The sequence below is a fragment of the Phaeobacter sp. B1627 genome (assembly GCF_006265095.1).
In the GTDB taxonomy this organism is placed as follows: domain Bacteria; phylum Pseudomonadota; class Alphaproteobacteria; order Rhodobacterales; family Rhodobacteraceae; genus Epibacterium.
Genome location: NZ_VCNK01000003.1, coordinates 1 through 57,671 on the forward strand (window position 1 = coordinate 1; position 57,671 = coordinate 57,671).

Genomic DNA, 57,671 nt, shown 5'->3' on the forward strand with positions numbered 1-57,671 from the left:
CGTTGGGCCTGGCGCCGCGCTGGCGCGCGGCGTGCGCTTGTTGCGGGCCTATTGGCTGGGACCGGCAAAAGCTGCGCGCGGCTCAGGTGCGAGTCAGGTGCCGCGCGGATATTGCCCCGGATTCTGTCAGAAGGGTGGTGCTGGGCCTGCCCGGCCTTCCGGGGCGTTTCACGCGGCTTCGCGGGCCAGGCTCTCGTCGAGGGCAGACAGCAGGATATCCGCGATGATATCAAGCTCTTCCCGGGTCAGGCGCACCGGCAGCCGCACATCGCAGGCCTTCATCAGCATGGCCCGGGTTTCGGGCAGCTCGGGCAGATCGGAAAGGAACTGCCAGTTCCAGAACGCGCGTGCATTGTCGGTGGAGCGGCCGAAGATCTGCACCTTGACCCCGCGTGCGGCGGTTGCGGCGGCAAAGGCCTCAATCTGGGGCTCGGTCAGGCCGACGAGATTGAACTGGATCGAATCCGGGGCGCGCTGTTCCGGCGCCAGCGGCGCAGGGACGTCAAAATGCGGGTGGCGGTTGAGCCGCCCCGCCACGTAATCGTGGTTCCGCAGCCCATCGGCAACCCTGCGGGCCAGTTCGGGAATCTGCGGGCGAATGACGGCCGCCGAAAGGTTGCTGAGGCGCAGATTGTAGAGCGGCAACTGGTTCTGCCAGCGGGCAAAGGCGGCGGTCAGCTCGGCTCCGGCGTCGCCACGGGGGGCTGCGTGTTTCTGCCAGTTGTGCTCATAGGCGCCGGACATGATGACGGCACGGGCGATCAGGTCGGGATCATCGGTGATCATGATGCCGCCTTCGCCGGCGTTCAGCATCTTGTAGGACTGAAAGGAAAAACACCCGATCCGGCCCAGGGTGCCGATGTTGCGGCCATGCCATGTGGTGCCGAGCGAATGCGCCGCGTCCTCGATGACGGGAATGTCACGGGCGTCGCATAGGGCCATGATCGCATCCATGTCGGAGGTATGACCGCGCATGTGCGAAATGATCACCGCCGAAATATTGTCATCAATGCGAGCCTCGAAGTCGGCCATATTGATGCGATAATTCTCGCTCACCTCGCACAGTACGGGGACGCAGTCGGCATGCACGACGGAGGACGGCACGGCGGCGAAGGTGAAGGCGGGGATCAGGACGCGGGCGTCGCGGGGCAGGTCGAGCGCCTTCAGCGACAGGAACAGGGCCGCTGAACAAGACGAGACCGCCAGCGCATATCTGGACCCGAGGAGTTCGGCAAATTCCGTTTCCAGCAGGGCCACAGGCGCGTCCTGCGGTGCGGTATAGCGAAACAGGTCGCCGGATTGCAGCAGGGCCTCGATTGCTATGCGCGCGGCTTCCGGGATTGGTTCGCCCTGATGGACATTTGGAACTTGCGCAGGTGTGATATGGCTCATATTTCAAATTCCTGAATTCATCCTTTCAATATTATAAAACAATGGCGCCAAAATGCCAAGGATTCCGGTGGCTGCAGGGCCTGTGCGGGGTCGGTTCGGGTGGAAATTTCACGAAACTGTCGTCTTCGGCCGGGGTGAATGGGGGCGCAAAGCGGGCAATCTCGCGGGATTGGCGGGCGGAATCGGGGTTTGGCCCGGCGCGGGAAAATTCCCAAGTTAAGCCAGACGGAATGAAGCCTCAGCGCGGGTCGGGCGCGCGGTCAGACACCCAGACGGTCGCGCAGGGCAAACCAGGTCATCGCCAGCGCCAGCAGGGGGCTGCGCATCCTGGGGCCACCGGGGAAGGGCGTGTTGGGTATGCGCGCCATGGTATTGAAGCCCTCGCTCTGGCCGCAAATGGCCTCGGCCATCAGCCGGCCGGCATGGGTCGCGGTGCCAACCCCGTGGCCGGAATATCCGGAGGCGGAGAGGATCCGGGGCGAGAGGCGCGCCAGATAGGGCAGCCGTTTCATAGTGATAGCGAGGGTGCCGCCCCAGGCGTAGTCGATTTTGACATCCGCCAGATGCGGAAAAATCTCGGTCATGGGGGCGCGGACCTTGGCCGCGATATCGGTGGGAAAGCGGTAGCCGTAGCTTTCTCCGCCGCCGAACAAAAGCCGCCCGTCGTGGCTGAGACGGAAATAGTTCACCACGAATTTGCTGTCGGCGACGGCGACGTCGCGGGTCAGGACCCGGGCGGCCTCGGTGCCCAGTGGCTCGGTTGCGGCGACGAAATTGTTGATCGGCATCACGCGCGATGCGACCTGCGCGTTCAGCCCCCCGAGATAGCCGTTGCAGGCCAGGATCAGATGGTCCGCGCGCACGGTGCCTTCGCCGGTGCGCACCTCGACCTGCGGGCCGTCCTCAATGGCGAGAACCTCGCTGCGTTCGTGGATCTGCACCCCGGCGGCGGCGGCGGCGCGGGCCAGGCCGAGCACCAGGTTCAGGGGGTGCAAATGGCCCGCGCCATGATCCAGAATGCCGCCCTTGTAGACCGGTGAGGGGCACATGGCATGGCAGGCCTCCGCATCCAGCAGTTCGATCTGGTCATAGCCATAGCTGTCCTGCAGGTGATGGCCGTAGTCATGCAGGTGGCGCACATCGCGGCGTCCCTCGGCGGTCCAGGCGACACCGGGGGTCAGGTGGCAGTCGATGTCGTGCCGGGCGATCAGGTCCTTGACCAGCTGCTTTGCCTCTTCGCCCAAAGCCCAGAGCTTGGCCGCGTCCTCCTTGCCGACCATCCGCTCCAGCACCTGCTGATCCTGCCGCTGGCCGCTGCCGAGTTGACCGCCGTTGCGGCCCGATGCGCCAAATCCCACCCGCTGGGCGTCCAGAAGCACCACCGACCGGCCGGCTTCGGCCAGATGCAAGGCGGCAGAGAGGCCGGTGAAACCGCCCCCCACAATGCAGACGTCGGCGCGCAGGCCTCCGTGCAGGCTGGGGTAATGCACCCGGGGCGTGGAGGTGGCGGCGTACCAGCTGTCGGGATAGGCGCCTGGGCGGTCATTTGCGTGTAGAAGGTTCAGGGCCATGGGTCTATTCCACTGTCGTCTGCCCGCCCGCCATCACAGGTGGCCGGGCGGGATTTTGGTACGGGGTGCGGCGCGCGCCCTTGGGCGGTGGCCGGATGGAGGCCGGATGCGCACATGCGGCGCGGACATGCGGCGGTGGGCAGGGGCTGATCCGGGATCAGACGTTCAGCAGCAGATGTTCGCGTTCCCAGGGGGAGATCACCTGCAGGAACTCCTCGTATTCGGCGCGTTTCACACAGCTGTAGACGCGGGCGAATTCCGGCCCAAGCACCTCATGCAGGGCGGTGGCCCCGTCAAAGAGGTCGAGCGCCTGTCCCATGACTTGCGGGATATCGCCGTCGCCCTCATAGGCGTCGCCTTTGAACTGGCGCGTTGGGCGGCGTTCTTCCATCAGACCGAGATAGCCGCAGGCGAGCGACACCGCGATGCCGAGGTAGGGGTTGCAATCCATGCCCGCGATGCGGTTTTCGACCCGGCGCGCAGCAGGCCCGGAGAGCGGAATACGGATGCCGGTGGTGCGGTTGTCGCGCGCCCATTCCAGATTGATCGGGGCGGCGTGGTCCTTCACGTAGCGACGGTAGGAGTTCACATAGGGCGCCATCACCGCAAGACCGGCGGGCATATGGGTCTGCAGCCCGGCGATGAAATGATAGAATGCATCCGTCTCGCCCCCCTGTGGGCCGGAAAAGATGTTGTCGCCGCTTTCCATGTCGATGATGGAGTGGTGGATATGCATGGCCGAGCCCGGCTCGTCGGCGATCGGCTTGGCCATGAAGGTGGCGAAACAATCGTGCCGCAGCGCCGCCTCGCGGATCAGCCGTTTGAAGTAGAAGACCTCGTCCGCGAGCTTGACCGGGTCGCCGTGCAGCAGGTTGATTTCCAGCTGACCGGCGCCGCCCTCCTGGGTGATGCCGTCGATCTCGAACCCCTGTGCCTCGGCGAAATCATAGATATCGTCGATGACGGGGCCGAATTCATCCACCGCCGTCATGGAATAGGCCTGACGCGCGGCGGCGGGGCGACCGGAGCGGCCCATCATCGGTTGAATATCGCGCGCGGGGTCGATGTTGCGCGCCACGAGGAAGAATTCCATCTCCGGTGCGACCACCGGTTTCCAGCCCTGCGCCTCATAGAGGGCAACGACCCGTTTCAGCACGTTGCGCGGGCTGTAGGGGACGGGGTTGTGATCGCGGTCATAGGCGTCATGGATGACCTGCAGGGTCCAGTCGCCGGTCCAGGGCGCCGCGGTGGCGGTGCTCATGTCCGGTTTCAGGATCATGTCCTTTTCGATCCAGCCGTCCTCATCCGCGGCATCGGCCCAGTCCCCGGTGATGGTCTGGTAGAAGATGCTGTCGGGCAGGTGGAAATAGTCCTGCTTGGCAAATTTGGACGCAGGCACGGCCTTGCCCCGGGCGATGCCCGGCAGATCCGAGATGACGCATTCAACCTCGTCGAGACGACGGCCCTCCAGATAGGCGGAAGCGGCTTCGGGCAGGGCATCCTGCCAGCGCGGAGGGGTCGACATCAGGTCCTCACTTTCTTGAAGAAGTCAGCAATTTCGGTTGCAATGCGGTGGGAGTCGGTCGGCTGGTCCAGAATGTCCGCAGCCGCCTGCAGTTGGTGGGGGGGGACGACGCCCTTGCCGCGGGTCTGCAGCAGGCCATCGACAAAGCTGCTGCTGAATTCCGGATGCGGCTGCGAGGTCCAGACGTGGTCGCCATAGGCGAGAAAGGCGTTGCGGCAAAAATCGCTCTCGCCGATGATCCGGGCCTCGGGCGGCAGTTCGACCACCTGATCCTGATGCCAGGCATTGAGGCGAAGCGGTGTGCCGTTCAGGCTGTATTCGGTGTTGCCGACGCTCCAGCCGCCGTCGAATTTCGCCACCCGCCCGCCGAGCGCCTGCGCGATCACCTGGTGGCCAAAGCAGATGCCGACCAGCGGCATCCGGCGGTGGTGGATCTCGCGGATCAGCGCCTCCAGCTGCGGGATCCATGGGAGGTCCTCGTAGGCACCGTGTTTGGAGCCGGTGATCAGCCAGGCATCTGCGACCCCGGCATCGGCGGGGAATTCGCCGTCAACCACCGGAAAGGTTTCGAATGTGAACCCCTGGCCGTCGAGCAGCTGGCGAAACATGACATCATAGTCGCCGCTGGCGGCGGTCAATTCGTCAGGCGCGTGGCCGGTTTGCAGAATGCCGATCTTCATAGGTCACCAAATATGATCAAAATACAGGGGGCGCCGGAGGGCACCATGGTGCGGATCATACGGACTCCAGCCAGGAGAGCCAATGCGAGTCCTGAGGTTTGGCGGTAAAACCGGCCAGCTCCTGTCGTTTGGTCATGACGAGATTGCGGATCGCCATGGGCGGCAGGATGCGCGCGATCAGGGGGCTGTTTTCGAACAGGTCGATGGCCTCTCCCCAATCCGAGGCGAGCTGCGGCAGCCCTTCGATCTCATAGATGTTGCCGTCGGAGGGCGGGGGCGGTGTCATCGCGTCCTCAATGCCCACCAGCGCGGCCCCGAGCACGGTTGCCAGCATCAGATAGGGGTTGATGTCGCCGCCAGAGACCCTGTGCTCGATCCGCCGGGCCTTGTGATTGCCACCGGGGATGCGGATGGCGGCGGTGCGGTTCTCATAGGCCCAGGCGGCAGAGGTCGGGGCGTGTGCGCCGGGCACCAGCCGGGCGTAGGAGTTGCCATGGGGCGCGAAAACCAAGGTGCTGTCGCGCATGGCCGCGAGGCAGCCGGCGACCGCTGAATGCAGGGCCGGTGTGCCTTCTGGGCCGCCGTTGTCAAAGATGTTTGCGCCAGTCTCGTCGGTGACCGAGAAATGGACATGCATGCCGTTGCCGGCTTCGGCGTCATAGGGTTTGGCCATGAAGGTGGCGGCAAAGCCGTGTTTGCGGGCGATGCCCTTGACCAGCGCCTTGAAGAGCCAGGTATCGTCGGCTGCGCGCATGGCGTCCTGATGGATCAGATTGATTTCGAACTGGCCCAGACCGGCTTCGGAAATCGCGTCCTGGGCGGGGATGTCCATGGCCTCGGCGCCGTCATAGAGATCGGTGAAGAAGGCGTCATAGGCGTCGAGTTCGGCAATGGAGAGGACCGATTGCTGGTCCAATGCGCGCCCTGTCAGCGGGTCGATCGGCGGCAGCGGCTGGGCGCCGCCGTCGTCGATCAGGATGAACTCCAGCTCGGTGGCGGCGCTGACGGACCAGCCGCGGTCGCTGTAGCGCTGCATCACATGAGACAGCACCTGACGCGGATCGCCGAGGAAGGGGCGGCCATCTTCGAGCATCATGGTCATTGGCACCAGGGCGGAGGGAGTGGCAAGCCAGGGCATCGGCACGGCGCCGCGCTCCGTGGGCATCAGGATGCCGTCGGCGTCACCGGTTTCAAACACCAGCGGACTGTCTTCGATATCGCGCCCCCAGATGTCCACGTTGAGAACGGAGAGCGGCATCCGGGCGGCGCCCTCTCCGAGTTTGTCCGCCAGACCGGCCGGAAGGCGTTTGCCGCGCATCTGACCGTTGAGGTCGCAGGCGGCGATACGGATAGTTCTGAGCGCAGAGAGGTCCATGCGCGTGCTCCTTGTCTTGTTGGCCATACTTTGGCGCGGGTCGAGGAGACTGGCAAGAGAATTTGATCAAAAATAGGGATCCGGTGGGGGCGAGACCGTGAGGCTGCATGCCAATCCAGCGCTGCGAGGTCGTCAGGCAGTTGGCGCGCGCGGACAGGTGGGGCGCGCGGACAGGGGCGGGAGGTGGCCCCTTGGCTTGTCGGCGGGTGCCAGGAGGGTTGGTAGTGACCCGATCTGGGAGGGAGGTGTTTCGCTTCGGGCTTTGCCCGAAGCGACCGCGGTGGCGCGCGCCCTGCGGGCGCGCGCCACCGCGCCAGGCCCAACCGTCGGAGAGGTGCGCCCCGAGGGCGCGCATCGGCCGGCGGGCGGGAGCGCCCCCCTCGCTCGATAGAGGGAAGACCCCGGTGATAGTAGAAGAAAGGCCCCCGTGGCGGGAACCTTTGGTCTCAGCGAATGAGCTGCGGTCTGACCTTGACCTTTTGGCGTCGGTCCCGCGGCAGGTGTCGGTTCAGATAGCTGTTGATGCCCCCGAACACCGTGATCACCACCAATGTCAGCAGAATGAAATAGAAGGCCAGGATCGGATAGGGCACGAACGGATTGAAGGTCTTGTCCGCGAAATAATTTGCATAGTAGAGCGCATCGCCCTGCTGTCGCCAGGCGGGAAAGCCCGAGAAGAACACCAGCGTTGTAGCGTGGAACAGAAAGATCGCCTCATTGGTATAGGCAGGCCAGGCAAGCCGCATCGCGGTTGGCCACATGATCCGCCGAAAGCGCACCCAGCCCGACATGCCGTAGGCATCGGCGGCCTCGATATCGCCTTTGGGGATCGAGCACAGGGCACCGTAAAAGATCTGTGCCGAATAGGCGGAGGTGTTGAGGAACAGCACGATCAGCGCCCCCATCCAGGCCGAGGACAGCAGGTTGAACACCGGAGAGACGCTCTTCAGGGACAGGAACAGGAAATAGGCAAAGAAGAACTGGATGAACAGCGGCGAACCACGGAATACGAAGATAAAGCCATTGGCGGGTCTGCGCAGCCAGGGCCGTGCCGAGGTCTTGGCCACGGCCAATGCGTTGGCAAAGAAGAAACCGGCCACGATGGCCAGCAAGCCGAAGTAGATATTCCACAGAAGACCGGAGCCGATCAGCACGAATTGGTCGCAAAGGGTGAAGTCACTGCGCGGCAGCAGGCGCTCGCCGTAGCCGAGCGACCGGAAGGCATAGGCCTGAAGTGTCTCAAGGCAGGTCATGCCGGTGTCCCTTCTGTCTTCTCATTTCCAGATCCGGTGCCGGGTCCTTTGCCGCGGCCTTTGCGTTGTGCCGCGCCGGCAACTGTGGCCTGACCGTAGGACAGCCGGCGGGTGATCCGGTCAAGCACCACTTCCGACAGTTTGGTGAAGGCCAGATAGAAGATCAGCAGCGCGAGGAAATACCACATACGCCAGTCGGGGTGCGGGTAGTCGGTGAACTGCGGCGTCTTCGATCCGCCCAGTTCACGGGCCCAGTAGACGATATCCTCGACCCCGAGCAGAAACAGGAGCGGTGTCGCCTTGATCAGGACCATCCAGAGGTTCGACAGGCCCGGCAACGCATAGAGCCACATCTGCGGCACCAGAACGCGCCAGAAGGATTGATGCCGGTTCATACCATAGGCCTCGGCGGTTTCGACCTGGGCGCGGGGCACCGCACGCATGGCGCCATAGAGGACATTGGCCGCAAAAGCGCCGAAGACGATGGCAAAGGTCAGCACCGCCAGCGTGAAGCCATAGATCTCATGCATCCATTGCGGCGCGGAATTCAGCGGCATCTTGGCCACCGAACAGACGATGAAATCGTTGCCCTGCCGGATCGGTTCGTCCCAATCGGGGCATTTGACCTGATGGCGGAGCCACTCCACGCCCTGATCCAGCGCAATCACGAAGAACAGGAAAAACGCGATGTCCGGCACGCCGCGGACGATGGCGATATAGCCTTTTCCCAGCCAGGCCAGCGGCGCAAACTGCGCGCGCGCGGCAATGGCGCCTCCGAAACCGAAGGCCAGCGCCAGAGGGGCGGTAATGGCGAGGAGCAGGAGCACGGTGGCGAAGGACATATAGAACGCCATGTGCTTGCCCGTGCTCAGGTAGCATGTCAGCCACCGGACTGTGTCCAGGCTGGCCGGATCGGAACAGAAGGAAAAAATGGCGGGCCTCATCGATTGGAGCGGACCGGAGAGCGGAGGGGCCGGTGCCGCGAGGGCAGGTGGTGGCGCGGGAGGGCTGCAACTGCTGACGGTTGGCGGGGGCTGGGTTGGGTCGGCAGTGGTGAGCAGGCAGGTGTGAGCAGGCTGGGTTGGGTAGGATGGGGAGCAGGCTACGGACACGGATCCCGGATTTTAAGGGGAAAGGGGGGCACGCTGCCCCCCTTTCCGGTCAGTTCAGCTGAAAGGGGGCGATCACCAGGTGCCGCCGACTTCCCATTTTACGATCAGATCGTTCAGGGTGCCGTCTTCTTTCATGGAGGCGATGGCGGCGTCGAATTTGCCACGCAGCTCGGCGTCGCTCTCGCGGAAGGCCATGCCGATCCCGTCACCCAGCATGACGTCTTCGCCCACGAACATCATCTCGGTGGAGGAGACGATCGGCTCGAGGAAGTCCTTGTCCGCCAGAACCGCATCCGCTTCGCCTGCGTTGACCGCAGCGACGGTTTCGTCGGGGGTCGGATATTCGACGATTGTGGCGCCGGTGGAGACGACGTGGTTGGCCTGAATGGTTGCGGTCTGCGCGGCGACAATGCCACCTTCGAGGTCCACATCGGCGGACATCGCAGCATATGCGGAGGGCGACGGCGGCGTGTAGCCCTGGGTGAAGTCGACGATTTCCTCACGCTCGGCGGTGATCGACATGCCGGCGATGATGGTATCGTAGTTGCCCGACAGCAGGTTCGGAATGATCGAATCCCAGTCGTTGGTGACCCATTCACAGGTCAGCTCGGCGCGCTTGCACAGCTCGTCGCCCAGCTCGCGCTCAAACCCGTCGACTTCACCGGCATCGTTGATGAAGTTGTACGGAGGGTAGGCGCCCTCGGTGCCGAGGCGCACGGTGTCAGCCAGCGCAAAGGATGCGGTCATGGCCAGTGCGGCAGAGCCAAGAAGCAATGATTTCATGGTGGTACTCCCGTTGGGTTTGTTGGTCTGGTTGTTGGGTTGTGACTATTGTGCCTGTCGGGTGGAGGACAGGAACACCTTCAGTCTTTCGCTGCGGGTGTTTCCGAAGATCTCGTCAGGGCAGCCCTGTTCCTCGATCAGGCCCTTGTGCAGGAACACGATCTGGTTGGACACATCCGCCGCCAGACGCATGTCGTGGGTGACGATCAGCATGGTGCGGCCTTCGGCGGCGAGATCCTTGATGACGCGCACCACTTCCTGTTCCAGTTCCGGATCAAGCGCGGAGGTGGGTTCGTCAAACAGCAGCGCCTCGGGTTCCATACACAGGGCCCGCGCGATGGCCGCCCGCTGTTGCTGACCACCGGAGAGCTGGGCCGGATAGACATCACATTTGTCAGCGATGCCCACCTTGTCGAGATATTTGCGGGCGGAGGCCTCGACCTCGTCGCGGTCGCGTTTGAGGACCGTCAGCGGGGCCTCCATCACATTCTGCAGGATCGTCATATGCGACCAGAGATTGAACTGCTGGAACACCATCGACAGATTGGTCCGGATGCGCAGAACCTGCCGGGCATCGGAGGGATGGCGGTTCTGCCCCTCGCCACGCCAGTTGATCGGTTCGCCCTTGAACAGGATCTCGCCCTGCTGGCTGTCCTCCAGCAGGTTGCAGCAGCGCAGCAGCGTCGATTTGCCGGAGCCGGAGGAGCCGATGAGCGAGACGACGTCGCCGCGTTTGGCGGTGATATCCACCCCTTTGATCACTTCAAGGTCGCCGTAGGATTTGTGCAATCCGCGGATTTCGAGAACGGGGGTGTCTTTGGTCAAGGTCTTTTCGCCCGGTTGTTATTCAAAGTAGGCTCTATTGGAACAACTTTCCGGGCGAATGCAATGCGCAAAGGGGGCGGAACAGCCGGCAAATCGCCGATTTCGCGGCGTAACCTTCCGGAAGGAACAACTCTTGGGCAGCAGTCTTTGGCGTCAGCGCGCACTCAGGACCGCTCGGAGGTTGCGCGTTCGCGGTTCAGACGGTCCAGCACCAGCGTCGGCCCCGGAGGTGTCGGAATGGCGAGGTAATCGCTGGGCGTCAGGTGGATGATTTTCTTCAGGTGCAAGGTCTTGCGGTGGTCTTCGGACAGCGCCGCGAGACCGGCCTGCAGGGCTGCAAAGATCGCGGCGACGTTTTCGCCCAATGCGGTGATGAAGGGCAGCGCCGGTGTCGGCTCCGTCCGTTCCAGTTCGCAGAGCTGACCGGTCAGATCGGGATCGTAGTCCTGCAGCATCTGAAAGGTGAGGGCGTCGATGGTTGCAAAATCCGCGCGCCCCTCGGCCACCGCCAGCGCAGAGGCCCGGTGGCCACCGGTTTCGACCAATTCGCCGGGCAGGATGTCCTCTGCCCGCATCCGCTGCATCGCGGCCGCCCAGCCGGATTGCGACAGGGGGTCGTTATAGGCAAAGCGACTGCCGGCAAAGGCAGAAAAGCGGGTGCCTTCCTGATCCTTGCGGGCGATCAGGACGCTGTTGTAATGCCCTTCGGGACAGCCGGGCAGGCCGTAATCCGGGGTGCCGACAAGCTCCACATTGCCGTAGAGGCGGGCGCGATAGGGCAGGCCGCAGGTCTGGGCCAACAACAGTTGCGGCGCGCGCCATGCCTCCCAGAGATCCACATCGCGGCTGAGATGCTCCGGGCCGCGGCCCAGTTCGGCGCGGATCGCCTGCCAGAAGGCGTCATTCGCCGCAGCCGTCTCCGGGCGGTCGTACATTGGCAACAGCGCAATCATAATTGAGTCTCCGCCCTCTGTCGCGCCTTGGCGCTGTCTACATCATTCACCCCGAGGAGGTTTGCCGCCAACCGGATCAGCGCGTCCTCGCCGTCGTCGCGCTGGCCGTCGGCCAATGCAACCTGCCAGAGCGATTCGACCACGCCGCTGCGCTCCTGATAGGGGACCGCGTCCTTGATCGCGCGTGTGAAGCGGACGGTGTCCGGGGCTTCGGCCTCCAGTCCTTCGCCCTGTTCGCGCAGGATCTGCACCGCGCCGCGATCGAGGCCAAACCGGGCGCCGAGGATGCGGTCGATCCGGTCCCGTTCCACATCGGCATAGGCGTTGTCAGAGCGGGCCAGGCGCACCAGAAGTGCAGTCAGCGCAAGGCGGGCATCCTCGTCGGGCAGGATTGCAGGCGCCGGGGCCAGCAGCTTGTCGAGGAAGTCCTTGAACATCATTTCCCCTCCTGTGTCGCCAGCTGATCCGTGAGCTTGCTGCGCGCCTTTTCGCGGGCGCGCTTGTTGTCCATCACCGACAGCCCCATCGCCTTGCAGGCGTCGCCGACGATGCGGATTTCGCCTTCATGTTCCAGATTGTCGGCCAGCACCACCTGCCACAGGGCATCCAGCGCCGCCAGGCGTTCCTCCAGACCGGTGGTCTCCCGGATCAGCCGGGCAAAGGTGTCGGTCTCGGGCGCGGCCGCGTGCAGCTTTTCGCAGGTGGCGCGGACCTTGGCCGCCTCGATGGCGTTGTGGCCGTAGAGCTGCGCCAGAATACGGTCGATCAGGCTGATTTCTTCCAGCTGGTAGTCCCGGTCAGACTGGGCAATGCGCACCAGCAATGCCCCGAGTGCGAGTTCCGCATCGGGATCCGGCAGACGCAGGTTCTGCGGCGGGCGAAAAGCCTGAAACAGCTTCTTCAGCATCAAAAACTCCTCTCGCGCGGGCTCAGCCGTCGTAGCCTTCGATAATTTCCATATCCCCGGTCGACACCGGATCGCGCAGGGCCTTGGCCGCCTGATAGGCAACACTGTCATAGCAGGCTTTGGCCGTCGCAAAATCCTTGAATTCAATAACGACGGTGCGCGACCTCAGGCTGCCCTCGCGAATTTCCTTCGGACCACCCCGGACCAGAAACCGGGCGCCGTATTCGGAGAAGGGGGCGGCGTTGGCTGCAATGTATTCTTTATAACGGTCGATGTCGTCCACATCCACATGCGCGACCCAATAGCCTTTTGTCATGTTATCCCTCACCTGAAGCCGGGCCGGTCATCCGGCCTCTCTCGTTTCGCGCACCAAGCTGAACCAGATCGCGCCACTTGGCAATCTCCACCTATAGGCGATCCGCGACAATTTCACGGGGAAACCGCAGTTTTGTCCAGCCAATAAGCCACTATCTTGCAACAGTATTCGCCCGGACGCGCGGCCCGGGCGAAATTCATTCATTTTTTGCGATCCGGCCGTCGATTGCGCAGCCGATTGCTCAGTCGATCTCAGAGAGCCGCCCGAGTGCCTCTTTGATACGCAGTTCTTCCTCTTCGCGGGCGCTCAGGTTCTCGCGGGCTTCTTCGACCACCTCATCGGGGGCGCTGGCGATGAACTTCGGATTGTTGAGCCGCCCCCGCAGGCCGCCGAGTTCCTTGGCGAGTTTGCCGAGGGTCTTTTCCAGCCGGGCTTTTTCGGCATCGATGTCGATGATATCGGCCAACGGCAGCAGGAACGAGGCCCCCGGCGCAGAGATCGACACGCAGCCCTTGGGCGCACTGTCCACATGGGTCAGGCTCTCGATCCGGGCGAGGCGTTTGATCAGCGTCTGGTTGGCATCCCAGGCGGCCTGTCCGGCGGCGTCGATCTCGGTCACCAGCATCTCGACCTTGAGGCCGGCGGGCACATGCATCTGGGCGCGGGCGGAGCGGGTGTTCTCGATCACCGAAATCACCCAGTTCATCTCCGCATCGGCGGCGGGGTTGACCAGATCTGCCGATGTGTAGCTGGGCCAGTCGCCATGGACGAGCATCTTGGCGCGGTCGCCGGTCATGCCCCAGAGCTCTTCGGTGATGAAGGGCATGATCGGGTGCAGCAGGATCATGCATTGATCCATCACCCAGCGCATCGTCTCGCGGGTCTCGGCCTGAGCGCTCGCGTCCTCGCCCTGCAGGAGCGGTTTGGACAGCTCCACATACCAGTCACAGACCTTGCCCCAGACAAACCCATAGAGCGCCTGCGCCGCGTCATTGAACCTGAACGCTGCCAGCGCCTCGTCCACCGCCTCGCGCACGCGGGCGGTTTCGCCCAGGATCCAGGCGTTGACGGCGGCCTTGGGCGCCAGTTGCTCCACGGTGAGCTGCGGCACGCTGTCGGCAAAGACCTCGTTCATCTCGGCAAAGCGCACGGCGTTCCAGAGCTTGGTGCCGAAGTTGCGATAGCCCGCGATGCGCTGCATGTCGAGTTTCAGCACACCGCCGAGCGAGGCCATGGAGGCATTGGTGAACCGCAGCGCATCGGCGCCGTATTCGTCGATGATCTCCAGCGGGTCGACGACGTTGCCGGTGGATTTCGACATCTTCTTGCCCTTGGCGTCGCGCACAAGCCCATGCAGGTAGACGGTATCGAAGGGGATCTGATCCACAACGGCGAGCTGCATCATCATCATCCGGGCCACCCAGAAAAACAGGATGTCCTGACCGGTGATCAGCGTCGAGGTGGGGAAATATTTCGAGGTCTCCTCGGTCCATTCGGGCCAGCCCAGCGTGCCGATGGGCCAGAGCCCGGACGAGAACCAGGTGTCCAGCACGTCGGGGTCGCGGAACATCGGCACCTGCATCGGCCCCTCAAAGCTGCGGATGGTGCCTTCGTTGCGCACGTCCATCAGTTTGCGCTGCTCGATCAGAACCTCGGCGGCCTCGGTCTGATCGGCGACAATGCGGAATTCGGTGCCTTCGGCGGACTGCAGGCGCGCCTTTTCCAGCGCTTCGGCCTCGGTCGCGGCGCAGATCGGATACCAGTCGTCCTCGCCGGGGATATACCAGACCGGGATCTGATGCCCCCACCAGAGCTGGCGCGAAATGCACCAGGGTTCGATGTTTTCCAGCCAGTGGAAATAGGTCTTTTCGCCGGACTCCGGGATGATTTTCACATCACCGTTGCGCACCGCATCGAGCGCCGGGCCGACAATCTTGTCGGTCTCGACGAACCACTGATCGGTCAGCATCGGCTCGATCACCACTTTGGAGCGGTCGCCAAAGGGCTGCATGATCGGCTTGTTCTCGACCAGGGGCAGGGTTTGGGGGACCTCGGTCTCATTGCCGTCCTCATCCTTCACCGTGGTGGTGACGGTGTGCATGACGGCGAGGCCTTCGTCGGTGATTTCCTGCACCACCCGCTTGCGCGCCTCAAACCGGTCGAGCCCGCGCAGGTGATCGGGGACGAGGTTGATGGCGTCCACGTCGTTTTCGGTGAATGCAGCGCCCCCGGACAAATAGGCCTGTGCATGGGCCTGCGCCTTGGCGGCGTCTTCGGCATAGGGCGCGCCATCGTCCCGCATCGCGCCTTTCATGTCCATCAGGCGGTACATGGGGATGCCGCCGCGCTTGGCGACCTGATAGTCGTTGAAATCATGCGCGCCGGTGATTTTCACCGCGCCGGAGCCGAACTCGGGGTCGGGATATTCATCGGTGATGATGGGGATCAGGCGGCGGTGTTCCTTGGGTCCGACGGGAATTTCGACCAGCTTGCCGACGATGGGCGCATAGCGTTCATCATCGGGGTGCACCGCAACCGCGCCGTCGCCCAGCATGGTCTCGGGGCGGGTGGTGGCGATGGCGATATAGTCGCGTGTCTCCTCCAGCGTGACGTTGCCGTTCTCGTCCTTTTCCACATAGGTATAGGTCGCGCCATTGGCCAGCGGGTATTTGAAGTGCCACATATGGCCGGGGGTCTCGATGTTCTCGACCTCAAGATCGGAAATCGCGGTCTCAAAATGCGGATCCCAGTTCACCAGCCGTTTGCCGCGATAGATCAGGCCCTTGTTGAACATCTCCACAAAGACCTTGATCACCGCATCGTGGAAATTGGGCGAGTTCTCATGGCCTGTGCGCGTGTCGCCCGCTGCCCCCGCCATGGTGAAGGCGGTGCGGTCGAAATCGCACGACGCGCCGAGGCGTTTGAGCTGGTTGATGATGGTGCCGCCAGACTGCTCTTTCCATTCCCAGATCTTGGCGAGGAAATCAGGACGGCTGAAATCAGTGCGTTTCTTGCCCTCTTTGGCCAGCTCGCGCTCCACCACCATCTGCGTCGCAATGCCTGCGTGGTCGCATCCCGGCTGCCAGAGGGTGTCAAAGCCCTGCATGCGCTTCCAGCGGATCAGGATATCCTGCAGCGTGTTGTTGAAAGCATGCCCCATATGCAGCACGCCGGTGACGTTCGGCGGCGGGATCATGATGCAATAGGTCGAGGCACCGGGGCGTGCGTTGGCACCGGCGGTAAAGCAGCCCGCCTGTTCCCAGGCGGCGAAGAGGCGGCTTTCGGCCTCTGATGCGTTGAATGTTTTTTCCAGTGCCATATCGGTTGCCCCGTCCGTCGTCTTGCGTCTGATGTGAGTGGCGTGTGGTCACGCGTCTGGCATCCCATAGCGAATGGGGCGTCAAAGGGGAAGTCTGGAACCGCGCCCGCCGCGCTCTGCGGTTGCAACCGCGCGCGCTCCGACCCAACGCGCTCCGACCGAAAGTGGGCTATCCGGCTGCGAGCCGGCCAGACTGCTTGCCCGATTGCGTGCCAAATCGCCCGCGAGATCGCCGTTTGAACAGACAGCGCGCGGCGCCCGGACAAATTTCCGTCTCCTGTTCAGGGCGATCACTGGACAACCGCGCAGGGCGTATTAGGGTCCGCCACAACAGACAGATGTGCGAGGGAGCGGTCACATGGACATACGTGTCGAGAAGTTCGGGAAAAGTCAGCCGATGACGCGGGTCGAGGATCAGCGGTTTCTCACCGGGCAGGGGCGCTATATCGAGGACACCCGGCCGGAGGGGGCCCTGACGGCCTTTGTGTTCCGCAGCCCGGTCGCCCATGCGGTCATCACCGAGCTGAATGTAGAGGAGGCGCGCGCATCGGAAGGGGTGCATCTGGTGCTGACGCTGGCCGATCTGCAGGCGGCCGGGATCGAGGCGAAACTGGACGGCGCGCTGGTCAAGAACATCGACGGCAGTTCCGCTGCCGCCCCGGTGCGCCCGGCGCTGGCCGGAGACCGGGTGCGCTATGTCGGCGAACCGGTGGCCGTGGTGGTGGCCGAGACCGCGGAACAGGCCCGCGATGCGGCAGAACTGATTGAATTCGACTATGACGATCTGGAGGTGAAGCTGGATCTGGCGGTGGGCGGGCCGGAAATTCACCCGGAGGCGCCGGACAACCGCGCCTTCAACTGGGGGCTGGGCGACAAGGCGGCCACCGATGCGGCCTTTGACGCCGCCGCCCATAGGGTCAGCCTGCAGGTGGTCGACAATCGGATCATCGTGAACTCCATGGAGCCGCGCGGCTGTCATGCGACCTGGGACAACGGGCGTCTGCATTTCTACTACGGCGGACAGGGCGTCTGGGGCATGAAGGATCAAATGGTCCGCAAATTGGGGCTCGATCCGGAAAACGTGCATGTGGTGACACCCGACGTCGGCGGCGGCTTTGGCATGAAGACGATGCCCTATCCGGAGTATTTCTCTGTGGCGCATGCGGCGCGGGTGCTGGAGCGCCCTGTCGCCTGGGTGTCGGAACGGACCGAAGCGATGCTGAGCGACAATGGCGGCCGGGACCTGACCTCGCTGGCGGAGCTGGCCTTTGATGCGGAGCTGAAGATCACCGCCTACCGGGTGCATACGCAGTGCAACCTCGGGGCCTATAATTCCCACTTTGGTCAACCGATCCAGACACAGTTGTTTTCCCGTGTACTGGCCGGGGTTTATGACATTCAGACTGCCTGGCTGGAGGTCGACGGGATCTATACCAACACCACGCAGGTCGATGCCTACCGGGGCGCGGGACGGCCAGAGGCGATCTATGTGCTGGAGCGGGTGATGGACCGGGCGGCCCGTGAATTGGGGGTTGATCCGTCCGAGCTGCGGCGACGGAACTTTATCGCACCACAGAAGTTCCCCTACCGCACCGTCTCTGACGAGACATATGACGTGGGGGACTTCAATCTCGTGCTTGATCGCCTGATCCAAGAAGCCGATCTGGCCGGATTCGGCGCCCGTCGCGCGGCGGATGCCGCCGCAGGCCGTTGCCGGGGGGCGGGCCTTTGTTACTATATCGAAAGTATTCTGGGCGATCCTTCCGAGTCCGCGGATGTGGAATTTTTGGAGGACGGCCGGGTGAACATCTATGTCGGCACGCAGAGCAACGGACAAGGGCATGAAACTGTCTTTGCCAAGTTCCTTGCGGATCAGACCGGCATCCCCGTGACCGCGATCGACGTGATCCAGGGCGACAGCGACCGCATCGCCAAAGGCGGCGGCACCGGGGGCTCGCGCTCTGTCACCACCCAGGCCAACGCGACGCTGGCGACGGTGGACAAGATGGTCGCGGCCTTTGCGCCCTTCCTGGCCGAGGAAATGGGCGTTGCGGCAGAGGCTGTCGATTTCGATGGCGAGACCTTTCGTGCGCCGGGCACCAACCTGACGCCAACCGTGATCGAAGCCGCCGAGCTGGCGCGGGAACGGGGCCGCACGGATCTGCTGCGCCACCGTGCAGAGGCCCGGCTTGACGGGCGCTCCTTTCCGAACGGGGCGCATCTGGCAGAGATCGTCGTTGACCCGGAAACCGGCCACTCGGTGGTGGACCGCTATACGGTGGTGGACGATTTCGGTAATCTGATCAATCCGATGCTGGCCGAAGGTCAGGTTCATGGCGGGGTGGCGCAGGGGCTGGGACAGGCGATGCTGGAGCATGTTGTCTATGATCAGGACGGTCAGCTTCTGACCGCGAGCTTCATGGATTACGCGATGCCACGGGCCGGGGATATGCCCTGGGTCGGCTTTACCTCTGAACCGGTGCCATCGACGCAGAACCCGATGGGAATGAAAGGCTGCGGCGAGGCGGGCACGGTGGGGGCGCTCGCGGCGGTAGCCAATGCAATGCAGGATGCGCTCTGGGACCGGGGTATCCGGCAGGTGGACATGCCGTTCACACCAGTCAGAATATGGGAGTTGTTACGGGATGTTCCTCAAGCGGCTGAGTAAAGGTGTTCTGGGATGGCTCGGACGGCCCCGGCTGCTGTCCGCGCATTCCTCGGAAACCGCTGCCCGCGGGCCGCAATGCCATGTGATCATCCTGGACGGCACCATGTCGACGCTGGAACCGGGCCATGAGACCCACGCGGGCATGGTCTACCGGCTGTGCAAGGAAATGGGGCCTCGGGTCTCGGTCTATTATGAGGCCGGCGTGCAGTGGACCGCCTGGAGCAAAACGGCCGATGTGATGGTCGGGCGCGGCATCAACAAAAAGATCCGGCGCGCCTATGGCTATCTGGCGTCGCGCTACCGGCCGGGGGACAAGATCTTTCTTCTGGGCTATTCGCGGGGGGCCTATGCGGCGCGCTCGCTGGCGGGCGTTTTGGGATCGGTGGGCCTGTTGCGGCAGGAGCACGCGACCGTGCGCAACATCCGCACCGCCTATCGCCATTACCAGATGGGCAGCGGTGCCGAGGTGCGGCAGGCCTTCACCCGCGCCTATTGTCATGACCACACAGAGGTGGAGATGTTGGGGATCTGGGACACGGTCAAGGCGCTGGGCCTGCGCTTGCCGCTCTTGTGGCGCTGGGCGGATCAGCGTCATGCGTTTCACAACCACCGCCTCGGGCCACATGTGAAGGCGGGGTTTCACGCGCTTGCGCTGGACGAGACCCGGGATGTCTACGCCCCGGTCCTGTGGAACAGTGCCGATTGCGCTGAAGGTCAGGTCGAGCAGGTCTGGTTTCGTGGCACGCATGGGGATGTGGGCGGGCAGTTGGGCGGATGCGAAGAGTCACGGCCGCTTGCCAATATCTCCCTGGTGTGGATGCTGGAGCGGGCGGAAATGTCGGGCCTGCCCTTGCCCCGCGACTGGCGCATGCGCTTTCCGGTGGACGCGGACGCGCCTTCGGTCGGCACATGGTCAGGCTGGGGCAAGATCTTCCTGCTGCGCAGCCGCCGCCGGGTGGGCTATGACATCAGCGAAAAAATCCACCCCAGCGCGCATCATGAACCACAGAACAGGCGGCTCTCCACCTGGCTGAGTGTCTTCATGCGCCATACGCCGCACTAGCGGGCATCTCAAAATGGGGGCGCGGTCCTGAAGGCCCGGACCACCTGTCCCGGCCCGATCTAGACTGGCCCAATCTAGACTGGCCCGATCTAGCCCGTTCTAGCCTGACCAGGACAAGCCTGACCCGACCCAGCGTGACTTGTCCGGGGCCGGGGCATCAGGTCATTTGGGGATGGTGCAATGGTCATTGCGTCCTCCGGGGGCCTCCTCTGGCTCCCGGGGGCATCCTCTGCGCGTTTCGCAATCGCGCAGAGGTCAGGGGGACGCCGGACCGCCAACAAGGTTTACGCCACGTTCTCCAGGCGCATCTTCGATTTCACACCCAAGGCGTGGCAGACATCGCGGGTCAGCTCCGGACGGTTCAGCGTGTAGAAATGCAGCCGCTTGACGCCGCCCTCAAGCAGCTCGGTGCAGAGTTCGCTGCAGAGCGCGGTGGCCAACAGGTCGGTGCGATCATCGCGCGCGGCCTTGTCGAAGGCCTCATCCAGCCAGGCCGGGATAGCGGTGCCGCAGCTCTGGGCAAAGCGCCGCACGCCGGTCCAGTTCTCGATCGGCAGGATGCCGGGGGTGATCTTGTCGGTGTCAATTCCCGCCTTGGCACAGGTGTCGCGGAACCGAAAGAACGTCTCGGTTTCAAAGAAGAACTGCGTCAGCGCCTCATCCGCGCCCGCATCCAGCTTGCGCTTCAGCCAGTCGACGTTGGCCTGCGGGCTGGCCGCGTCCGGGTGGCTTTCGGGATAGGCACCGACGCGGAGATTGAAGCCGCCCTTGTCCGCCAGTGCCTCGATCAGCTCGACAGAGGAGTTGAACCCGTCGGCGCTGGGCGCAAACTGGCCCTGCTCCTTTGGCGGATCACCGCGCAGGGCGACAATGTCGGTGATGCCCGCTTCGGCGTATTGATCGGCAATCGCGAGGGTCTCCTGACGGGTTGCAGAGACGCAGGTGAGATGCGCGGCGACCTTCAGGCCGGAGTTCTTGTGCAACGTGGTCACCGCATCGCGGGTCAGTTCCCGGGTGGTGCCGCCGGCGCCATAGGTCACCGACACGAAACGCGGGGCCAGGGGCGCCAGGGATTGCACCGTGTCCCAGAGGCGAAACGAGGCCTCAAGGGTCTTGGGCGGAAAAAACTCAAAGGAAATCTCTGGCGTGGTCACGGTCTGTCTCTCCTCGGACGGGCGACTGGCGGGGCACGGGCAGGGCATCGTGCCGCAGTCGAGCGCGTCGCTTTTGGGGGTGCAAGTGTCGCTTGCTGTTTGACCCCTTGTGTCATGACCGATAACAGTGAAGCAAATTCATATTTCTCAAGAACAACATGAGGTGCGTCGCAGTATGCATATCGAATTCCGTCACCTTCGCACCATCAAGGCGATCCATGAGGCGGGCGGACTGGCGCGGGCTGCGGATCAGTTGAATATCACCCAAAGCGCGCTCAGCCATCAGATCAAGGGCTTGGAGGAGCAGGCCGGGGTGGAGCTGTTCCGGCGGCGGTCGAAACCGATGAAGCTGTCGGCGGCCGGGATGCGCCTGCTGCGGTTGGCAGAGCAGATCCTGCCGCAGGTGGAGGCCGCGCAGGCGGAGTTCGCGGCCCTGCGCGACGGCGAGGCGGGGCGGCTGCATATCGCGATCGAATGCCATGCGTGTTTCGAATGGCTGTTCCCGGTGCTGGAGGGGTTCCGCAAAAGCTGGAGCGACGTGGATGTGGATATCCGCCCCGGTCTCGCCTTTGAGGCCATGCCGGCCCTGCTGCGCGAAGAGGTCGATCTGGTGGTGTCCTCGGATCCAGAGGACATGCCGGGGGTGACCTTCATCGAGCTGTTTGACTACAATCCCGTCTTTGTTGCCTCCGCCCAGCATCCGCTGGCGCAAAAACCCTATGTTGAGGCCGAGGATTTCCGGGGCCAGACGCTGATCACCTATCCGGTGGAGCGCACCCGGCTGGATGTGTTCAGCCAATTGCTGATCCCCGCAGGGGTGGAGCCGGCCGCTATCCGCAAGGTGGAGTTGACGGCGGTCATCCTGTTGCTGGTCGCGTCAAACCGTGGGGTGTCGGTCTTGCCGGACTGGGTGGTGCGTGAGGTGAAATACTCCTCGGATTATGTGACGCGGCCGTTGACCGAACAGGGCATCACCCGCAGGCTCTATGCCGCGATCCGCAGCGACGACGAGGGCAAACCCTATATGCAGGAGCTGATCCGTCTGGCCCGGATCGAGGCGCGCAAGCTGCAGCAGGCCTAGGGGTGGCTCGGCCGGGTCGGGCGTGGAAGGGCCTGCTGAGGCAGACAGGGGCCAGTGCGAGCCGAGGGAAGGCCCTGTTCCCGGCCATCGGCCCTGTCCGGTGAGCCGCCCATGCGCCCGCTGCATATCTGAAACTTGCAAAGGGTGCGGCTTCACCACTTGGCAAGGGGGCGCGGGCCGTGTATGGGCACCCTTTGACCGACATCTCCCCCCGCAAGGACAGCTCATACAATGATTGGCAGCGCAAACCTCAATGTGATGATCAAGGCCGCCCGCAAGGCAGGCCGCTCTCTGGTGAAGGACTTCCGCGAGGTTGAAAACCTCCAGGTTTCCACCAAAGGGGCCGGAGATTTCGTGAGCCGCGCCGATATTGCCGCCGAGCAGATCCTCAAGGATGAGCTGATGGGCGCGCGCCCGACCTATGGCTGGCTGGCCGAAGAAGGCGGCGAGACTCCGGGCGAGGATCCCACCCGCCGCTGGATCGTTGACCCGCTCGACGGCACCACCAACTTCCTGCATGGTCTGCCCCATTGGGCGGTCTCCATCGCGCTGGAGCACAAGGGGAAAATCGTTGCGGGCGTTATCTTTGACGCCGCCAAGGACGAGATGTTCTTTGCCGAAAAAGGCACTGGCGCCTGGATGAACGAGACCCGTATCCGTGTCTCTTCCCGTCACCGGATGATCGAGTCGATCTTTGCCACCGGTCTGCCGTTTGCGGGTCGCTCTGACCTGCCGGAAACGCTGCAGGATCTGGCCCGTCTGATGCCTGCCTGCGCCGGTGTGCGGCGCTGGGGGGCGGCTGCGCTCGATATGGCCTATGTGGCGGCCGGGCGCTATGAAGGGTTCTGGGAACGGCGCCTGAATGCCTGGGATCTGGCGGCCGGTGTCATCATCGTCAAAGAAGCCGGCGGCCTGTGCGAAGCGCTGGACCCGGAGGCCTCGATCGTCGAAAGCGGCGAAGTGATCTGTTCCAACGAGCCGATCTTTGAGAACTTCGCTAAAGTTATCCGGACTTAATTCGCCCTCCCGGCACGCGGTGTCGGGCCGCGGCCCTAGGGGCGGTCAGAGATGTGATTGACCCCGTCGGTCCAGGGGATCCCGCCATCGGTTTCAGCCTGTGCTTCAGCCTGTGTTTTCGCGTAGGTGCGGGGATTGCCACCGGGCAGACAGGCGAGGTTGACGCCGCATTCCCGTGGGTCTGACCGGCGCTGGTGGTAGAGGTAGATCCCGCAGGTCTTGCAGAAATAATGCTTCGCGCTGTGGGTGCCCCAGGTGTAGAGCGTCAGGTTCTCCGCGCCCCGCGTCACCCGCAGACTGGCGGTCAAAGCGGTGACCGCCGCCGCCCCACGGCGCACGCAAAAGGAACAATCGCAGCGGCTGGCAGAGCGGAGCCCCTCGGGAAGCTCGGCCTCAATCTCGACGGCGCCGCAATGGCAGCTGGCGCGGCAGATGACGGGGGTCGCAACGGGATCGGTCGGCATTGAACTCTCCTCTCTGGTGGCTTCGGGTCGCTATGGCCCAGTCCGGTTTGCCCAGTTCGTATGGCCCACTTCGGAGAGGGCAGTTCGGAGAGGCCGGATCACCTGCCCGGATCACCTGCGCCGGATCATCTACTCCAGGGGCCAGGATGGCGGGGCCGGGACGGGCGTATGGGGCGGGCCACGCGCGGCACCCGGGTTGCACTATATCTGGTTTGCGGGTGCGGCGGATAGCCTTGTGTACGAGTCCAGTAGCTTGGCCCGCCGCGCGATATCCACAAGGGCACCGTCAGCGCCAGACCGATGAAGAAACCGCCCGCATGCGCCCAATAGGCGACACCCCCCAGCGCCGGGTCGGCTCCGATTCCGCCGAGAAACTGCATCCCCAGCCACAGGCCCAGCATGATGAAGGCAGGCACCGGGATGACGCGGAAAAACACGATCAGGATGATCAGGATGTCAACGCGCGCCTTGGGAAACATCAGCAGATAGCCGCCCATGACGCCTGCAATTGCGCCGGAGGCTCCGATCAGGGGGACGTTTGATCCGGGCGCCGAGACCACATGCGCCAAGGTCGCGCCGACGCCGCAGATCAGATAGAAGCCAAGGAAGGGCAGGTGGCCCATCTCGTCTTCCATGTTGTCACCGAAGATCCACAGAAACAGCATGTTGCCGGCCAGATGCATGAAACCGCCATGGATGAACATGGATGTCAGCAGGGTCAGCGGCGCATCGCCGGACATGATCTCTCTCGGCACAGCCGCGAAAGCGCCGTAAAAGGCCGCCAGCCCCTGATCGGTGGTAAAGCTGGTCGTATACCAAAGGTAGCCGAAGATATTGGCCGCCATCAGCAGGTAGACCACATAGGGTGTACTGCCGGAGGGGTTATGGTCGCGCAATGGAAACATGCGCAGAAGCTGGGCCGTTCCTGGCCCAGCGTCAAGGGGTTACACGCCGTTTTGCAAGCAGGCGCGCAGGCGGTGTGGCGGAGGGCTCAGGCGTTTCCACCCAGGAGCGCCGCGTTGCCGCCTGCGGCGGTGGTATCCACGCAGACGTGACGTTCCGCCATCACGCGGGCCTTGTCCGGCAGCCCCGGCACCAAGGGCAGGATGGGGCCGTCACGCTGTGCCAGCGCCTGTTCGATCTGGCGGCCGGTGGCCTCGTCGCCCCACCAGATCACGCCGGAAATCCCGTCGATGTGCTGCAGGCGATGCAGGTCCATGGCGCCGCTTGCCTCGATCACGGTGCCGCCGAGGGCGATCACCGCACGGGCCTGTTCTGCCGCGGCGGTGGGACCCGGCCCCATGCACAGCAAGGGCGCGCGGGCCGAGGTGGTCAGCCGGTTGGATTCGCCGGTCGGGCCGGGCAGGGAGGTGGTGACCGGCGCGGCCGGCGTGCCGCTGGGAGCGGGCAGATCGCTCATGGGTGCGGCCCAGCTGTCGTTGCTGCTCTGGCGATCCGGGGCGCAGAACCGCGCCAGATAGTGGGGACCGCCGGCCTTTGGACCGGTGCCGGACAGGCCTTCGCCGCCAAAGGGCTGGCTGCCGACGATGGCCCCGATCTGGTTGCGGTTCACGTATAGGTTGCCCGCCTGCACCCGGTCGCAGACATGCTGCACCCGGTCATCGATCCGGGTGTGCAGGCCGAAGGTCAGCCCGTAGCCGGTGGCGTTGATGGCATCGATCACCGCGTCAAGCTGGCGGGATTTGAACGTGGCCACATGCAGCACGGGGCCGAAAATTTCCTCTTTCAGATCGCTGATCCCGTCGATTTCGATCAGGGTGGGGCCGACAAACGTGCCGCCCTGCGGCGCCTGCATTTCCTTCAGCACCCGGCCTTCGCTGCGGGCGCGCTCGATATGGGCGAGGATCTTCGCGCGGGCGGTCTCGTCGATCACCGGGCCGCTGTCGGTTGCCAGATGCCAGGGGTCGCCCAGCTCGAGCGTCTCCATCGCGCCTTTCAGCATGGTCAGCACGTCCCGGGCGACATCTTCCTGCAGATAGAGACAGCGCAGCGCCGAACAGCGCTGGCCTGCGGATTGGAAGGCGCTTTCGATGATCGCTTGTACGGCCTGTTCGGGCAGCGCCGTGGAGTCGACGATCATCGCGTTGAGACCGCCGGTTTCCGCGATCAGCGGCGTGCCGGGGGCGCAGTGATCGGCCATGGCGGCGCGGATCCGCATCGCAGTGGCGCTGGAGCCGGTAAAGGCCACGCCACCGATCCGGGCATCGCCAGTGATGGCCGCACCGATTGTCGATCCGCGACCGGGCAGGAATTGCAGAACCCCGCGCGGGACGCCTGCCTCATGCAGCAGTTCCACCGCGCGAAAGGCCACCAGGGGCGTCTGCTCGGCGGGTTTGGCCAGCACGGCGTTGCCGGTGGCCAGCGCGGCCGAGACCTGTCCGGTAAAGATCGCCAGCGGGAAGTTCCACGGCGAGATACAGGTGAAGATCCCGGCCGGTGCCGCGTCGGGAATACGGGCCGCATAGTAGCGCAGGAAATCCACCGCCTCGCGCAGCTCGGCAACGGCGTCCATCTGTGTCTTCCCGGCCTCGCGCGACAAGAGCGCAAAGAGTTCACCATAGTGGTGCTCATAGAGGTCGGCGGCTTTGTTGAGCACATCCGCACGGGTTGCGGCGGGGGCGTCCCACGGGGTGGCCGAGGCAACGGCAAGGTCCACATCAGCGGCGCTGGCCTGTGCCACGGTGCCGATCTCGCTCAGGTCGCTGGGGTTGAGGACCGCGACAGCCGCGTCGGGCGCGGCCTTTGCCGCGAGCAGCGGTGCGGCCTGCCACTGGTGGTCGCGGAAGGGCGCGCGGGCCGTGTCAATGGCGGCCAGCGTCGGGGCATGGTGCAGATCGAAGCCTTTGGAATTCCTGCGCTCCGGCAGGAACAGGCCGGGGCCGGTGGGAATATCGGTCGTCAGGTCATCGATATCGAGGAAGGGATCGGCGGCCACGACCTCGGGCGGCACGTCCTCGTCCACGATCTGATTCACAAAGGAGGAGTTGGCGCCGTTCTCCAGCAGTCGCCGCACCAGATAGGCCAGCAGATCGCGGTGGGCACCGACGGGGGCATAGATGCGGCAGCGGGTCTTGTTGGCGGCCATCACCATCTGGTGGAGGGTCTCCCCCATGCCATGCAGCCGCTGAAATTCAAACGCCTGTCCGTCCTGCGCCATATGCAGAATTGCGCTGACCGTATGGGCGTTATGGGTCGCGAACTGCGGATAGATCAGGTCTGTATGGGCCAGCAGCTTGCGGGCATTGGCGATATAGGACACATCGGTCAGCGCCTTGGAGGTATAGACCGGGAAGCCATCCACCCCTTCGACCTGCGCGCGTTTGATCTCGGTGTCCCAATAGGCGCCCTTGACCAGACGCACCATGAAGCGGCGGTCATGGGTCCGGGCCATCACGCAGAGCGCATCAATGGCCAGACCGGTGCGCGGCCCGAAGGCCTGCACAACCACGCCAAAGCCGTCCCATCCCTTCAGCGCCGGATCGGAGATCACCTCCTCGATCACCTCCAGCGACAGCGACAGCCGGTCGGCCTCTTCCGCATCGACGTTGAGCCCCATACGCGCGGCCTTGGCCAGGAGCGCCAGCGCCTTGAGTCGGGGCACCAGCTGCTGGCGGACCGACTCTGTCTTGGCGATCTCATAGCGCGGATGCAGGGCCGAGAGCTTGACCGAGATGCCGGGGTTTTCGCGGATGTCATCGCTGGTACAGGCGCTGGCAATGGCCGAAATCGCGCGCGAGTAGGCGAGGTGATAGCGCGCGGCATCGGCTTCGGTGCGCGCCGCTTCGCCCAGCATGTCGTAGGAATAGGTGTAGCCCTTGGCCTCCATGTTGGCGGCCCGCTTCATGGCGGCTTCGATGGTTTCGCCCAGCACGAACTGGCGGCCCATTTCCTTCATCGCGCGCCCGACCGCAGTGCGGATGACCGGCTCGCCCAGCCGTTTGACGGCGCCGCGCAACGCCCCGATCGGACTGCGGTCCTCGTCCAGAACCTTGCCCGTCAGCATCAGCGCCCAGGTGGAGGCATTGACCAGCGAAGAGGTGGATTTCCCCAGGTGCCGGCCCCAGTCGGACGGCGCGATCTTGTCTTCGATCAGCGCATCGATGGTGTCGGCATCGGGCACCCGCAACAGGGCTTCGGCCAGGCACATCAAGGCGACGCCCTCTTCGGTGGAGAGGCCATATTCGGCAAGAAAGACCTCCATCAGGCCGGGCGCGGAATGGCCGCGGATGTCCTTCACCAGTCGCGCGGCGCGCGCGCAGATGGCGGCGCGGTCCTCCTCCGAGAGGGCGGCCTGCGCCACCAGCGCGTCGCGCATCGCGGAGTGGTCGACATATGTCCCGGCATCAATCCGGTCGCGCAGCAGAAGGTCACGTGTCATGGAACTACCCCATCGTCAGAGATTTTGCCCAGTATATCGCGACGGCTCTGGTCATTTTTCCCGTTGATGGCGATACTGCGGATCAAATGCGTTTATTTACGGAGTGTTTCTGATGCAATCGCGCTTTCCCGGTCTGGACCGTTTCGATCAGGCGATTCTGCGCGAGCTCAGCCATAATGGCCGGGTGTCGGTGTCGGATCTGTCGCGTGTCATCGGTCTGTCGAAATCGCCGACGCAGGCGCGGCTGAAGCGGCTGGAGACGGAGGGGATCATCCAGGGCTACCGCGCTCTGATCGACCCCATCCGGCTCGGTCTCGACCATGTGGCCTTTGTGGAGGTGAAATTGACCGACACCCGCGAGGCGGCGCTGGCGGCCTTCAATGCGGCTGTGGTTCAGGTGACGGAGATCGAGGAGGTGCATATGCTGGCCTCGCATTTCGACTATCTGCTGAAGGTGCGCTGCCGGTCGATGTCCGACTTCCGAGCCGTGCTGGGCGAGAAGATATCCTCGCTGCCGCATGTCTCGTCGACCTCGACCTATATGTCGATGCAGACCGTCAAGGACGACGGCGGCCTTGGGCCGATGTGATCGGGTGGCGTCCTGTGTCCAGGCATGTCCTGGAATGTCCTGGCCGGATGTCGGTGGGCAGGCGGCGAGCGCCCGGAAGATAATGATGAATTTCTGATTGAACCCATACCGCTGCGCCGCTAGATCTGGCGCCAACGTCGAGTCATGCAGGTCTTGTGCTGCGATTGGTCTGCTGGGTGAAAGCTGTTGGCTCAGCCGTGTATTTCGCCTTGGCATCAAGATGGCGTGACGCGATGGTCGTATCCGGCGCACTATGTGCCGGGAGCGCAAAGGTGAAGACTGCGCCGGATGCGGGCGTGATGGAATGGTAGACATACCAGACTTAAAATCTGTTGGGCCTTGTGCCCGTGTGGGTTCGAGTCCCACCGCCCGCACCAAATGCCCCGCTTTCCCATAAAGTGATTATATTCCAATGATATAGGCTTTCATTGAATCTCGGGTGTTGAAACGCCCGACATGACACTCCGCAAAACTCCCCACAGTGATCTGTTGCAAGGGGCGGGTGCGGCCGGGCGGAATATGGTGGGGCGAAGCTTTCAGGTTTGGATGCCCTTGAACATGCCGACGACACCGGTAGCGCCGATGCCGCCGATGCCGCCGATGCCGTTGTGTTCCCCGCCAAGTGTTGTGGGCGAAAGCCTGGACCCGGGGGATGATGGTGCTCCGGGCGCGGCCTTTTGTTCTGCAGGGCGGGGTTGCCACCTATCTTGCTGTGTCGAGCGCAGAGGTCCCTGTGATCTCGCGTTCCCTGACGTGGCAGGCCAGCCGATGACCGGGGCTCACCTCAACTGCGATCGGGCGGATCGTCTCGCAGCCGACCTGACGCAGGGGGCAGCGGGTGACGAAAGGACAGCCCTTGGGCATGTCCATCGGGTTCGGCACGTCGCCCTGTAGCGGCCGTGAGGTCTTGTTGCGTTCGGCCAGCGGATCGGGGATCGGCACCGCGCTCAGCAATGCTTCGGTATAGGGGTGGAGCCGATGGGCAAAGAGCGTGTCGGTCGGCGCCTCCTCAACCACGGTGCCGAGGTACAGCACCGCAATCCGGTCGGCGATATGCCGGATCACGCTCAGGTCGTGGCTGATGAAGAGGTAGGAAAGACCGAGATCCCGTTGCAGCCGCAGCAGCAGGTTCAGAACCTGGCTCTGGATCGACACATCGAGGGCGGAGACAGCCTCGTCGCAGATCACCACGCGGGGCTCCAGGGCCAGCGCGCGGGCGATGACGACCCGCTGGCGCTGGCCGCCGGACAACTCGTTGGGGTAGCGGTCGTGCTGACCTGTCTGCAGCCCCACAAGCGCCATCAACTCGTCCACACGTTTGCGGCGGTCTGCCCTGTTGCCGACACCGTGGATTGCCAGCGGTTCGGCAATCGACTGGCCGATGGTCAGCTTGGGGTTGAGCGCCGACACGGGATCCTGAAACACCACCTGCAGGTCGCGCCAAAGCGCCTGACGTTCGCGGCCCGTCATTGCGGCGACATTGCGCCCGTCAAAGAGAATTTCCCCCTCGGTCACCGGTGCGAGACCAAGGATGGCATTGCCGGTGGTGGATTTGCCGCAACCCGACTCGCCCACGATGCCGAGAGTCTCGCCCGCGTTGAGGGTGAAATCAACGCCGTCCACCGCGCGGACGACGGGCCTCTCGCCAAAGAGCGTGCCAGTGGCGACAGGGAAATGGACCTTGAGGCCCTTCACGGAAAGAAGCGGTTCGTTCATGCCAGATGCTCCACCTTGTCGGAATGCCAGCAAGCGGAGGCGTGAGCATCGCCACCTGCGACCGGCTCTAGCGGCGGTCGGGTGGTGCATTGATCCGAGGCAAGCGGGCAGCGGGTGCGAAAGCGGCAGCCCTCGGGCCATGCCGAGAGGTCGGGGACCGTTCCGCTGATCGAGAAGAGTTCTGTCTTCCGCGGGCCGTCCATACGCGGAATAGTCGCCAGCAGCAGCTTGGTATAGGGATGCCGGGGCGCGGCGAAAAGGTCATGCACCTCGGCCTGTTCCACGATGCCGCCCCCATACATCACACAGACCCGATCCGCGATCGAGGCGACAACGCCCATGTCATGGGTAATGATCAGGACCGAGGTCTCCGTCTCGTCGCGGAGCCGCCGCATCAGCTCCAGTATCTGCGCTTGAATCGTCACGTCGAGCGCGGTGGTCGGTTCATCCGCGATCAGCAGGCGCGGCTTGGCGATCAGCGCCGAGGCAATCATCACCCGCTGGCACATGCCGCCGGACAGCTCTGAGGGCAGTTGCCGGGCGCGCTGTTCTGGCGCGGGAATACCCACGTCGCGCAACATCTCCACCGCGCGGGTCCAGGCGTCGCGGCGGGTGGCACGACCATGCACGATCAGGCTCTCGGCCACCTGCGCCCCGACGCTCAGCAACGGATTGAGCGAGGCCACGGGCTCCTGGAAGATCATCGACAGGGATGTCCCGCGCAGCTTTTGCATTGCGGCGTCGTTTCCCAGATCCAGCAGGTCCCCGTCGAGCGTGGCGGTGCCGCCGGTCTGGCGCACCGAGCCGGAGAGCAGCCCCATGATCGCGAGCGCGGTCAGGCTCTTGCCCGATCCGCTTTCCCCGACAAGGGCGACGATCTCGCCACGGCCAATCGAAAAATCCACCCCGTCCACCACCGAATGTGGCCCGACGCCAATGTCGAGGTCGCGGACCTCCAGCGTTTGCATGTCAGCCATTGCGCCCCCCTTCGGCCGCGCAGGCGGTCCAGGGGTTCACCGGATGCGCCATGCCCGAATTGAGACCGCCCTTGCGGCTCACGGCGGAGGGAATGGCGAAGAGCACCGGATGCAGGGAATTGGCGCGGATCTCGACCGGATAGGAGCGGCTCACCGTCGCCGCGACATCCGCTGCGGCGGCCTGATCGACGACAATGGTCGGGTTGGAGCCGTCGATACGGGGCGCGTGGAACGCCTCTTCCAACGACATGCCACGGTCGAGCACATAGCTGATGATCTGCGCGATGCAGGGAAAAATCTGTCGCCCTCCGGCTGCGCCAATCGCCAATGTGGGCTGGCCGTCGCGGCTGACGATTGCGGGGCTCATGTTGGCCAGCGGCCGTGCGGCGGGCGCAATGCAGTTGGGCACCCCCTCGCGCGGGTCGAACCACATCATGCCGTTGTTCATCAGCAGGCCGGTGCGGGGCAGGGTGACTTTTGACCCGAAGCGCGACAGCAGCGTATTGGTGAGCGAGACCATGTTGCCCTGCGCATCAACGACCGAGACATGGCTCGTGCAATCGCCATGTGCGCCCGCATGGCCCATTGTTTTCAACCGCTCCTCGTAGGTGGTGCGGATGGCATCGGCATAGACCGCTGCGGCTTGCGCCTCGGAGGCGGCAGCGGGCAATTGAGCCTCGATACGGGCCAGTGTTTCCAGCAGGCTGGGACCGCCGCAGAGGCCAGGCACCACGGAGACCGTGGTATCGCGGTATTTGCCGGAGGTTGCCTTGGCCCAGCGGGGCTGAAACCCGGCGAGGTCCTCGCTGTCAATGAAAGAGCCACCGTCCTGCAGGTCGGCGACCAGATCGCGCGCCACTTCGCCTTCGTAGAAATCTCTTGCGCCCGCGCGGGCGAGCCGACGCAGCATGGCGGCCTTTGCGGGCATCGGCAGGTAGTCGACCTGTTTGCCGTTCGCCACCCGCCGGGGTCTGCCATTGTCGAGAAAAAGCCGGGCGCTCTCCGGGAAGCGGGCCAGCCCCTGTGCGTCCACCGCGAGGCAGAGCGAGGTGAACCAGTCAATCCGCATCCCGCGCCCGGCGATCTCGATCGCGGGGGCGAGGGCGTCTTCCCACGACAAGGTGCCATATTTTTCGAGCGCGGCGGCAAAGCCCGCGACCGCCCCGGGCACACAGATCGAAGGATACCCGATCAGGTTCCGGTCGTCCTTGACTGCGGGCCAGTCGAACCAGTCACCGTCGCTGCCGCCGACCAGCGGATATTGAGCGCGGTCCATGTTGCGGCTGGCCCGAACGTTGAAATCGAGCGTATCGATCTGGCCCCCATCGGCGGGCGCCCAGAGCAGCAGACCGCCGCCGCCAACCCCGCTGAGCCAGGGCTCCACAATCGACAGCACCAAGGCGGTGACGATGGCCGCATCCATCGCGTTTCCGCCATTCTCGAGCACCTTGGCACCCGCCTCGGCGGCCTCGAAATGCTGTGAGGCGACCAGCCCGTGCGGGCTCACAAGTTGTTTTTTGCTGACCGTCCAGGTCTCTTCGGCGCGGTCGGTCACGACTTGGTCCATACCGGGTGCTCCAACAGCGTTTGGGGAATTTCGGGATTGATCTGGTTATGCTCCATCCCGTGCGCCGCGTGATGGGCGGCGATCTCTGCCACGGTGGCGACCCAGACGTCGCCTGCCGCGAGCACCTTCTCCAGCAGGCGTTCCAGCATCACCGGGCGGGCACCGCGCCCCGAGATCCAGTCATGCACGGTCAGCATGAAGAGCGACCCGAAGCGCCGGCTGGCCTCAAATTCCTCAACCCACATGCCGAGGATCTCGTCCGTGCCGCGCGGGGCGGGATCGCCGCCGCCGAGGAACTTGAAGAAAATCGCGTCATCGGTGCCCCAGCTCACCGGCACCTCGACCACGCCGTCGACCGTATGCGGGGTGTCGAACCCCATCAGCGAGCTGTCGTAGAAACCGAGGCGCTTCACCTCTGCCAGCATATGCGGCGTCATCTCCCAGGCCGGGGAGCGGAAGCCTTTTGGCGTCTCGCCGGTCTGCTTGCGGAAAATCTCGATGGAGGCTTCCAGCATGCGGGTGAACTCCGCGTCAGAGACCTCGGTGACCAGCTCGTGGAAATAGCCGTGCAGCCCGACCTCGTGACCGGCGTCCATCAGCGCAGGCAGCATCCAGGGGTGTGCCTCGGCCACCGCCCCTGGAACAAAGAAGCTGCCCTTGACGCCGAGATCCTTCAGGATCGAGCCGATCCGGCGGATCCCGACGCGCGGGCCGAAATTTCGCTGCTCAAGGTGACTGAGAAGCTGCGGTACATCATGGCGGTTGTTCCACATCCAGGGCGAATGGGCATCCACGTCCATGCTGAAGCAAAAGGCCGATGCCTTGCCGTCGGGCCAGGGATAGGGGGCGGGGAGGTCGAGCGTGCTCATAGCGGGGCCTTTTTGTCCTGATAAACGTCCATCGAACCGATAGAATTGCCGCCGTCCACGGTCAGCGTTGCGCCGGTGACGAAACTGGCGGCCTCACTCGCGAGGTAGAGGGCGGCGGGGACCACATCGTCGGCGGTGGAGGCCCGTCCCAGCGGCATGGAGGCGGTGACCCGTTTGACATGTTCCTCGGGCAGGGGACTGGCGGTGGAGCCGGCGGCAAATCCGGGCTCCAGCGCGTTCACACGGATGCCGTAGCGTGCCAGCTCCAGCCCGTAGCCCTTGGTCAGCCGGTCGAGCGCGGTTTTGGACAGGCTATAGGGGGCCGCGGTCAGACGCATCTTGCGTGCGGCTCCGGAGGAAATGTTGATCACGCTGCCCTTGCGGTTGGCCCCGATCATCTGGGTCGCGATCCCGCGGGTCATCAGATGGACGGCGCGCAGGTTGATGTCGAGGATGCGGTCCCATTGCTCGGCATCGGTGTCGAGGAGGAACCCCGAGGGGTAGACGCCTGCGTTGTTGATGAGCACATCGGCCGCCCCCCAGCGTTGGCCGACCTCACTGACGAGGGCGTCAATCGCCTTTGCATCGCGCAGGTCGCAGGCGCAGCCGAAGCTCCCCTCTGCGCCCAGTTCTGCGGCGAGGGCATCAAGCGCGCTTTGGTCGGTATCGGTCAGGCAGAGCTTGGCGCCCAGCTTGCCAAAACCATCTGCCAGCCAGCGCCCGACCACGCCGAGCGCGCCGGTGACGATGACATGTTTGCCTTCAAATTCGGTTCCAAAATTCATGACTTACCGTGACTTAGGGTTGAGGTAGGCGCTGAGGCGGTCACCAATCAGGTTGACCGACAGCACGAGGAGGAAGAGGCAGAGCCCCGGGAAGGTCGCGATCCACCAGGCGGTGGAGACGTAGTTCCGCCCGACGCTGAGCATCGCACCCCAGCTCGCGGTGGGGGGCTGGACGCCGAGACCAAGGAAGGACAGGCCCGCCTCAAACAGGACCATCAGGCCGAACTCCAATGTGGCCACCACAGCAAGCGGGGCGAGGATGTTTGGCAGGATGTGCAGGAACAGCACCCGCAGGGGCCCCGCCCCCATCGCCCTTGCGAGCCGCACATAGGGCTGGTTTGATATCGCCAGCGTCTGGCCATAGGCCACGCGGGCATAGCGCGGCCAGCGGGTCAGGGCGAGGACAAGCACCACATTCGTGAAACCGGGGCCCAGGACCGACACCATGATGATCGCCAGCAGGATCGCCGGGATCGACAGGAAAATATCAACGAGGCGCATCACAACCACCTCGACCCAGCTGCCGCGATAGCCCGCCAGCATGCCCAGCGTGATCCCCACTGCGCCCGACAGGATCACCGACAGGACCGCGACCGAAAGCGAGACCCGCGCGCCGTAGATGACACGGCTGAGCAGATCGCGGCCAAGCTCGTCCGAGCCGAGCAGATAGTAGGTGCCCCGTGCCTCGGTTCCGGGCGGTTTGAGCCGACCCATCAGGTTTTGCGTGTCGGGATTGTAGGGGGCGATCAAAGGCGCGAAAATCGCCACAATGACCAGGGCGGCGAGGATCGCCACGAAGACGCCTGCGGGAACGCCGCCGTTGGCTTGCGGCAGGAACAGGCGCCGCCATGTTGCGGTCAGCGCGGTCATGCCCGGCCCCCCTTGCGGATGCGCGGATCGACCACGCTATACAGGATATCGGCCACCAGGTTGACGCTGATGGTGACAAAGGCGCCCAGCAGGACGATGCCCTGAACCACCACGAAATCGCGGGCTTGTACCGACTGCACGGTGAGCTGCCCCAGGCCGGGCCATGCGAAGACGGTTTCAACGATCACCGCCCCCGCGAGAAGCTGCGAGATTTCCAGGGCGCTGATCGAGATCACGGGGATCAGCGAGTTCCGGATCAGGTGTTTGCCGACCAGCCGCCCGGTGGTGACGCCGCGTGCGCGGGCGGAGCGGATATAGTCCTTCGACATCTCGTCGAGGATCGAACTGCGGGCGATCCGTGCGTAGGTTGCCATCGACAGCAGCCCCAGCGCGATCGACGGCATGATGAGATGGCTGAAACTGCCCGACCCCGACGGCGGCAGCCAGCGCAGCCAGACCCCGAAGACCATGATCATCAGGATGCCGCTCCAGAAGGTCGGCATGCTTTGGGCGCCCAGCACGACCCCCATCAGCAGGTTCGTGGCGCGATACCTGCGCCAGATCGCCATGGCAAGGCCGACCGGCAAGCCGATCACAAACGCCACAAGGAGCGCCCCGCCGGTCAGTTGCAGCGTATAGGGCAGCCGCGACATGATGATTTCGGTGACGGCAACATTTTGGACATAGGATGTCCCGAAGTCGAGCCGCAGCATATCCCAGAGGTAGTTCACATATTGGACGACCAGCGGCTGATCGAGGCCGAGCGACCGGCGCAGGGCGTCGATATCCGCCTGTGTCGCCGTTTCAGGCACCAGCAGGTAGGTGGGATCTCCGGTCAGGCGCTGGATGAAGAACACCAGCGTCATCACGCCGAAGATCGCCACCAGCGCCTGACCCAGTCTTTGAAGGAGGAAGACTGACATGGCCTGCCTATTCGCTCCAGTTCATGCGGTTCAGGAACAGGCTCTCGTTTGCCGTCGGCGTCCATTCCAGATTTTCCGATGCCCCGTAAAGAGCCACCGCCTGATAGAGCGGCAGGATATAGGCATTGTCGTGAACGATCTGCTGGACGTTGCTGTAGGCCTCCATGCGGGTCTCGTCATCCAGCGCGGTGCGCCCTTTTTCCAGCAGGCTGTCGAGGTCCGCGTCATTCACCCGGCTCCAGCTGGAGGAGGAATGCAGGAGCGGAAACTGGACCCCGTCAACGTCCTGACAGGCGCAGGACCAGCGGCCGAAGCTGAGATAGGGCCGTTCGGACTGCTCCGGCGCGCGGGCCGCTTGCAGGTAGGTGCTCATGTCGGTCATCGAGATCTCGACGTCAAAGCCCGCTTCGGTGAGCATCTGCTGAATGGCTTGCACGATGCGCTGATCGTAGACAGGCGAGGTGGCGAATTGCATCGGCGTGTTGCCCGCGCCGGTTTCCGCGACGATGCGCTTGGCTTCCTCCGGGTCGTAGGGGATCGCCGCTGCGTCCGCGACGTAGCCGTAGTGCGATGGCGTCGCCATCTGGTGAACCACCGTTTCACCCCCGGCCAAAATACCCTGCACGATGCCCTCGCGGTCGATCGCCATGGTGGCCGCCTTGCGGACCTCGGGATCATCAAACGGCGCCCGAATGGTGTTCATGCCCATGAAGGCCACCCGCTCGGTCGGGGCGGTGAGGACCTGAATGCCGGATTGGGTCTCAAGCTGCCGCGCGAAATCGCTGTCGATCGACACGATAAGGTCCGCGGTGCCCGCACTCAGATTCGCCACCCGGGTGGAGGCATCGGGCACGGCGACAAAGGAGACGGTCTCGAACGGGCCGGTATCGCCCCAATAGTTTTCGTTCCGGCTCAGTGTCACGTCCACGCCGCGCTTCCAGCCTTCAAACGTGAAGGGACCGGAGCCCACGGGAGCCGCGTTGAAGGCCTCGTTCCCGACCGCTTCAACCACGTGTTTGGGCACGACGGAGAGCTTCACAAGCTGTGCCAGCAGCACCGGGTAGGCACCTTTGGTGGTGAGCGTCACCTCATATTCGCCGGTGGGTTCGGCGCCGATGATCTGGTTGAACTGACCCAGTTGCGGGGAGCCGAATTCAGGGTTGGTGATGCGCTGGATCGAAAAGGCGACATCCTCCGCCGTCAACGGTTCGCCGTCATGGAAGACCACATCGTCGCGGATCGTCAGCACCATCTCGGTGTCTGAAACCTGTTTCCAGTCGGTCGCGATCTGCGGAATGATTTTGCCCGCGTTATCCCGGGTCACGATGTTGTCAAAAATGTTGCGATAGACGTAGTAGCTGTCGGGGTTCCACTGTTGGTGCGGGTCCAGCGTGGATGGCTCGTTCACCAGGTTGACGGTGAAGTCCTGCGCCATCAAAGCGGGCGCGGACAACAGCGTGACAGCGGCGGCGATGCCATGGGTAAATGCACGTATCATGGTCTGATCTTTCCTTCAAAGCTGCGGGAATGAGGGGCCGTGCATCCGGCGCGGCCCCAGGGCCGGTCACTCGGTCCAGCTCATGCGGTTGATGAACAGGCTTTCGTTGGAGGTCGGCTGCCAGTCCAGATTTTCAGCCGCGCCGTAGATGATCGCGGCCTGATAGAGCGGCAGAATGTCCGCATCGCTCAGCGCCATGCGATTGATCCGGGCATAGAGCTCCGCGCGTTTGGCCTCGTCCAATTCGCTGCGGGCCGCGTCCAGCAGAGCGTCGATTTCGCCATCCTTCACCCGGCTCCAGTTGGAAGAGGAATGCAGCAGGGGGTACATGATCCCGTCCGGATCCTGACAGGCGCAGGACCAGCGCGAGAAGGTCAGCATCGGTGCCTGCTCCGGAGAGGTTTGCTGATCCTTCAGCCATGTCGCCATGTCGTTGGTTTCGATCGAGACCTTCAGCCCCACATCGGTCAGCATCTGTTGGATGGCCTGAACCACGCGCTGATCGAAGACAGGTGACGTCGCCAGTTCGATCTCGGCCTCCGGCGCGGTCTCCAGCCCGGCAATGAGTTCGCGGGCTTTTTCGGGGTCGTAGTCGAACCCCTCGATGCCCTCGGCCCAGCCGAAATGGGCGGGAGACAGCATCTGGTCGACGATCTGCGGATAGCCCCCCAGCAGGCCTTCGACGATGGCTTCGCGGTCGATTGCATGGCCGATCGCCCGGCGCAGGTCCGGCTGGTCGAGCGGCGCAAGGGCGCTGTTCATCGCGAAATAGGCCACCCGTTCCGTGTTGACGGTGAGGACCTTGCCCTGTCCGCCGTTTTCGACCTGTTGCGCGAGATCGGTGTTCAGCGTCACCACAAGATCTGCGGCGCCGGCCTGAAGGTCCGCCACGCGGGTCGCCGCATCCGGCACGGCGCGGAAGACGACGGATTCGAACGGACCCTTGTCGCCCCAGTAGTTGTCATTCTTCGTCACGGTGACCGAGACGCCACGGTCCCAGCTTGAGAAAACATATGGGCCGGAGCCGACCGGGGCTTCGTTGAACTCCGCCGAGGTCATGGTCGACGCGATATGTTTCGGCACGATCGAGAGTTTCACCAGTTGTGCCAGCAGTGCCGGATAGGCGCCGTCGGTGGTCAGTGTGACCTCATTGTCGCCGGTCACCTCGGCCTTGATGATCTTGTTGAACTGACCGAGCTGCGGAGAGGCGAAATCTGTGTCGGTGATCCGTTCGACTGTATAGACCACATCCTCAGCCGTGAGCGGCGTGCCGTCGTGAAAAGTCACATCGTCTCGGATGGTGAAGACGGTCTCGGTGTCGCTGATCCGTTTCCATTCGGTCGCAATCTGCGGCTCAATATCGCCTGCGTCATTGCGGGTTACCATGTTGTCGAAAATATTGCGGTAAATGTAGTAGCTGTCCGGATTCCACTGCTGGTGTGGGTCGAGCGATGACGGCTCGTTCACCAGATCGACGGTCAGGACGTCCTTTGCATAGGCGGGGGTGAGCGCGGAAATCGCGACCCCCAGGGATAGGGCAATTGGCAGCGCGAAACGCGCCGCCCTCTTGGTGGCTTTCATGAGGTCACTCCTTTGTTGGACAGGATCCCGGACTCGTCTGCGACTGTTGTCCCGGGGGTTGCGCCTGTATCCGACCTTGACTGGTCGTTGTTGGACGAGGCGTCTTGGGCGTCTGTTGCAACGCCAAGCTCGGTGCGGTTGCGCATCAGGCCCGCAACGGCAAATTCCTGGAATGCGGCAATATCGGCCATTCGGAGGGCGGCGATCCGTGCGCCGTCGCCAACCGCGGCAGCCTCCACCAGTTTCCGCGCCTCGCAGGCCGCAAGGGGAGGCAAAGCCGGGGTTTCAAGAAAGCGCAGGATACGTTCGGAGTGGTCCCATAGCCCGGTGAGGAAATGGGTCATCAGATGGTTCCCGACGGTTTCGGAGAGCAGGTCGAGCAACGCGCGCTCATAGGCGCGCCGCGTTGTGATGCTGGCCGCGTCGCGCTGGTCTGCCAGCACGTCAATCATTTCAGCCAATTCGTTCAGGCGGTCCAGCGCTGATGCGTCGGGGCGCGCCTCGGCAAGGCAGGACTCCACCTGTCGCCGCGCCGAGATCACATCACCGATCAGCCCGCCGGTGACCGGAAGCACCTTCCAGCCCGCGCGTCGAATGGGATGTACCAGCCCCTGTGCCGACAACCTCGCCAGTGCGATACGCACGGCGGCGCGGCCCAACCCAAACCGTTCTGAGAGCTGCGCCTCGGTCGCAATCGAGCCGGGCAGTAGTTCGCATGACTGAACGGCGACCTTCAGCCGGTCCTCGGCAAAGCTGGTTTTCTGCGCGGGGACAAGCGGGTCGTTTTTGCCCTTGAACGGCGATGTCGGATCAAACATGCGATCTTCCTTGGGTTTCCTATAAAGATGCTAAGTGCAAGCTATGAACATTTTCAAATGTTATTTTGAACATTTTCAAAGCCACGGTTGCCGAGACCCGGTTTCGGGCGGGGTAGTGCCTGGAATTTAGGCGGCAGATTTTGGGGCGCCGGGTGTCCTCGGCGCGGCGGCGGGCGGCTGACCTCTGCTCCTGCAGGTCGGCGGTCGTGCCTGGAGAACTATCCGGGAAATTATCCGGTGTGTTGTTCGGGGTGTCGTTGGGTGTGTTGTCTGGGGGGGGGCGCCTACCACGGCATTGGCATGCCGGTGCGGGGGCGATCAGCACCGAAAGCGTTGCCTGGCTGCCCTATGGCCGATCGGGTTGGTGAATGCGTGTCGCGGATCGTTGCTGTCAAGGCTGTAATAATTAGGATGCGAAATCCCTTGGATATGGACCGAATTGGGGATATTGGGGCCAATTATCGGCGGTGGAGCTAAATACATATTACAAATGTTGACATATTGGCGAAAGGCCTGTAGCTGCAGATGCAATGCTTTTGAACGAGCGGCTGCGATGCTGCCGGAAGATCCGGGACCGAAGCCGTGCGGCTGCGACGAGCCGGGGGAGAGAGTTGCAACGCCTGCCTGACTATCGGCTGCAAAACGCGAGACCATAGGAAAAGAAATGACCGAGTATACCCTGTCCGACGAGACGCGCGACAAACTGCGCAGTGTTTCCACGGCCTCTGTTGCCACCGCGCTTTATAAACGCGGGCTACGCAATCAATTCGTGCAGGGCGTCACGCCAGTCGAGCGCAAGCCGGTGACCATGGTCGGTCAGGCCTTCACCCTGCGCTATATCCCGGCGCGCGAAGACCGCAACCCGATCACGGTCTTTCGCAACCGCGATCACAAACAGCGCGTCGCCGTCGAGACCTGTCCCGAAGGTCACGTCCTGGTGATGGATGCGCGCAAGGACAGTCGCGCCGCCACGGCCGGCTCAATCCTTGTCACCCGGCTGCAGCAGCGGGGGGTGGCGGGGGTGGTCTCTGACGGCGGTGTGCGCGACGCGGCGGGCATCGGGGCGCTCGATATGCCTGCCTATTTCGCCTGCGCCTCGGCCCCGACAAACCTGACGCTGCACGAGGCGATCGACATCAATGTCCCGATTTCCTGCGGCGATGCGGCGGTGTTTCCCGGCGACGTTATGCTGGGCGACGGCGATGGCGTCATGGTCATCCCCGCACATCTCGCGGATGAGATCGCAGCGGAGTGCAGCGAAATGGAAGCCTATGAGGATTTCGTCCTGGAGCAGGTCAACCAGGGTGCGGGGATCATCGGTCTTTACCCCGGTACCGACGAAGAGAGCATCACTAAATTCAACGCATGGCGCGAAAAGACGGGACGATAAACATGACATTTGCCCCCCATGGGAACCACCTGATTGCCGGCAGGCGCGTCGGCGCCGAGACGAAGTTTTCCTCCGCTCCGGCCCAGGGCACCGCCTTTGAATATTCAGCCGGATCGCCCGATCTGGTCGCCGAAGCCTGTGCCGCGGCGCATGCGGCATTCCAGGGCTTTGCCGCGTCCACGCGCGAAGAACGGGCAGTGCTGCTGGACACCATCGCCGCTGAGATCGACGCCCGCGGCGACCAGATCACTGAAATCGGGACATCCGAGACCGGGCTGCCCGAGGTCCGGCTTCAGGGCGAGCGTGGCCGCACCACCGGCCAGCTGCGGTTGTTTGCCAGCCACATCCGCGAGGGCACCTATCTTGACCGCCGTCATGACACTGCTTTGCCGGATCGCCAGCCATTGCCGCGTCCTGATCTGCGGATGATGCAGCGACCGATCGGCCCGGTTGCTGTGTTTGGTGCCTCGAACTTCCCGCTGGCCTTTTCCACCGCGGGCGGAGACACGGCGGCAGCGCTTGCCGCAGGGTGTCCGGTCGTGGTCAAAGGCCACGGCGCGCACCCCGGCACCGGCGAGATTGTCGGAGACGCCATCGTGGCGGCGCTGGACAAGCTTGGCATGGACGGCGGTATTTTCAGCCTCGTCCAGGGCGGCACCCGCGCGGTCGGCGAAGCCCTCGTTACCGATCCCCGGATCAAAGCGGTTGGTTTCACCGGCAGCCTCGGCGGGGGGCGGGCGTTGTTTGACCTATGTGCCAGGCGGCCCGAGCCAATTCCGTTCTTTGGCGAGCTGGGCAGCGTGAACCCGATGTTCGTGCTGCCGGCGGCGGCTGCGGCGCGCGCGGGCGATCTTGGCAAGGGCTGGGCGGGGAGCCTGACCATGGGGGTTGGCCAATTCTGTACCAACCCCGGGATTGCCATTGTCGTGGACGGTCCGGAGGCGGAGACCTTCACGCGCGCTGCCCGCGACGGGCTCCAGGCTGTTGCCGCGCAGACAATGCTGAGCGATGGCATGGCCGACGCCTATCGCGCCGGCGCGCGCCGCGTGTCGGAGGGGGCTGGCGTGAAATCGCTGCTGAGCAGCACCAGCGAAGGCCGCTCTGCCGCGCCCTATCTGTTCGACGTTTCGGCCGAAGACTGGATGGCAAACGAAGCGCTGTCGGAGGAGGTGTTTGGCCCGCTGGGCCTGGTGATCCGGGTGAAAGACGCAGAGCAGATGCAGGCCGTTGCAACCCGTTTCAGGGGGCAGCTGACGGCCACGCTGCAGATGGACGAGGGCGACATGGATCTGGCGCGCGCGCTTTTGCCGGTGCTTGAGCAGATGGCCGGACGGGTGCTGGCCAATGGCTTTCCGACCGGGGTCGAAGTCGCTGACACCATGGTTCATGGCGGACCCTATCCGGCCTCGACCAACTTTGGCGCCACATCGGTCGGCACGCTGTCAATCCGCCGGTTCCTGCGGCCGGTATGCTATCAAAACCTGCCCGAGGCCCTGTTGCCCGCCGATCTTCGCCCCGTCTGATATGCGGTCTGCCGGATCAGTCCGCCGCCCCTGTGAGGGCGGGCTGGTCCGGTTGCAAGGCGGGGGGAGGTTACAACTTTTGACGACTGACCGAGCCGGGGGAGAATACGGGGCAAGCTGGGGGAGAAATCCAGTCTGAATTTCGCGATATATGTGCATTAGTTGAACAAATATCATGCTCTTGAGGGCAAAAATCACGCCAAAATCGCCATATTTGTGTTGATTTGTAAAATTTGTGTGCCTAGTGTTACCCAAGCTTCGAAGGCCTCGCCGCAGCAGTCAGGCATCCGGAGAAGCGCCCGGAGAAGCAATGTTGCGAGACGAATGGGGAGGAGCGCATTGGTCACATTGACGGCACAGGCGAGCGTGTATCCAAGCGCGGGCAGGGCGTGCCCACGCAAGGCGCGCACAAGGCGCACACAGGGATGCACGGCGCGCGCGCAGGCAGATAGGGATCTGTCAGTGACCCGTGCCTCCGCAGCGCGACAGCCATTTGGCGCAACCCGGTTTCAATTGCGCTGACCACCACCCATGACGACGAACCGGCCACCCAGGATTTGCCTGCACCGGGCGACGCATGCACGACGCCAGAGCTTTCTGGCACCCGACATCTGTATAGGAGGAGCAGATCTATGTTTTACAAAAACCTGAAAACCACCCTTGGTATCGCGCTTGGCGCGGGCGTTCTTTGGGCATCCGTCGCCGCGGCCGAGTTTCCGACCCGCGACATTCGCCTCATCGTGCCATGGCCCGCAGGGGGCGGTGCGGACGCGATCTCGCGCAAAATCAGCAATATCGCCGAGCAGGATCTGCCGAAATCCATCTATGTGGAAAACATCGCCGGCGCCGTCACCGCGACCGGTCTGATCCAGATGACCAATGCCCGTCCCGATGGCCATACCGTCGGTGTGATGACCTATGACAGCGTCATCACCCTGCCGCGCGGCCAGATGGTGCCGGGGTATGCGCTCGACAACATGAAGCTGATCGCGCGGGTCACCTCGGAGGCCGATGCCATTGTTGTCTCCAAACATTCGGGCATCGAGAGCTTTGAGGATCTGGTGGCCCGGGCGCGGGCAAACCCCGGCGAGCTGCGCGTCGGCGTGGCGCCGAAAGAGTCTGGTCCGTATCTTTCGGTGATGCAACTGGAAAAACTGCTCGACGTTGATTTCAACGTGATCACCTATGCCGGGTCCTCCAGCGCCGAAGCCGAAGCGCTGCTGTCGGGCGAATTGGATGCGGCGATTTCCAGCCTTGGCGATTTCAGCGGCCTGCTGTCCTCCGGCGATGCCAAAGGCGTGGTCGAGCTGACATCGGTGCAGAACGCGACCTACACCGATGTTCCAACGCTGAAATCCAAAGGGCACGACCTGCAAACCGGGTCCTTCATCGTGCTGGCAGCGCCAGCCAACACACCGGATGATGCGGTCGAAACGCTGGAAGCCACTTTCAAGGCCGCCTACGACAGTGCGGAATTCCAGGACTGGCTGGCACAGATCGGCGTGACCGCCGATTGGCTGGGCTCCGAGGAGGTGGGGCCTTGGGTTGACGCACTGCAGGACAAGACGTTCACGCTGATGGACGAACTGGGCCTTTAATCCTGCACGCGACCCATGTCTCCGGTCGACATGCCGGAGACATGGCCATGGCGGCGCCAGCGACGCAGAGGATCGCGCGGCTGGCCAACCGCCGGTTTTATTCTGCACCGGGGGCCCTGGTGCCACGGTTTCCCCCGCACCGACTGCCGCCCGGCGCCGGCGGCCCCATCACACCCAGTCCGGGAGACGGCGATGTTCTTGAACAGGCAAATGGTATTTCTGTGTGTCACTCTTGCAGTGTCTGCCGGCTATCTGGTGACGGCCCTGAGACTGGGCGCACCGATTGCCGAAAGCGGGCTGACGCCCGCGTTCTTTCCGATCCTTGTCGGCGGTGCGGCGATCGTGTTTTGCAGCATCCTGATCCTGCAGGCGCTGCGGGCCGAGCGAGAGGCTCCGGCAAAGGGCGCCCCGGATGAGGAGCAGGATGAGGCACCGGAAAACGAGGCGCAAGGCTACACCCATGTCTGGGTAGTGGTGGCGATCTTCTTCTACATCGTGGCGTTCAGGCCACTGGGCTATTTCATATCATCGGGCCTCTTCGTCTTTGCGCTGATCCTGCTGTTCTCAAATGTCGAGAAGCTGATCCTCAAGGGGGTCATCACGGCTGCAATCGTCGGGGTTGCCTATGTCATGTTCCAGCAATTGTTCGGGGTCCGGCTCCCGACACTATGGGGTTGAACCATGGATTTCATCTTCCTCGTTTTCAGCAGCTTTTCCCTGTTGGCGGATCCGATCAACTTCACCTACGTCATCCTCGGCTTTGTGATCGGGACGATTTTCGCCGCCATTCCCGGGCTGACCGCGACGCTGGCGATGGCTCTGCTGTTGCCACTGACGTATTCGCTCAGCGTGGAGACGGCGCTGATGGCCTGCGCCAGCATCTATATGGCCGGCATGTGCGGTGGCTCGATCACCGCCACCACGATCAATATCCCCGGCGCGCCCTCGTCGATGATGACGGCGCTTGATGGCTATCCCATGCAGCTGCAGGGAAAAGGCGCACTCGCGCTGGGGCATGCGGCGCTGGGGTCGATGTTTGGCGGCGCGGTGGGGGCGCTTTTGCTGATCGCGCTTGCCCCCTTTGTGGCCGAACTGTCGCTTTTGGTGAAAACCACGGGCAAATTCTCGCTGCTGGCCTTTGCGCTGATCGTTGTGGTGATTGCGCAGCGCGGCCGGATTCCGCAGGCCGGTCTGGCAGCCTGTATCGGCCTCATGCTGGCCACTGTCGGGCTTGACGCGATGGAGCCGATCACCCGCTTCACCTATGGCTATTCCAACCTGACCGCAGGGATCGACCTGATGCCTGTGATCATTGGCACTTTTGCCATTGCCGAAGTGCTGACCCAGGCCTGCGCGCGTATCGATATCAGCGCCGCCACCGAAGCCGCCAACAAGGTCAAAATCCGCCGCCGCGATTTCCTGCCGCCGCTGGCGGAGATCCGGCAAATCGGCTTCAGATGCTATTTCAAATCCTGCCTGATCGGCTATTTCGTCGGCACTTTGCCGGGTGCAGGGGGGTCGATGGGATCGTTCCTGGCCTATACCGAAGCGGTGCGCACCTCCTCCGAGCCGGAGACATTCGGCAAGGGCAACCCGAAGGGCATCGCCGCATCGGAAAGCGCCAATAACGCAGTCTGTGGCGGGGCGATGGTGCCGATGCTGACCTTTGGCATTCCGGGCGATCCGATCACTGCGATCATGCTGGGCGTTCTGGTCATCAACGGCATTCAGCCGGGGCCGCAGTTGATGGCTGACCAGGCGGGGCTGATCGCCCCGATGCTGGCGGCCCTGCTGTTCAGTGCTGTGGTGTTGATCCCTCTGACCCTGTGGTTGATCGGGCCGTATTTCATCAAAATCGTCTCGGTCCGCAAGGATGTGCTTTACGCCGTGATCGCGCTTCTGGCCGTCGTGGGCAGCTATGTCGCAACCTTTTCGACCTTTCAGATGTTCATGGCGCTTGGCATGGGGGTTCTGGCCTTTTACCTGCGGCGCAATGGCTTTCCGGTGATCACCATGCTGCTGGGCTATATCCTTGGGCCAAATCTGGAAGAGTTCCTGCGCCGCTCCCTGGCCTTGTCAAACGGCGATGCGACGACGTTTTTCACCAACCTCGACAGCCTGTTCTTTGTCGTGCTGACGCTGGTCTTCGTCTACTTCCTGGTGATCCGCAAACCGGCAAAACCATCCGCCGTTGCCGGGTCCGGCTAGGCGTTCGGGCCCAGATCGTCCCCTTTCCCAGGCCGCAGGCGCACCCCTCTTCAAGTCCCGCGCCTGCGGCCTCTGTATTTCAGGCCGCGTGGCCTGTAAAAGGGACGGAGTACGCGCCCGGTATACACATAAGGAGATCACGGTGTCAGAGACACGGCGTCCCTCATTGGCAGATCAAGTCTACGATCAGCTGCTGACAAAGATCCTCGAAGAGGAATACCCGGTCCACAGTCGCTTGCCGACCGAGGAGATGCTGGCCGAAAGCTTCGGTGTGTCGCGGCCGGTTGTGCGCGGGGCGCTGTCGCGGCTGCGGGACGACGGTATCGTGCAATCGCGCCGTGGCTCGGGGAGCTACGTGCTGCGCCGTCCCGACCGCGAACTCATCAGCTTTGTGCCGCTGGAATCGGTATCGGACGTGCAGCGCTGTTACGAGTTTCGGATTGATGTCGAAGGCGCGGCAGCAGCCTGGGCCGCGCGGCGGCGCGACGAAGAGGATCTGGCGGCGATGGATGCAGCCTATCAGGTGATGGAGCAGACCTATCAGCAGAATGCGCTTGGCGTGGATGCCGATCAACGGCTGCATCTGGCGGTGGCCCGGGCATCCAAGAACCCGTTTTTCTCCTCTGTGCTGGAGTCCCTGCACGAGCAAATTGCCTATGGGGTGAAGCTGTCGCGCTCGCTGACCCTTCTTGATGCCCCCGGGCGGCAGGAGCTGGTGCTGGCAGAGCATCGCGCGGTGCTGGACGCGATCCGTCTGAAACAGCCCGAGGTGGCGCAAGCGACAATGCGCCATCACATCACAGCCGCCAAGGACCGGATGTTCGTGGGCACTCAGGAGGACTGAGATCACCCCAGATCGCGTGATCACGGCAGGGGTGTGACACCGGTCTCGTGAGCCGGCCGTCTGAGCCAGCCGCCTGAGCAACCGCCTGAGCCAGCCGCCTTGCCCAATGCGCCTGAACCAATAGGCCTGGGCCAAGACGTCCTGAGAGGGCCTGTCCGTTTTGGCCTTGTCCCGAACCCGCCAAAAGACCGGTGGCAAAGAAAGACTCGCATCAAAGAAAGACTGGCACCAAAGAAAGACTGGCACCAAAGAAAGAAGGCACCAAGGAAGGACTGTCGGGGGAGGCGGCCGCGGGGGCGGCGTCGCATGGGGCCGTCAGAGAGGTGGCTCCCTCATATCGGCAGGGCCGGTGTCTCGCGCAGGGACCGCACGACCAATGACGAGGTGTAATTGCGGATCGCGATATCGCTGTAGGTGTCGAGGAAATTATAGATGTATTCTGTATAGGCCTCGGCGGTGCGGAACTTGGCGATCATGATGAAGTCGAACTCGCCGGTGGTGAGGTAGCAGGTCACCACCTCAGGCTGGCTTTGCAGGCGCCGAACGAGGCGCTGATCGACACCGGATGCATCCTGCGCCAGCTTGATCATGAAGATCCCCGTGACGGTGAACCCAAGGATGGCGGGATCGAGCACCGCGCGCCGCGCCGCAATCGCACCGGATGCCTCGAGCGCCTTGATCCGCCGGTGACAGCTGGCCACCGAAAGGCTCACCCGCTCGCTGATCGCTTCGAGAGAGAGCGAACAGTCCTCCTGCAGGACGCGTAGGATGGCGAGATCGGTATCTGGCATTATTTTTCTCTGTCGGGTCAACGGCCAGAACATTCTTACCACGATCGGCGGGAATGTGAGAAAAAATTTGCACGGTATGCGTGTATCATGGTGGCGTTGCTATGGGGGGAACAATGATCACCGCGAAACCGACATGGGTCGATGACATTCAGGGCCTTTTTGCCGCGCCCTTCTGGTTGCCGCCAGAGGATCGTGCCAAGGTCGGCCAGGGCTGGCTGGGATGCATGCGCGGCTACCTGATCGACCTGGCCGACTACGACTCCGTGCGTGAGTGGTCGGTGACGATCTATGACCACCTGATCTCGCGATCTATGCCGCTGACGGACGATACCCGCCAGTTCTGGCCGCTCGACGCGCTTGAGACGTTCCGGCTCTGGGTCAATCAGGGATGGCGGCGCGATGCCCATGCACCCTTTGACGAGGCGCCGCGCATTCCCAAACCTGCAGTTCCGCGGGGCAAACTGCGCATGCGTCGCGACCTTGCCGCGATGAGCGCCGCCGAGATCGATGACTTCCGCGCCCGGCTTGACGATGTGATGGACATTGGCAATCCCGCGCCAACCGCGCCCTGGCAAAAGTGGGCCTATATCCACACCAACTGGTGCCTGCATTATCAGGAGGCCTTCGCGCTGTGGCACCGCGCCTACCTCGTCTATCTGGAGAACCTGCTGGGCTGCGCCATCCCCTACTGGGATTTCATGGCTGCAGACGCCAGCAAGCCCGATAGCCCACAGGCGGGGCTGCCGCAGGCTTTTCTGGATGAAACCTATGTCCACCCGGGGACCCGGGAAACCCGTCCCAACCCGCTGCGGTTCGCCGCCGCCAAGGACGGCCAGTCCAAATACTGCGCGGCGACGGGCAAGCGTGGCGGCGATTGCCTCTATGTGCACCGCGACCCGCTGTTCTACACCCGGGGCGACGACCACCGCGCCGAACGCGCGCGGCTTTTTGCCATGGCGGGGCTGTTCCAGCAGCAGGTGGTCGATGCGCTTGCCTTTGACACCTTCAGCGTGCCGCAGGGCAGCCCCGGCTTTCCATGGGCCAATATCCCGGCCTTCACCCCGCCGCAGCCCGACAAGGACTATCCCTACCGGGACCAGAATTTTGACGGCGCCTTCGAGCAGCCACATGACAATTATCACGGCTGGATCGGGCCGGACATGGCCGACAACGCCTATACCGCCTTTGATCCGGTGTTCATCTCCTATCATGCCAATATCGACCGGATGCTGGAGCGTTGGATCCGCAGCCATCCGGTGGCGCAGTATTCGGTCGGTGTGCCGCTGCGCCCCTTTGTCGGGCAGGACGCGGCCGTGATCAATGAGCGGACCAGCGAGCTCTGGCGTTACACGACGCTGGGCGACATGGCGCAGGACAGTCGGCACATTGGCTACGACTACGGCCCGCCCGCAGCGCCACAGTTCAAGGGCGCGCAGCACAGCGGCGGCCGGGGCGCTGTTGCCGCCGCCGCTGGCGCAACCCATGCGGCCTGGGTGATCTTTGACGGGGTGCGCTGCACGCACGACAGCTATGCCATCGATGTGTTCCTGGGCGGTGAGGCGGGGCAGGCGGGGGCGGAGAACCCGGCCTACGTCGGGCGGTTCAGCCGCATCGGCATGGGCATCCAGGACGACAAGGGCCGCTGCATCCGCCATGGCGTCAGCCGGATGCTGGATGCCGCTCCGGCCGCGCGGGCGCTTGGCCTGCCGACGGGCAGCGATCCGGGGTTGGCGATCCGGGTCACGCATCTGCACGAAAACCGCGAGGTGACGCCCGACGAATACCGAACGTTGCCGGGGTTCGTTCCCTTCTTTCACTGGGGTGACGCGCGCTGCGCCCCGATCGACAAAGGGGCGCCCGGCCAGTGCTGCAGCGCCTGAAATGCGACCAGATGGAGAGAACAGAGATGACGACTTTTGACCGTTTCACAACGCCGGCCCATCAGGGACCGAAAGACTACGACATGCTGGGCCTGCCGAAGAGCCAGCTGGAGGCCTTCCAGCAGGGCTGGTCCGGCAATGTCAACGGCTGGACCAACTCGGCCCTGACTGGCGACCCGTGGTCCAGCCTGAACGACGCGCCGCGCACCGGGTATTTCAACCCGCTGACCGACGGTGGCCTCGGCACCGGGGGCGATGCCGTGGTGTCCTGGGTTCCCTTCCCGAACCGTCTGATCGCCTTTCTGACGCAGGCGGGGATCGTTGAGGGCGGCCAGCTGAGCGCGCCGCTTTCCCTGAACGAGGTCTATGCACTGGCCGATACCGGCAGTTTCACACAGGGCGGCAACCGCTTTTTCCTCAACCCGGTACAGCACGGCCAGGACGAGCTGCAGATCCCCGCCGAGCGCTGCCCGCAGGTGAATTGGTCCGGGAAATACGTGCCATTCTCGCCGAACGGGCCGCGCGGCTGGCAGGACGAATATTGCGAATGGTCGATTGAACGCAATCAAGCAGGCAAGATGCAGGCGATCAACTTCACCTGTGAGAACCCGGCCTATTACCTGACCATGTGGCGCCAGAACCCCGAGGCGGTGCTGGGCCTCTATCAGAGATATGCGGATCCGGCTGTGCGCATGGAGGATCTTTTCCTGTGCTACAGCGTCGATCAGCCGACCGGTCAAAAGGGCGAGCCGGTGGTCGATCCCACCACCGGCTTTCCCGCCTATGATCCGACGAATAAATGGAACAATGGCCCGGTGCGGGTGCCCGGATCCTGGGGCGGGGCGATGCATCTGACATCGCCGCCCAACACGCTGTCGGCCGAAATCTACCTGGCCGCCGCCGCGACAATCCCGCGCTCTGACACGGCCAGCCAGAACCCGCAGACCCTGATCTGCTGCGCGAAATATGGCCAGAACTTCCGCAACTCGGACCCGAATATCGGCTTCAATGCCAATGCTGCAGCCTACAAAGGGATGATCACGCTGACCGATCCGGTCGGGCTATACATTCAGCAGCCGCAGGATTTCTCGACCTGGAAAGGCCCGAACGGCGAGGATCTCACGGAGTTCTGGCAGATTTTGCGCGGCACCGCAGGCACCGGGCCGAGCGGCTCGGATCAGATCCTGCATGCGCAGTTCGCAATCCCCGCAGATGCCGGTTTCACGATCGAGGACTGCACCATCAACGGCCAGCCGATTTCCAGTGTTGCGATCATTCTGAACCAGATGAAGATCGCTCTGTCGGTCAGCCTGCGCCCCCCTCCCGGGCCGTCGGCCCCGGTGCCTTGTGTCACCGACAGGACGACGGGCGTGCAGCCCTGGCCGGTACAGTTGCTGCCCGAATCCCTGTTCTACGGGCAATCGCCCAGCGACCTGCCGGCGCTTCTGCACCCAGGCAAGGAGAACCGCTTCGTGCTGATTGTGCAGGGCGCGGACAAGTCCACGACCGCGCAGAACGCCCGCATCCAGTTTTCCGACCCGAATATCACTGCCACGGTCGAAACCTTCCTGAAGGATGCGGCGGCGGTGCCCGGACAGACCGACGGCGGCACGACGCAGGGCTATATCATGACCGTGAGCACAGGCAGCGGGGCTCAGCCCGGGCCGGTGCAAATCCGCGCGTTGAACCCGGGCGAGGGGCCCGACCCATCCCCCGAAGACCACCCGTGGGAATATGGGCTGGCCATGGTGCCGCAGTCCTGATCCGACGTGCGGCCCCGTGTCAGCTGCGGGGCCCGCGCGATATTCTTTGAACCCGATCTAGGAGGTGAAGTCATGCTGTCCCTCGCCCGCTCGCTTTCGGGGGCCGCTCTGGCCGCCGGGGTCTACCTCGCACTGGCGGCTCCCGCCCAGGCCGATTGCACCAGCCAGCTCATTCTCAACCCGGCCTCGCCGCTGTTCCTGACCAGCGACACGCCCTTCCTGAGCACCCAGCCGGATGTGAACTGCTATTCCTGGCAGATGTTCATCAGCCTGAACTGGCCGGCCGATCCAGACTGGCCGGGGGTGCCTGCGAAAGCGGGAGAGCCAGACCGCAGCGCCGCGATGGCCGATTTCGGCAAGCCCGGCGGCAGTGGCCAGCCGATGGCGGGGGCGACGGTCTGGGAAAGCTTCATGCCCGCGCCCGGTATCTTCAAGCCGGGCGCGGCGACACCCGATGCCTGGGGCACGCGGCCGCCCCTGCCGCCATCGTGCAAAAGCACCGGACTGCGCGCTGCCGGGAGCTATCCCAAGGTGCTGACGGCCAGCAGCAAGGCGGCGGTCCATCCAAGGCATGGGTTCAACCTGACCACCGGCACGCAGGCCTCGCAGTCGGATGAGATCATGGAGGCGGTGGGCGGCTGGCTGACCGATCAGAGCGGCAAGCTGGTGTTCTTCGAGCGGCTCGTGGGCAAAGCCGAATATGACTATATCGCGGGCTCCGGGCTTTATGACGCGGCGACCCAGATGTCGGTCGCCACCAATGCCGATGGCACTACGCCGCAGGGGCTGTCGCTGCCTGCCGGTGCGCGCATCCTGCGTCCGCCCTCGACGCCGCAGCCGCAGGAAGAGCTGGGCGCGTTCGAGCTGAAGGCCGCCTGGCGCGTGCTGACCGGAATGACGGCGCAATACCCGCGCTACCTGACCGCCAGCACCTGGCTGCTGCGGCCCGATACCGGGGTCTGCACCCAGGAGGTGGTCGGGCTGGTCGGCCTGCACATCATCCACAAGACCTCGACCTTTCCCGATTTTGTCTGGGCGACCTTTGAACAGGTGGACAACGTTCAGGAAAAGACCGGCGAAACGCCCCCGCCCGGCGGCTACAGCTTTTTCGACCCGAGCAGCAGCGAAACGCCGAACCAGCCACGCATCAAATGCTCGTCCTCCGGCTGCACGGATCTCTTTCCGCGCGATCAGCCGGTTCAGGTGACGCGGGAGGTTCCGACGGTTCAGGCGATGGACAGCCTCAACAGCGCCGTGCAGTCGCTGATCAAATCGCAAAGCGGCGGTGCGTCGGTGTTTCAGTACTACAAGCTGGTGAATGTCCTGTGGGACGGCGCGCCGACGCCGCCGATGAACGAACCGGGCGCGAATGCGAAGGTGCCGCTGCACTATGGCAGCTTCGAAAGCCAGGGCAATCAGCCGGTCGCCAATACCACGATGGAGACCTATGCGCAGAAGGTCGGCGGCGGATCGAACGCCGATGACGCGTCCTGCAACATTTGCCACCGGGGCGCGACCATCGCAGGCAGCTCGACGCTGGCCTCGGATTTCTCGTTCCTGTTCGGCACTGCGTCCTCGCAGGCATCGGTTCCCGGCGTCACAGTCTCACAGGAGTTCAGACCCTGAGCCAGACGGGTCGCGCCGCTTGATCTCAAGGAAGGGGGGGGCGTCATATGACTGGTACCCTCTTCTGAACGCGACGCCCCTGGATGCCCCCTGAAGCCCCGTGGCGACCCCTGCGCCGAAGAGGTCCGGTCGCGCGATACCGGGGCGGGGAGCAGACAGGTGCAGGGCCGCTCCCCCCGCAGCCTGTGTCAGGTGCGCGCGAATTGCGCCCGGTGCGGCCCTTGGGCTGTCGCCGCGACTGACGCCACTGGGGAGGGGGAGCATTGTTTTCAAAACTGCCGCGCAGGACAGCAGTGGTCGCAGGATGCAGGTCGTTCACGCCGCGACCATCGTCATGATGCGGTCGCGATACGCGATTGAGTGCCTGCATTTTGTGCGTCCGGATTTCAACGAGAAATCAAACGGCTGCCGGTCTCGCTACCGGTCTTCTGCTCTGGGATGTGGCGGAAAACGGGTTGTCGGAAAATTTTACCATTTGATAAAAAATGATCCTGTGGCACTCTGAACGCAACAACTCATAAAAATCTGTCCAACACATCGTTCACTACCAAGAGGGAGACACCCAATGGCGAGTAGCCACCAGGCATCCGGAATCCGGCCCGCACGCTTGTCCGCGGCCGAGATTGCAGACAATTTCGCGGACCTTCACGCGCCGTTCGATGCGCATGAGGCGGCCGTCGCGGCGGATCGTTGTTATTTTTGCTATGATGCGCCCTGCATGACCGCATGCCCGACATCGATCGACATCCCGCAGTTCATTCGAGAGATCCAGGCCGGGCATGCGGACAGCGCCGCCAAGACGATTTTCAACCAGAATATCCTCGGCGGGATGTGCGCGCGGGTCTGCCCGACAGAGACGCTCTGCGAAGAGGTCTGTGTCCGCGAGGTCGCGGAGGGCAAGCCGGTCGAAATCGGGCGCCTGCAGCGGTTTGCCACCGATCAGATGATGGCCAAGGGCGTGCATCCCTTCTCCCGCGCGGCCCGCACCGGCAAGACGGTGGCCGTTGTGGGGGCGGGCCCGGCGGGTTTGTCGGCGGCGCATCGTCTGGCGATGAAGGGACACGACGTTGTTGTTTTTGAGGCAAGACCCAAGCCTGGTGGCCTCAATGAGTTCGGGATCGCCGCCTACAAGTCCACCGATGGCTTTGCCGCCCGCGAAGTCGCCTGGTTGCTGCAGATCGGTGGGATTTCAATCGAATACGGCAAGGGGATCGGGGTTGGGCTGACGCTGTCCGATCTTCAGACCGGCTATGACGCTGTCTTCCTGTCCATCGGGCTGACCGGTGTCAACAGCCTGCGCGCGGCGGGCGAAGACAAGGCCGGCGTGCGCGATGCGGTTGATTTCATTGCGGAGTTGCGACAGGCCGAAGACCTGACCGCGCTGCCTGTCGGGCGCAATGTTGTGGTGATTGGCGGCGGGATGACGGCCATTGACGCGGCCGTACAGTCAAAGCTGCTGGGCGCTGAAAACGTCACAATCGCCTATCGTCGCGATCGCAGCGCCATGGGGGCCAGCCGGTTTGAACAGGATCTTGCGGCGTCCAGAGGCGTCAAGCTGATGTTCAACGTCATGCCCCGCGCGATCCTCGGTGCGGGGGCGGCGGTGGAGATCGAACTGGAGTATACCGAGGTTGTCGACGGACGTGTTCGCGGCACTGGCGAAACGGTGCGGGTGCTGGCGGATCAGATCTACAAGGCCATCGGGCAGACCCTGCAACAGGCGCCGGAGGGGCTGGAGATCGACGGCGGCAAGATCAGGGTCGCAGCCGACACCGGGCGGACCTCGGTTGCGGGCGTCTGGGCCGGGGGGGATTGTGCCTCGGGTGGGGACGATCTGACCGTGACCGCCGTCGCAGAGGGTCGCGATGCGGCCGAGGATATTCACGCAAGCCTGATGGGCTGAGCCAGCGGTGACCGGCTTTGCCGGACCCAGCAAGCAGAACAAGGAGAGATCAAATGGCTGATCTGACAACAGAGTTTCTCGGCATCACATCACCGAACCCCTTTTGGCTGGCCTCGGCGCCGCCGACCGACAAGGAATACAACGTTCGCCGCGCCTTTGAGGCGGGCTGGGGCGGGGTGGTCTGGAAGACGCTCGGCGCAGAAGGGCCGCCGGTGGTGAATGTGAACGGCCCGCGCTACGGCGCAATCTGGGGCGCGGACCGGCGGCTTTTGGGGCTGAACAATATCGAGCTGATCACCGACCGCCCGCTGGACGTGAACCTGGCCGAGATGACCCGCGTCAAGAAGGACTACCCGGATCGTGCGCTCATTGCCTCGATCATGGTGCCCTGCGAGGAAGCCGCATGGAAGGCGATCCTGCCGCGGGTGGCGGAAACCAATGCGGATGGGATCGAGCTGAACTTTGGCTGCCCCCATGGCATGGCGGAGCGGGGGATGGGCTCTGCGGTGGGGCAGGTGCCGGAATACATCCAGATGGTCACAGAGTGGTGCAAGCAATATTACGACCGGCCGGTGATCGTGAAGCTGACCCCCAACATCACCGACATCCGTCATCCCGCCCGGGCCGCGCATGCGGGCAATGCCGATGCGGTGAGCCTGATCAATACCATCAACTCCATCACCTCGGTGAATTTGGATGCGATGGCGCCGGAACCGATGATTGGCGGCAAGGGCACCCATGGCGGCTATTGCGGTCCGGCGGTCAAGCCGATCGCGATGAATATGGTGGCGGAGATTTCCCGCGATCCGCAGACGGCGGGCCTGCCTATTTCGGCGATTGGCGGGATTACCACATGGCGTGATGCGGCCGAGTTCATCGCGCTGGGGGCCGGGAATGTGCAGGTGTGCACCGCCGCAATGACCTATGGGTTCAAGGTGGTTGAGGAAATGATCTCGGGTCTGTCAGACTGGATGGATGAGAAGGGCTACGCTTCTATCGAGGAATTCCGGGGCATGGCGACACCGAATGTCACGGACTGGCAGTATCTGGATCTGAATTACGTCGCCAAGGCCCGGATCAGTCAGGATGATTGCATCAAATGCGGGCGTTGCTTTGCCGCCTGTGAGGATACCTCGCATCAGGCCATCGCGATGTCGGCGGACCGCACATTCACCGTGAAGGATGACGAATGTGTGGCCTGCAACCTCTGTGTGAATGTCTGTCCGATCGAGGGCTGCATCACCATGGAGGAGGTCCCCGTGGGGCAGGTGGATGAACGCACCGGCAGAGTTGTGAGCGGTGACTACAGCAACTGGACGGTGCATCCAAACAACCCCTCCGCCGCAGCGGCGCAATAGGGGGGGCTCCCGCCCGTGCGATCTGCATTGAAAATGCAGACCTCCCCGTTGGGCCCGGCGCCGCGCATTCGCGCGGCGCTTTGCGTTTCGCCCCGGTGCGCGGTCTGCTGCCAGATCTGCCGACAGGTCAGCCAACAGGTGAGCCGTCCGGCCGACAGTGGGGCCGTGGCCCGGGGCGTCCGTTTTCACAACAAAACGGCGCAGTCCTGTTCTGTCAGCTTTGAGGTGTAAGCATGCGTCGATACAGGGTTTCCAGGAATTCCGAGGCGCCGTCAAACGGGTCGTCTGGCGTCATCAGAGTGCGCACCTGGACCTCAAAATCCGCATAGTGCTGGGTCAGCGACCAGATCGAGAACAGCAAATGGCGCGGGTGTACCCGGGCAATCCGTCCCGCGTCCATCCAGCCTAGAAAGACGGCTTCCGTGGCGTCGACCAGCACCCGCAGGTCCGTCGACAGCGCGTCAATCATGCGGGGCGCGCCCTGCACGATCTCATTGGCGAACAGGCGGCTTTCTCGTGGCATATCCTTGCTCATCTGCAGCTTGCGCTCCACATAGGCGAGGATCTCTGCCATTGGGTCGCCGTCGGGGTTGATCTCGCGGAGCGGATCGAGCCAGGTGTCGAGGAGCGCCGAGAGCAGGGCGGTGAAGATCGCGTCTTTGGATGGGAAGTAGTAGAGAAGGTTGGGTTTTGACAGCCCGGCCGCCGTCGCAATCTGGTCTACCGTCGCGCCACGA

46 protein-coding genes and 1 tRNA gene (1 of these 47 running past the window's edge) are annotated in these 57,671 nt (G+C 63.6%); 17 read left to right on the forward strand and 30 right to left on the reverse strand.

Features of this window, described 5'->3' with window-relative positions; genetic code table 11:
• Window positions 1-168: 168 nt before the first annotated feature.
• From FGE21_RS01820 to FGE21_RS01885, 14 genes are all read right to left on the reverse strand, one after another.
• Window positions 169-1,392 (reverse strand): DegT/DnrJ/EryC1/StrS aminotransferase family protein, encoded by a 1,224-nt coding sequence (locus tag FGE21_RS01820; protein WP_139661175.1) that lies wholly within the window; start codon window positions 1,390-1,392, stop codon window positions 169-171.
• Window positions 1,393-1,652: 260 nt separating this feature from the next.
• Entirely contained in the window at window positions 1,653-2,963 is a 1,311-nt protein-coding gene (locus tag FGE21_RS01825) for an FAD-binding oxidoreductase (protein ID WP_139661177.1), read from the reverse strand.
• 157 nt (window positions 2,964-3,120) lie between these two features.
• The gene (locus tag FGE21_RS01830; RefSeq protein ID WP_139661179.1) at window positions 3,121-4,488 is read right to left on the reverse strand and encodes a glutamine synthetase family protein; all 1,368 of its coding nucleotides are present in this window, start codon (window positions 4,486-4,488) and stop codon (window positions 3,121-3,123) included.
• Complete coding sequence (locus FGE21_RS01835) at window positions 4,488-5,168, reverse strand: type 1 glutamine amidotransferase (protein WP_139661181.1); 681 nt, start codon at window positions 5,166-5,168, stop codon at window positions 4,488-4,490. The genes FGE21_RS01830 and FGE21_RS01835 overlap by 1 nt, the downstream gene beginning before the upstream one ends.
• A 55-nt stretch (window positions 5,169-5,223) precedes the next feature.
• The gene (locus FGE21_RS01840; RefSeq protein WP_139661182.1) at window positions 5,224-6,543 is read right to left on the reverse strand and encodes a glutamine synthetase family protein; all 1,320 of its coding nucleotides are present in this window, start codon (window positions 6,541-6,543) and stop codon (window positions 5,224-5,226) included.
• Window positions 6,544-6,989: 446 nt separating this feature from the next.
• Window positions 6,990-7,796, reverse strand: a complete 807-nt coding sequence (locus tag FGE21_RS01845) for an ABC transporter permease (RefSeq protein WP_139661184.1) — start codon at window positions 7,794-7,796, stop codon at window positions 6,990-6,992.
• Window positions 7,793-8,728 carry an ABC transporter permease gene (locus FGE21_RS01850; protein WP_139661291.1) on the reverse strand — a complete coding sequence of 312 codons (936 nt, stop codon included), beginning with the start codon at window positions 8,726-8,728 and terminating at the stop codon, window positions 7,793-7,795. The genes FGE21_RS01845 and FGE21_RS01850 overlap by 4 nt, the downstream gene beginning before the upstream one ends.
• 252 nt (window positions 8,729-8,980) lie before the next feature.
• Window positions 8,981-9,691 (reverse strand): transporter substrate-binding domain-containing protein, encoded by a 711-nt coding sequence (locus tag FGE21_RS01855; protein WP_139661186.1) that lies wholly within the window; start codon window positions 9,689-9,691, stop codon window positions 8,981-8,983.
• Between the two features lie 45 nt (window positions 9,692-9,736).
• Window positions 9,737-10,516 carry an ABC transporter ATP-binding protein gene (locus FGE21_RS01860; protein ID WP_139661187.1) on the reverse strand — a complete coding sequence of 260 codons (780 nt, stop codon included), beginning with the start codon at window positions 10,514-10,516 and terminating at the stop codon, window positions 9,737-9,739.
• Window positions 10,517-10,680: 164 nt separating this feature from the next.
• Entirely contained in the window at window positions 10,681-11,469 is a 789-nt protein-coding gene (locus FGE21_RS01865; protein WP_139661189.1) for a phosphate/phosphite/phosphonate ABC transporter substrate-binding protein, read from the reverse strand.
• Window positions 11,466-11,906: a TerB family tellurite resistance protein gene (locus tag FGE21_RS01870; RefSeq protein WP_176695348.1), complete on the reverse strand. Its 441-nt coding sequence runs from the start codon at window positions 11,904-11,906 to the stop codon at window positions 11,466-11,468. The genes FGE21_RS01865 and FGE21_RS01870 overlap by 4 nt, the downstream gene beginning before the upstream one ends.
• On the reverse strand, window positions 11,906-12,376 hold the full coding sequence (locus FGE21_RS01875) for a TerB family tellurite resistance protein (protein WP_139661192.1): 471 nt from the start codon (window positions 12,374-12,376) through the stop codon (window positions 11,906-11,908). Before FGE21_RS01875 ends, FGE21_RS01870 begins: the two co-directional genes overlap by 1 nt.
• Window positions 12,377-12,398: 22 nt before the next feature.
• Window positions 12,399-12,692, reverse strand: a complete 294-nt coding sequence (locus tag FGE21_RS01880; RefSeq protein WP_139661193.1) for a DUF1330 domain-containing protein — start codon at window positions 12,690-12,692, stop codon at window positions 12,399-12,401.
• 241 nt (window positions 12,693-12,933) lie between these two features.
• Entirely contained in the window at window positions 12,934-16,011 is a 3,078-nt protein-coding gene (locus FGE21_RS01885) for a valine--tRNA ligase (RefSeq protein ID WP_139661195.1), read from the reverse strand.
• A gap of 358 nt (window positions 16,012-16,369) precedes the next feature.
• Between FGE21_RS01885 and FGE21_RS01890 the strand changes: the two genes are divergently transcribed.
• Both FGE21_RS01890 and FGE21_RS01895 read left to right on the forward strand, forming a co-directional pair.
• Window positions 16,370-18,679, forward strand: coding sequence for a xanthine dehydrogenase family protein molybdopterin-binding subunit (locus tag FGE21_RS01890; RefSeq protein WP_139661197.1), 2,310 nt, complete (start codon window positions 16,370-16,372; stop codon window positions 18,677-18,679).
• Window positions 18,657-19,742: a DUF2235 domain-containing protein gene (locus FGE21_RS01895; protein ID WP_139661198.1), complete on the forward strand. Its 1,086-nt coding sequence runs from the start codon at window positions 18,657-18,659 to the stop codon at window positions 19,740-19,742. Before FGE21_RS01890 ends, FGE21_RS01895 begins: the two co-directional genes overlap by 23 nt.
• Window positions 19,743-20,026: 284 nt before the next feature.
• On the opposite strand, the gene metF is transcribed toward FGE21_RS01895, so the two are convergent.
• Complete coding sequence (metF, locus tag FGE21_RS01900) at window positions 20,027-20,896, reverse strand: methylenetetrahydrofolate reductase [NAD(P)H] (protein ID WP_139661200.1); 870 nt, start codon at window positions 20,894-20,896, stop codon at window positions 20,027-20,029.
• 175 nt (window positions 20,897-21,071) lie between these two features.
• On the opposite strand from metF, the gene FGE21_RS01905 reads away from it, so the two are divergent.
• Together FGE21_RS01905 and FGE21_RS01910 are read left to right on the forward strand one after the other, a co-directional pair.
• Window positions 21,072-21,977 (forward strand): LysR family transcriptional regulator, encoded by a 906-nt coding sequence (locus FGE21_RS01905; protein WP_139661202.1) that lies wholly within the window; start codon window positions 21,072-21,074, stop codon window positions 21,975-21,977.
• A 231-nt stretch (window positions 21,978-22,208) separates the two neighbouring features.
• Window positions 22,209-22,994 (forward strand): inositol monophosphatase family protein, encoded by a 786-nt coding sequence (locus FGE21_RS01910; RefSeq protein WP_139661203.1) that lies wholly within the window; start codon window positions 22,209-22,211, stop codon window positions 22,992-22,994.
• 35 nt (window positions 22,995-23,029) lie between these two features.
• Here FGE21_RS01910 and FGE21_RS01915 read toward each other — a convergent pair whose 3' ends face one another.
• The 3 genes from FGE21_RS01915 to putA form a co-directional block, all read right to left on the reverse strand.
• Entirely contained in the window at window positions 23,030-23,458 is a 429-nt protein-coding gene (locus FGE21_RS01915; RefSeq protein ID WP_139661205.1) for a GFA family protein, read from the reverse strand.
• Window positions 23,459-23,583: 125 nt separating this feature from the next.
• Window positions 23,584-24,363 (reverse strand): rhomboid family intramembrane serine protease, encoded by a 780-nt coding sequence (locus tag FGE21_RS01920; protein ID WP_139661206.1) that lies wholly within the window; start codon window positions 24,361-24,363, stop codon window positions 23,584-23,586.
• An 86-nt stretch (window positions 24,364-24,449) separates the two neighbouring features.
• Window positions 24,450-27,857 carry a bifunctional proline dehydrogenase/L-glutamate gamma-semialdehyde dehydrogenase PutA gene (putA, locus tag FGE21_RS01925; protein ID WP_139661208.1) on the reverse strand — a complete coding sequence of 1,136 codons (3,408 nt, stop codon included), beginning with the start codon at window positions 27,855-27,857 and terminating at the stop codon, window positions 24,450-24,452.
• 112 nt (window positions 27,858-27,969) lie between these two features.
• Here putA and FGE21_RS01930 point away from each other — a divergent pair, with 112 nt between their 5' ends.
• Together FGE21_RS01930 and FGE21_RS01935 are read left to right on the forward strand one after the other, a co-directional pair.
• Window positions 27,970-28,446, forward strand: a complete 477-nt coding sequence (locus tag FGE21_RS01930; protein ID WP_139661210.1) for an Lrp/AsnC family transcriptional regulator — start codon at window positions 27,970-27,972, stop codon at window positions 28,444-28,446.
• Between the two features lie 290 nt (window positions 28,447-28,736).
• A tRNA-Leu gene (locus FGE21_RS01935) sits at window positions 28,737-28,823 on the forward strand.
• 325 nt (window positions 28,824-29,148) lie between these two features.
• Here FGE21_RS01935 and FGE21_RS01940 read toward each other — a convergent pair.
• The 10 genes from FGE21_RS01940 to FGE21_RS01985 all read right to left on the reverse strand — a co-directional run bounded on the left by FGE21_RS01940 (window position 29,149) and on the right by FGE21_RS01985 (window position 40,050).
• Window positions 29,149-30,162 (reverse strand): ABC transporter ATP-binding protein, encoded by a 1,014-nt coding sequence (locus tag FGE21_RS01940; protein WP_139661211.1) that lies wholly within the window; start codon window positions 30,160-30,162, stop codon window positions 29,149-29,151.
• Window positions 30,159-31,139 (reverse strand): ABC transporter ATP-binding protein, encoded by a 981-nt coding sequence (locus FGE21_RS01945; RefSeq protein ID WP_218062764.1) that lies wholly within the window; start codon window positions 31,137-31,139, stop codon window positions 30,159-30,161. The genes FGE21_RS01940 and FGE21_RS01945 overlap by 4 nt, the downstream gene beginning before the upstream one ends.
• Window positions 31,132-32,706, reverse strand: coding sequence for a gamma-glutamyltransferase (locus tag FGE21_RS01950; protein WP_139661213.1), 1,575 nt, complete (start codon window positions 32,704-32,706; stop codon window positions 31,132-31,134). Before FGE21_RS01950 ends, FGE21_RS01945 begins: the two co-directional genes overlap by 8 nt.
• Entirely contained in the window at window positions 32,691-33,575 is an 885-nt protein-coding gene (locus tag FGE21_RS01955) for a polysaccharide deacetylase family protein (protein ID WP_218062765.1), read from the reverse strand. Before FGE21_RS01955 ends, FGE21_RS01950 begins: the two co-directional genes overlap by 16 nt.
• A complete protein-coding gene (locus FGE21_RS01960; RefSeq protein WP_139661215.1) occupies window positions 33,572-34,360 on the reverse strand; it encodes an SDR family NAD(P)-dependent oxidoreductase in 789 nt (262 codons plus the stop codon). The genes FGE21_RS01955 and FGE21_RS01960 overlap by 4 nt, the downstream gene beginning before the upstream one ends.
• A 3-nt stretch (window positions 34,361-34,363) precedes the next feature.
• A complete protein-coding gene (locus tag FGE21_RS01965) occupies window positions 34,364-35,230 on the reverse strand; it encodes an ABC transporter permease (RefSeq protein WP_139661217.1) in 867 nt (288 codons plus the stop codon).
• Window positions 35,227-36,153: an ABC transporter permease gene (locus FGE21_RS01970; RefSeq protein WP_139661218.1), complete on the reverse strand. Its 927-nt coding sequence runs from the start codon at window positions 36,151-36,153 to the stop codon at window positions 35,227-35,229. The genes FGE21_RS01965 and FGE21_RS01970 overlap by 4 nt, the downstream gene beginning before the upstream one ends.
• Window positions 36,154-36,160: 7 nt before the next feature.
• Window positions 36,161-37,651 carry an ABC transporter substrate-binding protein gene (locus FGE21_RS01975; protein ID WP_139661220.1) on the reverse strand — a complete coding sequence of 497 codons (1,491 nt, stop codon included), beginning with the start codon at window positions 37,649-37,651 and terminating at the stop codon, window positions 36,161-36,163.
• Window positions 37,652-37,717: 66 nt separating this feature from the next.
• Window positions 37,718-39,232 carry an ABC transporter substrate-binding protein gene (locus FGE21_RS01980; RefSeq protein ID WP_139661221.1) on the reverse strand — a complete coding sequence of 505 codons (1,515 nt, stop codon included), beginning with the start codon at window positions 39,230-39,232 and terminating at the stop codon, window positions 37,718-37,720.
• Complete coding sequence (locus tag FGE21_RS01985) at window positions 39,229-40,050, reverse strand: GntR family transcriptional regulator (protein WP_139661223.1); 822 nt, start codon at window positions 40,048-40,050, stop codon at window positions 39,229-39,231. Before FGE21_RS01985 ends, FGE21_RS01980 begins: the two co-directional genes overlap by 4 nt.
• A gap of 664 nt (window positions 40,051-40,714) precedes the next feature.
• Here FGE21_RS01985 and FGE21_RS01990 point away from each other — a divergent pair.
• The 6 genes from FGE21_RS01990 (at window position 40,715) to FGE21_RS02015 (ending at window position 47,613) form a co-directional block, all read left to right on the forward strand.
• Window positions 40,715-41,440 (forward strand): ribonuclease activity regulator RraA, encoded by a 726-nt coding sequence (locus FGE21_RS01990; protein WP_139661225.1) that lies wholly within the window; start codon window positions 40,715-40,717, stop codon window positions 41,438-41,440.
• A gap of 2 nt (window positions 41,441-41,442) precedes the next feature.
• Complete coding sequence (locus tag FGE21_RS01995; protein WP_139661226.1) at window positions 41,443-42,963, forward strand: aldehyde dehydrogenase (NADP(+)); 1,521 nt, start codon at window positions 41,443-41,445, stop codon at window positions 42,961-42,963.
• A 632-nt stretch (window positions 42,964-43,595) separates the two neighbouring features.
• On the forward strand, window positions 43,596-44,561 hold the full coding sequence (locus FGE21_RS02000; protein WP_139661228.1) for a tripartite tricarboxylate transporter substrate binding protein: 966 nt from the start codon (window positions 43,596-43,598) through the stop codon (window positions 44,559-44,561).
• Window positions 44,562-44,771: 210 nt separating this feature from the next.
• Window positions 44,772-45,239 (forward strand): tripartite tricarboxylate transporter TctB family protein, encoded by a 468-nt coding sequence (locus FGE21_RS02005; protein WP_255731235.1) that lies wholly within the window; start codon window positions 44,772-44,774, stop codon window positions 45,237-45,239.
• A 3-nt stretch (window positions 45,240-45,242) separates the two neighbouring features.
• Complete coding sequence (locus FGE21_RS02010; protein ID WP_139661231.1) at window positions 45,243-46,769, forward strand: tripartite tricarboxylate transporter permease; 1,527 nt, start codon at window positions 45,243-45,245, stop codon at window positions 46,767-46,769.
• A gap of 142 nt (window positions 46,770-46,911) precedes the next feature.
• Window positions 46,912-47,613 carry a FadR/GntR family transcriptional regulator gene (locus FGE21_RS02015; RefSeq protein ID WP_139661233.1) on the forward strand — a complete coding sequence of 234 codons (702 nt, stop codon included), beginning with the start codon at window positions 46,912-46,914 and terminating at the stop codon, window positions 47,611-47,613.
• 332 nt (window positions 47,614-47,945) lie between these two features.
• Here the strand turns inward: FGE21_RS02015 and FGE21_RS02020 are convergent, their stop codons facing one another.
• The gene (locus FGE21_RS02020; RefSeq protein ID WP_139661235.1) at window positions 47,946-48,404 is read right to left on the reverse strand and encodes an Lrp/AsnC family transcriptional regulator; all 459 of its coding nucleotides are present in this window, start codon (window positions 48,402-48,404) and stop codon (window positions 47,946-47,948) included.
• A gap of 113 nt (window positions 48,405-48,517) precedes the next feature.
• Here FGE21_RS02020 and FGE21_RS02025 point away from each other — a divergent pair, with 113 nt between their 5' ends.
• The 5 genes from FGE21_RS02025 to preA all read left to right on the forward strand — a co-directional run bounded on the left by FGE21_RS02025 (window position 48,518) and on the right by preA (window position 56,934).
• Window positions 48,518-50,284 carry a tyrosinase family protein gene (locus FGE21_RS02025; RefSeq protein ID WP_139661236.1) on the forward strand — a complete coding sequence of 589 codons (1,767 nt, stop codon included), beginning with the start codon at window positions 48,518-48,520 and terminating at the stop codon, window positions 50,282-50,284.
• A 26-nt stretch (window positions 50,285-50,310) separates the two neighbouring features.
• The gene (locus FGE21_RS02030; RefSeq protein ID WP_139661237.1) at window positions 50,311-52,047 is read left to right on the forward strand and encodes a hypothetical protein; all 1,737 of its coding nucleotides are present in this window, start codon (window positions 50,311-50,313) and stop codon (window positions 52,045-52,047) included.
• A 72-nt stretch (window positions 52,048-52,119) separates the two neighbouring features.
• Window positions 52,120-53,673 carry a hypothetical protein gene (locus tag FGE21_RS02035; RefSeq protein ID WP_139661239.1) on the forward strand — a complete coding sequence of 518 codons (1,554 nt, stop codon included), beginning with the start codon at window positions 52,120-52,122 and terminating at the stop codon, window positions 53,671-53,673.
• A gap of 565 nt (window positions 53,674-54,238) precedes the next feature.
• Window positions 54,239-55,576, forward strand: coding sequence for an NAD(P)-dependent oxidoreductase (locus FGE21_RS02040; protein ID WP_139661241.1), 1,338 nt, complete (start codon window positions 54,239-54,241; stop codon window positions 55,574-55,576).
• A 53-nt stretch (window positions 55,577-55,629) separates the two neighbouring features.
• Entirely contained in the window at window positions 55,630-56,934 is a 1,305-nt protein-coding gene (gene preA, locus FGE21_RS02045; RefSeq protein ID WP_139661243.1) for an NAD-dependent dihydropyrimidine dehydrogenase subunit PreA, read from the forward strand.
• A 214-nt stretch (window positions 56,935-57,148) separates the two neighbouring features.
• Here the strand turns inward: preA and FGE21_RS02050 are convergent, their stop codons facing one another.
• Window positions 57,149-57,671, reverse strand: the 3' portion of a protein-coding gene (locus tag FGE21_RS02050) for a TetR family transcriptional regulator C-terminal domain-containing protein (RefSeq protein WP_139661245.1). The gene runs 92 nt beyond the window's last position; only the last 523 of its 615 coding nucleotides appear in the window; the start codon falls outside the window, past its right edge — the gene reads right to left on this strand; its stop codon occupies window positions 57,149-57,151.

Excerpts from the sequence above, each read along its gene's own strand:
- FGE21_RS02030 (WP_139661237.1), top strand. The coding sequence starts at position 50,311 with ATGACGACTTTTGACCGTTTCACAACGCCGGCCCATCAGGGACCGAAA.
- FGE21_RS02025 (WP_139661236.1), top strand. The coding sequence starts at position 48,518 with ATGATCACCGCGAAACCGACATGGGTCGATGACATTCAGGGCCTTTTT.
- FGE21_RS01820 (WP_139661175.1), bottom strand. The coding sequence starts at position 1,392 with ATGAGCCATATCACACCTGCGCAAGTTCCAAATGTCCATCAGGGCGAA.
- FGE21_RS01970 (WP_139661218.1), bottom strand. The coding sequence starts at position 36,153 with ATGTCAGTCTTCCTCCTTCAAAGACTGGGTCAGGCGCTGGTGGCGATC.
- FGE21_RS01990 (WP_139661225.1), top strand. The coding sequence starts at position 40,715 with ATGACCGAGTATACCCTGTCCGACGAGACGCGCGACAAACTGCGCAGT.
- FGE21_RS01975 (WP_139661220.1), bottom strand. The coding sequence starts at position 37,651 with ATGATACGTGCATTTACCCATGGCATCGCCGCCGCTGTCACGCTGTTG.
- FGE21_RS01885 (WP_139661195.1), bottom strand. The coding sequence starts at position 16,011 with ATGGCACTGGAAAAAACATTCAACGCATCAGAGGCCGAAAGCCGCCTC.
- FGE21_RS01905 (WP_139661202.1), top strand. The coding sequence starts at position 21,072 with ATGCATATCGAATTCCGTCACCTTCGCACCATCAAGGCGATCCATGAG.
- FGE21_RS01940 (WP_139661211.1), bottom strand. The coding sequence starts at position 30,162 with ATGAACGAACCGCTTCTTTCCGTGAAGGGCCTCAAGGTCCATTTCCCT.
- FGE21_RS02000 (WP_139661228.1), top strand. The coding sequence starts at position 43,596 with ATGTTTTACAAAAACCTGAAAACCACCCTTGGTATCGCGCTTGGCGCG.
- FGE21_RS02005 (WP_255731235.1), top strand. The coding sequence starts at position 44,772 with ATGGTATTTCTGTGTGTCACTCTTGCAGTGTCTGCCGGCTATCTGGTG.
- FGE21_RS01835 (WP_139661181.1), bottom strand. The coding sequence starts at position 5,168 with ATGAAGATCGGCATTCTGCAAACCGGCCACGCGCCTGACGAATTGACC.
- FGE21_RS01945 (WP_218062764.1), bottom strand. The coding sequence starts at position 31,139 with ATGGCTGACATGCAAACGCTGGAGGTCCGCGACCTCGACATTGGCGTC.
- FGE21_RS01890 (WP_139661197.1), top strand. The coding sequence starts at position 16,370 with ATGGACATACGTGTCGAGAAGTTCGGGAAAAGTCAGCCGATGACGCGG.
- FGE21_RS01980 (WP_139661221.1), bottom strand. The coding sequence starts at position 39,232 with ATGAAAGCCACCAAGAGGGCGGCGCGTTTCGCGCTGCCAATTGCCCTA.
- preA (WP_139661243.1), top strand. The coding sequence starts at position 55,630 with ATGGCTGATCTGACAACAGAGTTTCTCGGCATCACATCACCGAACCCC.
- FGE21_RS01895 (WP_139661198.1), top strand. The coding sequence starts at position 18,657 with ATGTTCCTCAAGCGGCTGAGTAAAGGTGTTCTGGGATGGCTCGGACGG.
- FGE21_RS01825 (WP_139661177.1), bottom strand. The coding sequence starts at position 2,963 with ATGGCCCTGAACCTTCTACACGCAAATGACCGCCCAGGCGCCTATCCC.
- FGE21_RS01985 (WP_139661223.1), bottom strand. The coding sequence starts at position 40,050 with ATGTTTGATCCGACATCGCCGTTCAAGGGCAAAAACGACCCGCTTGTC.
- FGE21_RS01840 (WP_139661182.1), bottom strand. The coding sequence starts at position 6,543 with ATGGACCTCTCTGCGCTCAGAACTATCCGTATCGCCGCCTGCGACCTC.
- FGE21_RS01880 (WP_139661193.1), bottom strand. The coding sequence starts at position 12,692 with ATGACAAAAGGCTATTGGGTCGCGCATGTGGATGTGGACGACATCGAC.
- FGE21_RS01915 (WP_139661205.1), bottom strand. The coding sequence starts at position 23,458 with ATGCCGACCGATCCCGTTGCGACCCCCGTCATCTGCCGCGCCAGCTGC.
- FGE21_RS02020 (WP_139661235.1), bottom strand. The coding sequence starts at position 48,404 with ATGCCAGATACCGATCTCGCCATCCTACGCGTCCTGCAGGAGGACTGT.
- FGE21_RS02010 (WP_139661231.1), top strand. The coding sequence starts at position 45,243 with ATGGATTTCATCTTCCTCGTTTTCAGCAGCTTTTCCCTGTTGGCGGAT.
- putA (WP_139661208.1), bottom strand. The coding sequence starts at position 27,857 with ATGACACGTGACCTTCTGCTGCGCGACCGGATTGATGCCGGGACATAT.
- FGE21_RS01950 (WP_139661213.1), bottom strand. The coding sequence starts at position 32,706 with ATGGACCAAGTCGTGACCGACCGCGCCGAAGAGACCTGGACGGTCAGC.
- FGE21_RS01875 (WP_139661192.1), bottom strand. The coding sequence starts at position 12,376 with ATGCTGAAGAAGCTGTTTCAGGCTTTTCGCCCGCCGCAGAACCTGCGT.
- FGE21_RS01855 (WP_139661186.1), bottom strand. The coding sequence starts at position 9,691 with ATGAAATCATTGCTTCTTGGCTCTGCCGCACTGGCCATGACCGCATCC.
- FGE21_RS01865 (WP_139661189.1), bottom strand. The coding sequence starts at position 11,469 with ATGATTGCGCTGTTGCCAATGTACGACCGCCCGGAGACGGCTGCGGCG.
- FGE21_RS01965 (WP_139661217.1), bottom strand. The coding sequence starts at position 35,230 with ATGACCGCGCTGACCGCAACATGGCGGCGCCTGTTCCTGCCGCAAGCC.
- FGE21_RS01870 (WP_176695348.1), bottom strand. The coding sequence starts at position 11,906 with ATGTTCAAGGACTTCCTCGACAAGCTGCTGGCCCCGGCGCCTGCAATC.
- FGE21_RS01995 (WP_139661226.1), top strand. The coding sequence starts at position 41,443 with ATGACATTTGCCCCCCATGGGAACCACCTGATTGCCGGCAGGCGCGTC.
- FGE21_RS01955 (WP_218062765.1), bottom strand. The coding sequence starts at position 33,575 with ATGAGCACGCTCGACCTCCCCGCCCCCTATCCCTGGCCCGACGGCAAG.
- FGE21_RS02035 (WP_139661239.1), top strand. The coding sequence starts at position 52,120 with ATGCTGTCCCTCGCCCGCTCGCTTTCGGGGGCCGCTCTGGCCGCCGGG.
- FGE21_RS01930 (WP_139661210.1), top strand. The coding sequence starts at position 27,970 with ATGCAATCGCGCTTTCCCGGTCTGGACCGTTTCGATCAGGCGATTCTG.
- FGE21_RS02040 (WP_139661241.1), top strand. The coding sequence starts at position 54,239 with ATGGCGAGTAGCCACCAGGCATCCGGAATCCGGCCCGCACGCTTGTCC.
- FGE21_RS01830 (WP_139661179.1), bottom strand. The coding sequence starts at position 4,488 with ATGTCGACCCCTCCGCGCTGGCAGGATGCCCTGCCCGAAGCCGCTTCC.
- FGE21_RS01910 (WP_139661203.1), top strand. The coding sequence starts at position 22,209 with ATGATTGGCAGCGCAAACCTCAATGTGATGATCAAGGCCGCCCGCAAG.
- FGE21_RS01920 (WP_139661206.1), bottom strand. The coding sequence starts at position 24,363 with ATGTTTCCATTGCGCGACCATAACCCCTCCGGCAGTACACCCTATGTG.
- FGE21_RS01845 (WP_139661184.1), bottom strand. The coding sequence starts at position 7,796 with ATGACCTGCCTTGAGACACTTCAGGCCTATGCCTTCCGGTCGCTCGGC.
- FGE21_RS01960 (WP_139661215.1), bottom strand. The coding sequence starts at position 34,360 with ATGAATTTTGGAACCGAATTTGAAGGCAAACATGTCATCGTCACCGGC.